Source organism: Flavobacterium sp. LAR06, from assembly GCF_041946075.1.
In the GTDB taxonomy this organism is placed as follows: Bacteria; Bacteroidota; Bacteroidia; order Flavobacteriales; family Flavobacteriaceae; genus Flavobacterium.
In genome coordinates, this window is record NZ_JAUTYT010000010.1 from 57,672 (window position 1) to 115,342 (window position 57,671).

At 34.1% G+C, this 57,671-nt stretch carries 57 protein-coding genes (2 of these 57 cut by a window edge); 19 read left to right on the top strand and 38 right to left on the bottom strand.

Annotated elements, in window-relative coordinates; translation table 11 throughout:
• The 3 genes from lysA to gltB form a co-directional block, all read right to left on the bottom strand.
• Nucleotides 1–599, bottom strand: the beginning of a protein-coding gene (gene lysA, locus Q7C23_RS15045; protein WP_194657692.1) for a diaminopimelate decarboxylase. Its footprint begins 625 nt before the window's first position; only the first 599 of its 1,224 coding nucleotides appear in the window; its start codon is at nucleotides 597–599; the stop codon falls past the left edge of the window.
• A gap of 575 nt (nucleotides 600–1,174) precedes the next feature.
• Nucleotides 1,175–2,629 (bottom strand): glutamate synthase subunit beta, encoded by a 1,455-nt coding sequence (locus tag Q7C23_RS15050; protein ID WP_375033310.1) that lies wholly within the window; start codon nucleotides 2,627–2,629, stop codon nucleotides 1,175–1,177.
• A gap of 177 nt (nucleotides 2,630–2,806) precedes the next feature.
• Nucleotides 2,807–7,324, bottom strand: coding sequence for a glutamate synthase large subunit (gltB, locus tag Q7C23_RS15055; protein ID WP_375033311.1), 4,518 nt, complete (start codon nucleotides 7,322–7,324; stop codon nucleotides 2,807–2,809).
• Nucleotides 7,325–7,738: 414 nt separating this feature from the next.
• Between gltB and sucC the strand changes: the two genes are divergently transcribed.
• Nucleotides 7,739–8,932 (top strand): ADP-forming succinate--CoA ligase subunit beta, encoded by a 1,194-nt coding sequence (gene sucC, locus Q7C23_RS15060; protein ID WP_026986007.1) that lies wholly within the window; start codon nucleotides 7,739–7,741, stop codon nucleotides 8,930–8,932.
• A gap of 191 nt (nucleotides 8,933–9,123) precedes the next feature.
• Here the strand turns inward: sucC and Q7C23_RS15065 are convergent, their stop codons facing one another.
• Nucleotides 9,124–9,921, bottom strand: coding sequence for a DUF5694 domain-containing protein (locus tag Q7C23_RS15065; RefSeq protein ID WP_375033312.1), 798 nt, complete (start codon nucleotides 9,919–9,921; stop codon nucleotides 9,124–9,126).
• A gap of 221 nt (nucleotides 9,922–10,142) precedes the next feature.
• On the opposite strand from Q7C23_RS15065, the gene Q7C23_RS15070 reads away from it, so the two are divergent.
• Together Q7C23_RS15070 and Q7C23_RS15075 are read left to right on the top strand one after the other, a co-directional pair.
• Entirely contained in the window at nucleotides 10,143–11,183 is a 1,041-nt protein-coding gene (locus Q7C23_RS15070) for a sensor histidine kinase (RefSeq protein WP_375033313.1), read from the top strand.
• Between the two features lie 3 nt (nucleotides 11,184–11,186).
• The gene (locus tag Q7C23_RS15075; RefSeq protein WP_375033314.1) at nucleotides 11,187–11,894 is read left to right on the top strand and encodes a LytR/AlgR family response regulator transcription factor; all 708 of its coding nucleotides are present in this window, start codon (nucleotides 11,187–11,189) and stop codon (nucleotides 11,892–11,894) included.
• Between the two features lie 144 nt (nucleotides 11,895–12,038).
• On the opposite strand, the gene Q7C23_RS15080 is transcribed toward Q7C23_RS15075, so the two are convergent.
• From Q7C23_RS15080 to Q7C23_RS15095, 4 genes are all read right to left on the bottom strand, one after another.
• A complete protein-coding gene (locus Q7C23_RS15080) occupies nucleotides 12,039–12,497 on the bottom strand; it encodes a DUF1456 family protein (RefSeq protein WP_375033315.1) in 459 nt (152 codons plus the stop codon).
• A 176-nt stretch (nucleotides 12,498–12,673) separates the two neighbouring features.
• Complete coding sequence (locus Q7C23_RS15085) at nucleotides 12,674–13,705, bottom strand: aminotransferase class I/II-fold pyridoxal phosphate-dependent enzyme (protein WP_375033316.1); 1,032 nt, start codon at nucleotides 13,703–13,705, stop codon at nucleotides 12,674–12,676.
• Between the two features lie 5 nt (nucleotides 13,706–13,710).
• On the bottom strand, nucleotides 13,711–14,721 hold the full coding sequence (locus Q7C23_RS15090) for a dipeptide epimerase (protein ID WP_375033317.1): 1,011 nt from the start codon (nucleotides 14,719–14,721) through the stop codon (nucleotides 13,711–13,713).
• Between the two features lie 25 nt (nucleotides 14,722–14,746).
• Nucleotides 14,747–15,547: an alpha/beta hydrolase gene (locus tag Q7C23_RS15095; protein ID WP_375033318.1), complete on the bottom strand. Its 801-nt coding sequence runs from the start codon at nucleotides 15,545–15,547 to the stop codon at nucleotides 14,747–14,749.
• Nucleotides 15,548–15,602: 55 nt separating this feature from the next.
• Here Q7C23_RS15095 and Q7C23_RS15100 point away from each other — a divergent pair, with 55 nt between their 5' ends.
• Nucleotides 15,603–16,004 (top strand): excinuclease ABC subunit B, encoded by a 402-nt coding sequence (locus Q7C23_RS15100; protein WP_072976048.1) that lies wholly within the window; start codon nucleotides 15,603–15,605, stop codon nucleotides 16,002–16,004.
• On the opposite strand, the gene uvrB is transcribed toward Q7C23_RS15100, so the two are convergent.
• From uvrB to trmD, 14 genes are all read right to left on the bottom strand, one after another.
• The gene (uvrB, locus tag Q7C23_RS15105) at nucleotides 16,001–17,992 is read right to left on the bottom strand and encodes an excinuclease ABC subunit UvrB (RefSeq protein WP_375033319.1); all 1,992 of its coding nucleotides are present in this window, start codon (nucleotides 17,990–17,992) and stop codon (nucleotides 16,001–16,003) included. The two genes, Q7C23_RS15100 and uvrB, sit on opposite strands and share 4 nt — an antisense overlap.
• A 94-nt stretch (nucleotides 17,993–18,086) precedes the next feature.
• A complete protein-coding gene (locus Q7C23_RS15110; protein WP_375033320.1) occupies nucleotides 18,087–19,031 on the bottom strand; it encodes an alpha/beta fold hydrolase in 945 nt (314 codons plus the stop codon).
• Between the two features lie 74 nt (nucleotides 19,032–19,105).
• The gene (locus Q7C23_RS15115; RefSeq protein ID WP_375033321.1) at nucleotides 19,106–19,345 is read right to left on the bottom strand and encodes a uroporphyrinogen decarboxylase; all 240 of its coding nucleotides are present in this window, start codon (nucleotides 19,343–19,345) and stop codon (nucleotides 19,106–19,108) included.
• A gap of 60 nt (nucleotides 19,346–19,405) precedes the next feature.
• Nucleotides 19,406–20,377 (bottom strand): 23S rRNA (adenine(1618)-N(6))-methyltransferase RlmF, encoded by a 972-nt coding sequence (rlmF, locus tag Q7C23_RS15120; protein WP_375033322.1) that lies wholly within the window; start codon nucleotides 20,375–20,377, stop codon nucleotides 19,406–19,408.
• Nucleotides 20,378–20,482: 105 nt separating this feature from the next.
• Complete coding sequence (locus Q7C23_RS15125; RefSeq protein ID WP_375033323.1) at nucleotides 20,483–21,073, bottom strand: hypothetical protein; 591 nt, start codon at nucleotides 21,071–21,073, stop codon at nucleotides 20,483–20,485.
• A 162-nt stretch (nucleotides 21,074–21,235) separates the two neighbouring features.
• Nucleotides 21,236–21,610 carry a hypothetical protein gene (locus tag Q7C23_RS15130; protein ID WP_375033324.1) on the bottom strand — a complete coding sequence of 125 codons (375 nt, stop codon included), beginning with the start codon at nucleotides 21,608–21,610 and terminating at the stop codon, nucleotides 21,236–21,238.
• Nucleotides 21,611–21,809: 199 nt separating this feature from the next.
• Nucleotides 21,810–22,472 carry a thiamine diphosphokinase gene (locus tag Q7C23_RS15135; protein WP_375033325.1) on the bottom strand — a complete coding sequence of 221 codons (663 nt, stop codon included), beginning with the start codon at nucleotides 22,470–22,472 and terminating at the stop codon, nucleotides 21,810–21,812.
• A gap of 89 nt (nucleotides 22,473–22,561) precedes the next feature.
• Nucleotides 22,562–23,002: a DinB family protein gene (locus Q7C23_RS15140; RefSeq protein WP_375033326.1), complete on the bottom strand. Its 441-nt coding sequence runs from the start codon at nucleotides 23,000–23,002 to the stop codon at nucleotides 22,562–22,564.
• A gap of 112 nt (nucleotides 23,003–23,114) precedes the next feature.
• Nucleotides 23,115–23,597 carry a GyrI-like domain-containing protein gene (locus Q7C23_RS15145; RefSeq protein ID WP_375033327.1) on the bottom strand — a complete coding sequence of 161 codons (483 nt, stop codon included), beginning with the start codon at nucleotides 23,595–23,597 and terminating at the stop codon, nucleotides 23,115–23,117.
• An 8-nt stretch (nucleotides 23,598–23,605) separates the two neighbouring features.
• Nucleotides 23,606–24,427: a DUF4249 domain-containing protein gene (locus Q7C23_RS15150; RefSeq protein WP_375033328.1), complete on the bottom strand. Its 822-nt coding sequence runs from the start codon at nucleotides 24,425–24,427 to the stop codon at nucleotides 23,606–23,608.
• A gap of 37 nt (nucleotides 24,428–24,464) precedes the next feature.
• Nucleotides 24,465–26,846: a carboxypeptidase-like regulatory domain-containing protein gene (locus Q7C23_RS15155; protein ID WP_375033329.1), complete on the bottom strand. Its 2,382-nt coding sequence runs from the start codon at nucleotides 26,844–26,846 to the stop codon at nucleotides 24,465–24,467.
• 134 nt (nucleotides 26,847–26,980) lie between these two features.
• Nucleotides 26,981–29,203 (bottom strand): NADP-dependent isocitrate dehydrogenase, encoded by a 2,223-nt coding sequence (locus tag Q7C23_RS15160; protein WP_375033330.1) that lies wholly within the window; start codon nucleotides 29,201–29,203, stop codon nucleotides 26,981–26,983.
• A 280-nt stretch (nucleotides 29,204–29,483) separates the two neighbouring features.
• Nucleotides 29,484–29,834, bottom strand: a complete 351-nt coding sequence (gene rplS / locus Q7C23_RS15165; RefSeq protein WP_072975836.1) for a 50S ribosomal protein L19 — start codon at nucleotides 29,832–29,834, stop codon at nucleotides 29,484–29,486.
• Between the two features lie 188 nt (nucleotides 29,835–30,022).
• Nucleotides 30,023–30,697, bottom strand: a complete 675-nt coding sequence (gene trmD / locus Q7C23_RS15170; RefSeq protein ID WP_029268668.1) for a tRNA (guanosine(37)-N1)-methyltransferase TrmD — start codon at nucleotides 30,695–30,697, stop codon at nucleotides 30,023–30,025.
• Nucleotides 30,698–30,929: 232 nt separating this feature from the next.
• On the opposite strand from trmD, the gene Q7C23_RS15175 reads away from it, so the two are divergent.
• The 7 genes from Q7C23_RS15175 (at nucleotide 30,930) to Q7C23_RS15205 (ending at nucleotide 36,430) form a co-directional block, all read left to right on the top strand.
• A complete protein-coding gene (locus Q7C23_RS15175; RefSeq protein WP_375033331.1) occupies nucleotides 30,930–31,394 on the top strand; it encodes a nuclear transport factor 2 family protein in 465 nt (154 codons plus the stop codon).
• Nucleotides 31,395–31,409: 15 nt separating this feature from the next.
• Nucleotides 31,410–31,952, top strand: coding sequence for an NADPH-dependent FMN reductase (locus tag Q7C23_RS15180; protein WP_375033332.1), 543 nt, complete (start codon nucleotides 31,410–31,412; stop codon nucleotides 31,950–31,952).
• A gap of 52 nt (nucleotides 31,953–32,004) precedes the next feature.
• On the top strand, nucleotides 32,005–32,868 hold the full coding sequence (locus Q7C23_RS15185; protein WP_375033333.1) for a sugar phosphate isomerase/epimerase family protein: 864 nt from the start codon (nucleotides 32,005–32,007) through the stop codon (nucleotides 32,866–32,868).
• A gap of 9 nt (nucleotides 32,869–32,877) precedes the next feature.
• Nucleotides 32,878–33,792 carry an archaemetzincin family Zn-dependent metalloprotease gene (locus tag Q7C23_RS15190; RefSeq protein ID WP_375033334.1) on the top strand — a complete coding sequence of 305 codons (915 nt, stop codon included), beginning with the start codon at nucleotides 32,878–32,880 and terminating at the stop codon, nucleotides 33,790–33,792.
• A gap of 28 nt (nucleotides 33,793–33,820) precedes the next feature.
• On the top strand, nucleotides 33,821–34,171 hold the full coding sequence (locus Q7C23_RS15195) for a cupin domain-containing protein (RefSeq protein WP_375033335.1): 351 nt from the start codon (nucleotides 33,821–33,823) through the stop codon (nucleotides 34,169–34,171).
• A 142-nt stretch (nucleotides 34,172–34,313) separates the two neighbouring features.
• Nucleotides 34,314–35,462, top strand: a complete 1,149-nt coding sequence (locus tag Q7C23_RS15200; RefSeq protein WP_375033336.1) for an MFS transporter — start codon at nucleotides 34,314–34,316, stop codon at nucleotides 35,460–35,462.
• A 35-nt stretch (nucleotides 35,463–35,497) separates the two neighbouring features.
• Nucleotides 35,498–36,430, top strand: coding sequence for a peptidylprolyl isomerase (locus Q7C23_RS15205; protein WP_375033337.1), 933 nt, complete (start codon nucleotides 35,498–35,500; stop codon nucleotides 36,428–36,430).
• Nucleotides 36,431–36,547: 117 nt separating this feature from the next.
• Here the strand turns inward: Q7C23_RS15205 and Q7C23_RS15210 are convergent, their stop codons facing one another.
• From Q7C23_RS15210 to Q7C23_RS15220, 3 genes are all read right to left on the bottom strand, one after another.
• Nucleotides 36,548–36,943, bottom strand: a complete 396-nt coding sequence (locus Q7C23_RS15210) for a GreA/GreB family elongation factor (RefSeq protein ID WP_375033338.1) — start codon at nucleotides 36,941–36,943, stop codon at nucleotides 36,548–36,550.
• A gap of 368 nt (nucleotides 36,944–37,311) precedes the next feature.
• Entirely contained in the window at nucleotides 37,312–37,866 is a 555-nt protein-coding gene (locus tag Q7C23_RS15215) for a thioredoxin family protein (RefSeq protein ID WP_375033339.1), read from the bottom strand.
• 127 nt (nucleotides 37,867–37,993) lie between these two features.
• Nucleotides 37,994–38,887: an alpha/beta fold hydrolase gene (locus tag Q7C23_RS15220; protein ID WP_375033340.1), complete on the bottom strand. Its 894-nt coding sequence runs from the start codon at nucleotides 38,885–38,887 to the stop codon at nucleotides 37,994–37,996.
• Between the two features lie 135 nt (nucleotides 38,888–39,022).
• Here Q7C23_RS15220 and Q7C23_RS15225 point away from each other — a divergent pair, with 135 nt between their 5' ends.
• Nucleotides 39,023–39,358, top strand: a complete 336-nt coding sequence (locus Q7C23_RS15225) for a tRNA-binding protein (protein WP_375033341.1) — start codon at nucleotides 39,023–39,025, stop codon at nucleotides 39,356–39,358.
• A 45-nt stretch (nucleotides 39,359–39,403) separates the two neighbouring features.
• Here Q7C23_RS15225 and Q7C23_RS15230 read toward each other — a convergent pair whose 3' ends face one another.
• The 5 genes from Q7C23_RS15230 to Q7C23_RS15250 all read right to left on the bottom strand — a co-directional run bounded on the left by Q7C23_RS15230 (nucleotide 39,404) and on the right by Q7C23_RS15250 (nucleotide 45,366).
• Nucleotides 39,404–39,949, bottom strand: coding sequence for an RBBP9/YdeN family alpha/beta hydrolase (locus tag Q7C23_RS15230; protein WP_375033342.1), 546 nt, complete (start codon nucleotides 39,947–39,949; stop codon nucleotides 39,404–39,406).
• Between the two features lie 18 nt (nucleotides 39,950–39,967).
• Complete coding sequence (locus Q7C23_RS15235) at nucleotides 39,968–40,798, bottom strand: alpha/beta hydrolase (protein ID WP_375033343.1); 831 nt, start codon at nucleotides 40,796–40,798, stop codon at nucleotides 39,968–39,970.
• A 10-nt stretch (nucleotides 40,799–40,808) separates the two neighbouring features.
• The gene (gene bglX, locus Q7C23_RS15240) at nucleotides 40,809–43,064 is read right to left on the bottom strand and encodes a beta-glucosidase BglX (RefSeq protein ID WP_375033344.1); all 2,256 of its coding nucleotides are present in this window, start codon (nucleotides 43,062–43,064) and stop codon (nucleotides 40,809–40,811) included.
• An 86-nt stretch (nucleotides 43,065–43,150) separates the two neighbouring features.
• Nucleotides 43,151–43,519: a PUR family DNA/RNA-binding protein gene (locus tag Q7C23_RS15245; RefSeq protein ID WP_026981839.1), complete on the bottom strand. Its 369-nt coding sequence runs from the start codon at nucleotides 43,517–43,519 to the stop codon at nucleotides 43,151–43,153.
• A 68-nt stretch (nucleotides 43,520–43,587) separates the two neighbouring features.
• Entirely contained in the window at nucleotides 43,588–45,366 is a 1,779-nt protein-coding gene (locus Q7C23_RS15250; protein ID WP_375033345.1) for an ABC transporter ATP-binding protein, read from the bottom strand.
• A gap of 204 nt (nucleotides 45,367–45,570) precedes the next feature.
• On the opposite strand from Q7C23_RS15250, the gene Q7C23_RS15255 reads away from it, so the two are divergent.
• The 3 genes from Q7C23_RS15255 (at nucleotide 45,571) to yajC (ending at nucleotide 48,179) form a co-directional block, all read left to right on the top strand.
• The gene (locus Q7C23_RS15255) at nucleotides 45,571–46,680 is read left to right on the top strand and encodes a Glu/Leu/Phe/Val dehydrogenase (RefSeq protein WP_375033346.1); all 1,110 of its coding nucleotides are present in this window, start codon (nucleotides 45,571–45,573) and stop codon (nucleotides 46,678–46,680) included.
• Nucleotides 46,681–46,914: 234 nt separating this feature from the next.
• Entirely contained in the window at nucleotides 46,915–47,826 is a 912-nt protein-coding gene (nusB, locus tag Q7C23_RS15260; protein ID WP_375033347.1) for a transcription antitermination factor NusB, read from the top strand.
• An 80-nt stretch (nucleotides 47,827–47,906) separates the two neighbouring features.
• Nucleotides 47,907–48,179, top strand: coding sequence for a preprotein translocase subunit YajC (yajC, locus tag Q7C23_RS15265; protein ID WP_026981843.1), 273 nt, complete (start codon nucleotides 47,907–47,909; stop codon nucleotides 48,177–48,179).
• A gap of 375 nt (nucleotides 48,180–48,554) precedes the next feature.
• On the opposite strand, the gene Q7C23_RS15270 is transcribed toward yajC, so the two are convergent.
• The 6 genes from Q7C23_RS15270 to Q7C23_RS15295 form a co-directional block, all read right to left on the bottom strand.
• The gene (locus tag Q7C23_RS15270) at nucleotides 48,555–49,142 is read right to left on the bottom strand and encodes a YdeI family protein (RefSeq protein ID WP_375033348.1); all 588 of its coding nucleotides are present in this window, start codon (nucleotides 49,140–49,142) and stop codon (nucleotides 48,555–48,557) included.
• Nucleotide 49,143: 1 nt separating this feature from the next.
• Nucleotides 49,144–50,421 (bottom strand): peptidase T, encoded by a 1,278-nt coding sequence (gene pepT / locus Q7C23_RS15275; protein ID WP_375033349.1) that lies wholly within the window; start codon nucleotides 50,419–50,421, stop codon nucleotides 49,144–49,146.
• A 242-nt stretch (nucleotides 50,422–50,663) separates the two neighbouring features.
• The gene (locus Q7C23_RS15280) at nucleotides 50,664–51,794 is read right to left on the bottom strand and encodes a formylglycine-generating enzyme family protein (RefSeq protein WP_375033350.1); all 1,131 of its coding nucleotides are present in this window, start codon (nucleotides 51,792–51,794) and stop codon (nucleotides 50,664–50,666) included.
• Nucleotides 51,795–52,183: 389 nt separating this feature from the next.
• The gene (locus tag Q7C23_RS15285; protein ID WP_375033351.1) at nucleotides 52,184–52,399 is read right to left on the bottom strand and encodes a porin; all 216 of its coding nucleotides are present in this window, start codon (nucleotides 52,397–52,399) and stop codon (nucleotides 52,184–52,186) included.
• Between the two features lie 65 nt (nucleotides 52,400–52,464).
• Nucleotides 52,465–52,641: a hypothetical protein gene (locus Q7C23_RS15290; protein WP_375033352.1), complete on the bottom strand. Its 177-nt coding sequence runs from the start codon at nucleotides 52,639–52,641 to the stop codon at nucleotides 52,465–52,467.
• Between the two features lie 30 nt (nucleotides 52,642–52,671).
• A complete protein-coding gene (locus tag Q7C23_RS15295) occupies nucleotides 52,672–53,178 on the bottom strand; it encodes a hypothetical protein (RefSeq protein WP_375033353.1) in 507 nt (168 codons plus the stop codon).
• 203 nt (nucleotides 53,179–53,381) lie between these two features.
• Between Q7C23_RS15295 and Q7C23_RS15300 the strand changes: the two genes are divergently transcribed.
• On the top strand, nucleotides 53,382–54,416 hold the full coding sequence (locus Q7C23_RS15300) for a quinone-dependent dihydroorotate dehydrogenase (RefSeq protein ID WP_375033354.1): 1,035 nt from the start codon (nucleotides 53,382–53,384) through the stop codon (nucleotides 54,414–54,416).
• On the opposite strand, the gene Q7C23_RS15305 is transcribed toward Q7C23_RS15300, so the two are convergent.
• Nucleotides 54,402–55,118 (bottom strand): DUF3307 domain-containing protein, encoded by a 717-nt coding sequence (locus tag Q7C23_RS15305; RefSeq protein WP_375033355.1) that lies wholly within the window; start codon nucleotides 55,116–55,118, stop codon nucleotides 54,402–54,404. The genes Q7C23_RS15300 and Q7C23_RS15305 overlap by 15 nt on opposite strands.
• Nucleotides 55,115–55,729, bottom strand: coding sequence for a SatD family protein (locus tag Q7C23_RS15310; RefSeq protein WP_375033356.1), 615 nt, complete (start codon nucleotides 55,727–55,729; stop codon nucleotides 55,115–55,117). Before Q7C23_RS15310 ends, Q7C23_RS15305 begins: the two co-directional genes overlap by 4 nt.
• Nucleotides 55,730–55,941: 212 nt before the next feature.
• On the opposite strand from Q7C23_RS15310, the gene Q7C23_RS15315 reads away from it, so the two are divergent.
• The 3 genes from Q7C23_RS15315 to Q7C23_RS15325 all read left to right on the top strand — a co-directional run.
• Nucleotides 55,942–56,808: a hydroxymethylglutaryl-CoA lyase gene (locus tag Q7C23_RS15315; protein WP_375033357.1), complete on the top strand. Its 867-nt coding sequence runs from the start codon at nucleotides 55,942–55,944 to the stop codon at nucleotides 56,806–56,808.
• A gap of 77 nt (nucleotides 56,809–56,885) precedes the next feature.
• Nucleotides 56,886–57,437 carry a hypothetical protein gene (locus Q7C23_RS15320; protein WP_375033358.1) on the top strand — a complete coding sequence of 184 codons (552 nt, stop codon included), beginning with the start codon at nucleotides 56,886–56,888 and terminating at the stop codon, nucleotides 57,435–57,437.
• A gap of 65 nt (nucleotides 57,438–57,502) precedes the next feature.
• Nucleotides 57,503–57,671: the start of a DUF5723 family protein gene (locus Q7C23_RS15325; RefSeq protein ID WP_375033359.1), read on the top strand. The gene runs 1,154 nt beyond the window's last position; only the first 169 of its 1,323 coding nucleotides appear in the window; its start codon is at nucleotides 57,503–57,505; its stop codon lies beyond the right edge, outside the window.

Sequence of the window (57,671 nt, forward strand, 5' to 3'; positions counted from 1 at the left end):
AAGATTTCAGCAGCATACAAGAATACTTCGATATCTAAAATATCAGATCCTGTGTGCATGTGAATTCCAACAATACTCATTTTTGTGTTTTCAACAATTCGCAAAATATGCGGTATCTGATGTACCGAGATTCCGAATTTACTATCGATATGTCCCACAGAAATGTTAGCATTTCCACCCGCCATTACGTGCGGATTGATACGGATACATACCGGAATTTGAGGATATTTTGTCCCGAATTGCTCCAGGATAGATAAGTTATCAATATTGATTTGAACACCCATTGCGGCAACTTCTTCGATTTCTTCCAAAGAAACTCCGTTTGGCGTAAAAAAGATTTTGTCAGGATCATAGCCAGCATGAAGTCCTAATAAAACTTCCTGAATTGATACAGTATCTAACCCAGATCCCATGTTCTTTAATAACTGAAGAATCGCAACGTTAGACAATGCCTTCATGGCGTAATTAACTCTTAAGTTTTCTACCTTAGAGAAAGCTTTAGTTAACCTGTTGTACTGTGATTGGATTTTTTCGGCATCATAAACATATAATGGACTTCCAAATTGGTCTGCTAACTGCAGTAAATCTTTTGCTTGCATTTTTATAAACTATTTTGGGCAAAGTTATTACACTTTTGAGTAACGACAAATTTTTTGTAGAAAAATAACAAATTGTAACAAATTGTTTGTTTTTGAACAAAAAGTGCTTTATTTCGAATTTTTATAAATTCTTTTAAGGTTCTGAGGTGCTAAGATTCTAAGGTACTAAGTTTTTGCCACAGATTAAAAGATTAGCGCAGTTTTTTTGCCACGAAGCGCACGAATTTCCACAAATTTTTATTTTGGATTTCCGCAAAATGCATAAAACATAGCCCGGGGGTTTTAACCACGGGAAACGTTGCAGATTAGGTGTAATTATAAATTGTGTCCCCGCAGTTGAAACCACGGCCTATGTTTAATTTTAGAATCGAGCGAAAAAAGAAATTAGTAAAAATTTGTGGAAATTCATGGCAAACAAAAAATCAATTTAATCCATATAATCTGTGGCAAAAAAAACAAAACCCCTGAATATTAATTCAAAGGTTTGTTAGTAGTTATGTTGTTTATCGGAATAAAGATTAAATAAAATGCAAGAAAAAAAACTTAATCTCTTAGCATCTTAGCATCTTTAAAAATTACAGACTTGGTAAGTCTCCGTTTCCTTTGGTTGGCAAGTTGGTAGAGCCCATTAAGAATAAATCTACTTCTCTTGCTGCTTCGCGACCTTCTGAAATAGCCCATACAATTAACGATTGTCCTCTTCGCATATCACCAGCAGTGAAAATGTGAGGAACATTCGTTTGATAATTTTTTGCTTTGTAGTTGCTTCTCATGTCAACTTCAAGACCTAATTGCTCGCTTAAAGTTTTCTCAGGACCTGTAAATCCAAGAGCCAATAAAGCTAAATCGCAAGGCCAGATTTTTTCTGAACCTTCTTTTTCGATTAATTCAGGACGTTGACCCGGAGTCATTTTCCATTGTACTTCAACTGTTTTTAATCCCACTAATTCTCCTTTTTCGTTCGCCAGGAATTCTTTAGTATTGATTAACCAGTTTCTGTCGCAGCCTTCTTCGTGAGAAGATGACGTTTTCAACTGCAACGGCCAGAAAGGCCAAGGCGTTGATTCGCTTCTTCCAACTGGAGGTTTTGGTAAAATCTCAAAGTTAGTTACTGATTTTGCACCGTGTCTGTTTGATGTTCCGATACAATCTGAACCTGTATCTCCACCACCAATTACAATTACGTCTTTTCCAGTTGCCATTACCTGATCTGGAATTGACTCTCCGTATAAAACTTTCGTTTGTTGTGTTAAGAAATCCATTGCCTGAACAACGCCTTTGCTTTCGATTCCTTTCGTTGGCAAACTTCTTCTTTCTGTTGCTCCACCGCATAATACGATAGAATCAAAAGAATTTAGTTCTTCAACGCTAAAGTTAACCCCAACATTTACGTTAGTTTTGAAAGTGATTCCTTCTGCTTCAAGGATGGCTACACGTCTGTCGATGATTCCTTTTTCTAATTTGAAATTCGGAATCCCGTAACGTAATAAACCTCCAATAGCATTGTCTCTTTCAAAAACAGTTACAGTGTGACCCGCTCTGTTTAATTGTTGAGCTGCTGCTAAACCTGCAGGACCAGAACCAATAACGGCAACCGTTTTTCCAGTTCTTGTTTTTGGTGCTTGTGGTTTGATCCATCCTTCAGCGAAACCTCTTTCGATGATGTTTTTCTCGATGTTTTCGATAGCAACCGGTTCTTTGATGATTCCTAATACACATGATTTCTCACATGGAGCAGGGCATAAGCGACCTGTAAATTCAGGAAAGTTATTAGTAGATTGCAAAATCTCCAATGCACCTTGCCATTCTTCCTGATGCACCATGTCGTTGAAATCAGGAATTAAATTTCCTAACGGACAAGCACTGTGGCAAAAAGGAATACCACAATCCATACATCTTGAACCTTGTTCTTTTTTCTTTTCTTCAGATAACGGAATAGTAAATTCGTTGTAGTTCGAAACACGTTCTGCAACTGCTACATTACTTTCGTCGGCTCTGTTATATTCTTTAAATCCGCCTATTTTACCCATGACATTTTTAATTAAAATTAAATGATGTATTTAAATTCCAATTTTAAAAATTCCAAATTCCAATTTTTTAACCGCAAAGAGCGCGAGGCTTTATTTTTGCTTTGCGAGTTTTAAGTTCGCAAAGCTTTGAGGTTAAATTCAGCAATCTAAAATCTAAAATCTGAATTCTAAAATCATTTATCCAGCTATTAATTCTTCTATTTTTTTCTCTTCTGCAATTCGTTGTAATGCTTTTTTGTAATCAGTTGGCATCACTTTTACGAAATGTTTCTGTTCATTTTCCCAGTCTGCTAAAATCCTTTTTGCTAATGGACTGCTAGTGTACAATGAATGGTTTTTGATCAATCGTCTTAGTTTTGTAACATCCTCTTCTTCGATTGGATCAAATGCAACCATTTCCATGTTACATACAGTTGAATCGAATTTTTTAGCTGGATCATAAACATAAGCAACACCACCGCTCATACCAGCTGCGAAGTTTCTTCCTGTTTTTCCTAAAACAACCACGGTACCACCAGTCATGTACTCGCATCCGTGATCTCCAATTCCTTCAACAACAGCAGTTGCTCCAGAATTTCTCACACAAAAACGCTCTCCGGCCATTCCATTAATATAAGCCTCTCCGGTAATAGCTCCGTAGAGGGCAACGTTTCCAATAATGATATTGTCTTCAGGTTTGAAAGTTGCAGTAGGAGGTACTTTTACAATTAGTTTTCCTCCAGAAAGACCTTTTCCTAAATAATCATTACAGTTTCCGTGAATTTTAAATGACAACCCGTTTGTTGCAAAAGCACCAAAACTTTGTCCGGCAGAACCTTCAAAATCAACTAAAATAGTGTCTTCAGGTAAACCTTGTGCGCCATAGATTTTTGAGATTTCATTACTCAAAATGGCACCTACAGAACGGTCTGTATTTTTAATTTTAAAAGTAACTCTTGTTTTTTCTTTTCTATAAATTGAAGGAATCGCTTCTTTAATGATATCAAAATCCAATACATTTTCAAGCTGGTGATCTTGCGTAGTTGTATTATGATTTGGCTCTGTTTTCGCTTTTTCCGGTTTGTATAGAATTGATGACAAGTCTAAACCATTTGCTTTATAATGTTTGATGGCTTTGTTCACATTTAATTTTTGTGATTGACCCACCATTTCTTTTAAGGTTCTGAAACCTAACTGCGCCATGATTTCTCTTAACTCTTCAGCAATAAAATACATGAAGTTGATAACGTGCTCTGGAGTTCCTTTGAAATTTTTTCTCAATTCTGGATCCTGAGTTGCAATACCAACCGGACAAGTATTTAAGTGACAAGCTCTCATCATAATACATCCTGAAGCAACAAGCGGAGCAGTTGCGAAACCAAATTCTTCAGCTCCTAACAATGCAGCGATAGCTACATCACGACCTGTTTTCAATTGTCCGTCGCACTCTAAAACTACACGGCTTCTTAAATCATTTAAGATCAAAGTTTGCTGTGCTTCAGCTAAACCAAGTTCCCACGGAATTCCAGTGTGTTGTAATGAAGTTAATGGTGCAGCACCAGTTCCTCCGTCATAACCTGAAATAAGGATCACGTCAGCTTTTGCTTTGGCAACACCGGCAGCAATTGTTCCAACACCCACTTCAGAAACTAATTTTACATTTACACGCGCTTCACGATTGGCATTTTTTAAGTCGAAAATCAATTGAGATAAATCCTCAATAGAGTAAATATCGTGGTGAGGAGGAGGCGAAATCAAACCTACATAAGGTGTAGAGTTTCTGGTTTCAGCAATCCACGGCACTACTTTTTCTCCTGGTAATTGTCCACCTTCTCCAGGTTTTGCACCCTGAGCCATTTTAATCTGAATCTCTTTAGCGTTTGTCAAATAGTTGATAGAAACACCAAAACGTCCTGAAGCAACTTGTTTGATCGCACTGTTTCTGGAATCTCCGTTGATTTCTTTCTGGAAACGTTTTGGATCTTCTCCACCTTCTCCAGAGTTACTTTTCCCGCCAATTCTGTTCATTGCAATCGCTAAATTCTCGTGCGCTTCTCTACTGATAGATCCGTAAGACATCGCACCAGTTTTGAATTTCTTTACAATTTCTGTCCAAGGTTCTACTTCATCAATAGAAATTGGATCTAAATTGTTGAATTCAAACATACCTCTAATCGTCATTAGGTTTGAGCTTTGCTCGTTAACCATGTTAGAGTACTCTTTATAACTTTCCGGACTGTTCAAACGAACGGCCTGTTGTAATTTTGCAATTGTTGTTGGATTAAACATGTGTTTTTCTCCACCACGTCTCCATCTGTAAATACCTCCAATTTCTAAAGAAAGCAAGTTGGCTACTTTCGAATTTGGGAATGCTTTTTGGAAACGTTTTTTCACTTCTTTTTCTACTTCCATCAAACCAATTCCTTCGATTCTTGAAGGTGTGTAAGGGAAATATTTAGATGTAAAGGTTTTGTTTAAACCTAAAATCTCGAAAATTTGAGCAGCTCTGTAAGAATGTAAAGTAGAGATACCAATTTTGTTCATGATTTTAACGATTCCTTTTGCAATCGCTTTGTTGTAGTTTACAACAGCGTAATCTGCTTTTACACCCGTAATAAATCCTTGTGCTACCTGATCATGAATGATTTCGTTTACCATATATGGATTGATCGCACTTGCGCCGTATCCGAATAATAAAGCAAAATGATGCGGCTCACGAGGCTCAGCTGATTCGATTATGATTCCGAATTTAGAACGAACCTGTAAAATGTTCAAAGAGTGGTGAATGTAAGAGCAAGCCAATAACATAGGAATTGGAGCCAATTCTTCGCTTACGCCTCTATCTGACAATATAATTACATTGCATCCTTCAGAAACAGCTTTGAAAGTTGCGTTAACACATTTTTCAAGAGCGCGCTCTAAACCGTTAACTCCTTTTTCTATTTTGTATAAAGTAGAAATAGTAGCCGATTTGAAATCTGCGTGATCAATGTTTCTTATTTTATCCAAATCCTCGTTAGAGATAACCGGATTTTGGATTTTTAGTTTTTTACATTGTTTAGATTCAATTTCAAAAATATTGAAATCTCCACCAACTGCTAAACTGATATCAGTAATGATTTCCTCACGAATACCATCCAAAGGTGGGTTGGTAACCTGAGCAAATAATTGTTTGAAGTAGTTATACAACAATTGGGGCTGGTCTGACAATACTGCCAAAGGCGTATCGTTACCCATAGAACTGATTGCTTCAGCTCCCTGGCCTCCCATTGGGTTGATGATTGTTTTTAAATCTTCAATCGTATAACCAAATAGTTTTTGTCTTGTTACGAAATCTAATTTCTCAACCGGAGTAGGGTTATTTGTGTAAGGAACTTTAGATAAAGGCAATAAGTTTGCATCTAACCATTCCTGGTAAGGACGTTTTGTAACTATCGCTTTTTTAACTTCTTCGTCTTCTATAATACGACCTTCGTTCATATCAACCAGGAACATTTTTCCTGGCTCTAAACGACCGTGCTGAATTACATCTTCCGGATCGATATCCAATACACCAATTTCTGATGACATGATTACGAAACCGCTTTTTGTCAAAGTATAACGAGAAGGACGTAAACCGTTTCTGTCTAATAATGCACCAATTACGTTACCATCTGTAAACGGAATAGAAGCAGGACCATCCCAAGGCTCCATAATACAAGCGTTAAACTCGTAGAAAGCTCTTTTTTCAGGAGACATTGTCTGGTGTTTTTCCCAAGCTTCAGGAACTACCATCATCATTGCTTCCGGCAATGAACGACCTGTCATTAATAAAAGTTCAACCACCATATCCATAGAAGCAGAGTCTGATTTTCCTTCTAAGATAATTGGGAATAATTTTTTGATATCATCGCCAAAAACTTTGCTTTGCATAAGCTCTTCACGAGCACGCATACGGCTTACGTTTCCACGAAGTGTGTTGATCTCACCATTATGACACATGTATCTAAATGGCTGAGCTAATTCCCAAGAAGGGAAAGTATTGGTAGAGAAACGTTGGTGAACTAACGCCAAACGAGTCACTAAATCTGGATCTTTTAAGTCAACATAATAACGGCTGATGTCTTCCGGCATCAATAGACCTTTATATATTATGGTAGTTGTCGATAAACTAGAGAAATAGAACATATGGCTTTCAGAGGTTTTAGATCCTCTAATAGCGTGTTCAGCAATTTTTCTAGCTGCAAAAAGTTTTGCATTAAATTCATTTTCAGTTAAATCCTGACCATTTTTGCTAACAAAAACCTGTTTAACTGTTGGTTCTTTTTCTGCGGCAATCTGCCCTAAATTTTCTACTTCAACAGGTACATCTCTCCAACCTAAGATCTTTAAGTTCTGATCTTTAATAGTTGCTTCAAAAGTGTTCATACAAAAAGAAACCTGGTTTTTGCTTTTTGGTAAAAAAACCATTCCTACTGCATACTCACGTGTTTCAGGGATTTCAAAGTCACATACCTTCTTGAAAAAGTTATGTGGGATGTCGAATAAAATTCCAGCTCCGTCTCCAGTTCTTCCATCAGAACTAACTGCACCACGATGTTCCAATTTTATTAAGATGTCCAATGCTTTGTGAATAATATCGTTAGATTTAATACCATTCAAATTACAAATAAATCCTGCACCACAATTGTCGTGTTCAAATTCAGGCAAATAAAGCCCTTGTTCTTTAACTTTCATTCTTGATATTTTTTCTACAAAAATAAAGATTTCGTTAAACATAATGTAGTGAAATTGTAATTTGGCTTACATTTTTGTTGTAATATTAGAAAAACGATTCTTAAATGATAATAATTTTATTTAAACCATTGCTAAATGATAAAATGGCAATATGTTTTAAATTATATTAGGAAAAATCCGCGGTAAGGTATTGTATTTGTTGGTATTTTTGTTAAATATCAAACGATATAGTGATTTTCTGTTAACATTAACAAAGCAATTGTTTAACTATTTATTTGCTTTCGAAAATAAATATAAAGGAATCTCAAATAGACTCATTTTTAATTGAAAAAGATTTTACTATTAAGTTGAATTTTGCTACTTTTGTCGCACTTTTATTCTGAAATAAATTCAGAACCAGACAAATTCTATATTATGAACATACACGAATATCAAGGAAAAGAAATTTTAGCTAGTTACGGAGTACGCATTCAACGCGGAATTGTGGCTAATAATGCAGTTGAAGCTGTGGCTGCTGCAAAACAATTAACTGCCGAAACTGGTACAGGATGGCACGTAATAAAAGCACAAATTCACGCAGGTGGACGTGGAAAAGGTGGTGGAGTTAAGTTGGCTAAAAATCTTCAACAAGTTGAAGAAATTGCAGGACAAATTATCGGAATGCAATTGATTACACCTCAAACTTCTGCGGAAGGAAAAAAGGTAAACAAAGTTTTAGTTGCTGAAGATGTATACTATCCTGGTGAAAGCGAAACTTCTGAATTTTATGTTTCTGTTTTATTGAATAGAGCTACTGGTCGTAACATGATTATGTATTCTACTGAAGGTGGAATGGATATTGAAGAAGTTGCTGAGCACACACCACACTTAATCTTTACTGAAGAAGTTGATCCAACTGTTGGATTACAAGGTTTTCAAGCGAGAAGAATTGCCTTTAACTTAGGTCTTTCTGGAAATGCTTTCAAAGAAATGGTTAAATTCATCGATTCATTATACAATGCTTACATTGGTTCTGATGCTTCTATGTTTGAAATCAACCCGGTTTTAAAAACATCTGACAACAAAATTATGGCTGTTGATGCTAAAGTAAATATCGATGATAATGCTTTATACAGACAACCAAAATATGCTGAAATGAGAGATATCCGTGAGGAGAATCCAATCGAAGTTGAAGCTAAAGAAGTAGGTTTGAACTATGTAGATCTTGACGGTACTGTAGGATGTATGGTAAACGGAGCTGGTCTTGCAATGGCAACTATGGATTTAATTAAATACGCTGGTTTTGAGCCTGCTAACTTCTTAGACGTTGGTGGAACTGCTGATGCAAAACGTGTTGAAACCGCTTTCCGTATTATCTTAAAAGATCCAAACGTAAAAGCAATTTTGATTAATATTTTTGGTGGAATCGTTCGTTGTGACCGTGTGGCGCAAGGAGTTGTTGACGCTTACAAAAATATGGGTGATGCTATTAAAGTGCCAATTATCGTTCGTTTGCAAGGAACAAATGCTGAAATTGCAAAAGAATTAATTGACAATTCTGGTATGCCAATCTTATCAGCTGTTCAATTTCAAGAAGCTGCTGACCAAGTTAAAGCTGCGCTTTCTTAATCAACTAAGAAATCAATTATATATAAAAATCCCTTCGATTATTCGGAGGGATTTTTTTTGCTATCTACTTAACCGCAAAGCGCAAAGTTTTTTACTTGTAGGATTTTATATAAGCGAAAAGTTCGCAAAGCTTTATCTATATAGCCTTGCGAACTTTGCGTAAACCTTAGCGCCCTTTGCTGTTAAATTAATTATTTCAAAACTGTTGACAATTCCACAAGTTCAAAAGTTGGATCATGTGCAATAAATTCTCTCAACATGGCCGCATGGCCGGCACCCAATAAAACCATGATTTTATCATCTTTGCTTTCAGTCAATTTTTGGATTAAGGAATACATATACAGGTTTCTTTCATACCATTTAGCAACTAAAGACGGACCTGTAAAATCATCTGCTTTTCCAGTTCTGTTTGCTACTTCTAAATACCATTGTATATTTTCATTGTCGCTTTCTTTTTTGTTGAAGTAAAGCATAAGTTCTGTTAAGGTACTTTTTGAAATTCTTTCGTTATGCTCATTCTCAAATTTTTTCGTCATTTCTTCATTCTTTTTAATCAAATCCTGCTGATTGGCCTTTTCCATACTCATCATTAAACTGTCATATGGAAAACTGTTGCGATAATCAATTCCATATAATTTTTTATGATTCAGTTTTTTAGCAGTGCGAAGGGCTAACTGCGTAATTTCATTTTTACTGTTTTTAAAAAGACTGTCTGTGTTTTTATTATAAAATTTGTCTAATTCATCTTGTTTGGTGTATTTCCATTCCACAAAAATTTTATCCGGACCGAATTTCTTGATTTTGTCACTTATAGTCTCAAGCTCTTTTTTGCTTTTGTCAGACATGATATTGAACGTTTTAATTTGAGCGACGTCATTTCCTGGATTTGCAAAATGAAAAGTTCCGATTAACAATATTTGTTTCTTTTTTGTTTGAGCAGAGGATAGGTTAAATGTAAAAAGGACTAGTAATAAAATGATTTTTTGCATAGTGATTTTGTGTTTAAATTCAGGGCAAATGTATAAGCAGATTTGCAGTATTTTTCCCCTTTTTGATGAACGACGGATTCTGTTTGATTAACACCAGGAATTTCTCTTCCAAATTTTAAGTATAAAGTTTTTCATGGTTCATCACTAAAAAAGAATGTTTCATATAAACAACGTTTTCATTTAAAGTCATAATTGTATTTTTGGACTTATAACCGATAATTATGAAACTCAGAATTCCATTTTATTACCATATTATTCTTTTCCTCGGATTGTTTTTGACCTACTGTCTTTGGGATTACGGAATCAATAAACGGATCGCAATGGTACAGGAGACTACGCTCTATTTCTGGATGACATCGACTTTTATTCTTTCCGTTTTTGTGGTTTATATTATCAATTTTTATACGGTTTGCGATTGGTTTCTCAATAAAAAGAAAATTCATTTTTACTTTTTGAGTCTTCCATTTTCGTTACTCATTTTCGCGGGTGTCAGGTATTTTTTTCAGGAAGTGATTATGTTTCAATTTACAGGAATTCATAATTATTTTGAAAGAAGCAGAGAAGTAATCTTTTACATTCAAGACAATTTTATCTTTGGTTTACCCGCTATTATTTTTAGTATGCTGAGTTATTTGTTTTGGCAGTTCCAGCATACGCAGCAACAAAATCAGGAATTGCTTTTAGAAAACAAAAAAGCGGAATTTCAAATGCTGAAAGCGCAGGTTAGTCCTCATTTTTTGTTTAATACCTTAAATTCGTTTTACAGCCAACTGATTTTGAAAGAGGATGAAATGGCGGCAGATATTTTAGTTTTGTCTGATTTACTTCGTTATGTTATTACGGAGACTGAAAAGGATGAAGCGGTACTTTCAAAAGAAATTCAGTTTATACAGAATTATATTCATTTACAGAAAAAACGATTTGAAGATCAGTTGTTTTTGGATTTTACTATTAAAGGAGATTATTCGAATGAAAAGATTCTTTCGTCGGTATTAATTCATTTTGTAGAGAATGTTTTTAAGCATGGAAAAATTAATAATGAAAAAGAAAAAGCAGTTATTTCAATTCGTATAAAAGAGGGTTTTTTAGAAATTTCAACTTTTAATTATAATATGGGAGGTGAAAATTATTCTTCAACCGGAATAGGTTTTGAGAATCTGACAAAAAGGTTGGAATACATGTACAAAGACCAATTTCTACTTGAAAAAACAGAAGAAAACAATACCTTTAAAACCTACTTAAAAATACCGCTAAAAAAATAATTTATGGCTTTAAAATGTATTATTGTGGATGATGAGCCGCCAGCAACGCGTATTCTGGAGAATTATATTGAGAAAGTATCCTTTCTGGAAAAAGTGGGTGTTTTTAATGATGCATTAAAAGCATTAGAGTTTTTAAATACACAAACGGTTGATGTTATTTTCTTAGATATTCAAATGCCTCAATTGACCGGTTTGCAAATTTCCAGAATTATTTCAAAAGATATAAAAGTCATTTTTACAACGGCATACCCTGATTTTGCATTGGAAGGTTTTGAGTTAAATGCAGTTGATTATTTATTAAAACCAATTTCGTTTGAACGCTTTTATCAGGCAGTTTCCAAATTAAATACAGAACCAAAAATGGAGGTTTTATCCAATGGTAATTCGTCTGATTTTATATTCGTTAAAACGGATGGTAAAAATAAGTTCCAGAAGTTGTTTTTAGATGAAATTCTATATGTCGAAAGCCTTCAGAATTACGTTTGTATTCATACTTTAAAGCATCAAATCATTACACATTCTTCTTTAAAAAATGTAATCGAATCGTTGCCGGAAAAGCATTTTATTCAAATTCATAAATCTTATGTAATTGCCGTAAAGCAAATTGAATCAACAGATAGTTTTTCGGTTTTTATTAATAATAAAGAATTACCAATTGGAGCAACTTTTAAAGATGCTTTCTTTGAGAGAATTGATCAAAATAAAATGTAAACAAATCATTTAACTGCAAAGCGCAAAGGATTTAATTTGTAAGGTTCAATTTAAATACAAAAGTTCGCAAAGCTTTATCAATATAGCCTTGCGAACTTTGCGTAAATCTTAGTGCCGTTTGCGGTTAAATTTTCGAGCTAGTAATTATTTCTTATTCTTACCGTTTTTATAAACAACCTTCTCTACAACCTGTATTTTAGGAGTAGCCGGTTTTTTCTTGAAAGGTTTTTTAGCAGCCGGACCCGTTTTAGAAGGAGCTTTGTCACCTCTTCCTTTTTCAGCATCTTTTGGACTTGCTTTAAATTCAGGTCTTTCTTTAGTACTGTCTTTTTTTGGAATTTCTGCTTTATGTTTCGCTAAAACATCATTCGGGTTTTTAGGATTTTCTTTGGTCCCTCTTAAATGAATTACCAATCCATTTAGGAAGTTACGCAAAACCTGATCACCGCATTCCATATAATTTTCATGATCTTCGGCTCTGAAAAAAGCTCCTAATTCTGACTTTGTAATTCTAAAATCTACTAATTCTAAAATCTCAACTATTTGATCATCACGGAGCATCAAAGCCACGCGCAGTTTTTTTAGGATATCGTTGTTCGTCATCGTTTAATTTTTTACAAAGGTACGTTTTAAAAGCAATTAGATCGCAATTTTGGATTTAGAATTATAGGTAAAGAGTATTGATATTTTCACGCAAAGTCGTAAAGTCGCCAAGTAAAACAATCCAACCTTTGCGTTTTTGCGACTTTGCGTGAGATTAATTCAGTATTAAAATTTACTTAGTAAGTGTTTTTGCTGTTTAAAAGATTTATTAATTTATCTAAATCTTCCTGTAGATGGTTCGCCGTAACCACAATTCTATTGAGATTATCTGCGTTTTGTTTGTACTTAAAACTGGCAATTATAATCTTATTTTCTTTTAATATTTCAATAATATTTTTGTCTTTCAGATAAATTAAAGGGTAGCTTTTATCAAATTTAATAGAATCGTGTTTGACAAGTTTTTGGTCGATATAAGCAAGATTGTCAACTAATTTTTGATGTTGTTTTGGATATATTTCAGCAGCATCAGCTAAAGTTTGCACAAAAGCGGGATTCATGCCGGCAGCAGAACCAAAGATTTCTGATTTTTTAATTTCTTCAATAAAAGAAATATCACTTGCAATTACGCCTCCGGTTAGGCCAAAAGCTTTTCCTAATGAAGAGACCATAATTTTTCTCTTTATCGGAAGATTGATATCAGAATAAATTCCGCAGCCATTTTGACTTAAAATTCCAAGAGAATGCGATTCATCAATTAGCAATGTAATTTCTTTGTTCTTTGGAATTTCTCTTAAAACACTTAAATCAATCGCATTGGTTTCAAAAGAAGGAACTGCATCGCTCAGGATTGTAATTTTCTCTTGTTTATTATCCAATAATCTGGGATTTATTTTTCCATCAACAAAAACGGGTAAACTATTGTCTGCCTGAATTGCCGTATGAACGTCATCAAAATGAAAAAAGGTATCAGTCTGTTTTTTCAATTCATCTATCACCAGTTTTCCGGCCAGCATTCCTGAAGAAACGGTAACAACGGCTTCTACTTTAATGTAATTTGCTAAAAATTTTTCGCCGTTGTCATAAGCGGTAACTTTTACATTTGCATTTCTGGAGCTTCCGTATGTAGTTCCCCATTTCAGAATATTTTTTACAACCAATTCCTGAAAAGCTTTGTTTGTTGACAAACCCAAATAAGCCGTTCCGCCAAAATACAAATACTGTTCTTTGTCGATTTCGATAATTCGATCTGGAAATTGATTGACATTCATTTTGATTAAAGTAAAGTTACGCCGGTTCCGTTAAGTTCAGAATAGGAGATAACACCATTTTTTATTGTAACTCCGGTTGCAATATCTTCGGATAAAAGTAAAGCACCGTCCATATCAACATAATCCAATTGCGGCAACAAATGCGCAATAGCTGATATTCCCACCGTTGATTCGGTCATGCAGCCCACCATCGTTTTTAATCCGAGTTTCTTAGCCTCTTCGATCATACGCTTTCCTGGTGTTAATCCGCCACATTTTACCAATTTTACATTTACGCCATGAAAATGATTGTGACATTTTGCAACGTCCTCTTCAATAATACAGCTTTCATCAGCGATTACAGGTAAAACAGAATGTTTGAAAACCTCTTTATGTGCTTCCCAATTATCTGCTTTCATGGGTTGTTCCAGAAATTCTACGCCTAATTTTTTTAGCTCAACTGCATTATTAATAGTTTCTTCAACGCCCCAGCCGCAATTGGCATCAATTCTAAAAATAGCATTAGTGTGTTTGCGAAGTTCTTTTACGATCGCAATGTCTTCTTTGGTCCCTAATTTAATTTTATAGATCGGCCACGGCAGTTCCTGCATTTTTGAAACCATTTTTTCTATGGAAGCAATTCCAATGGTGTAATCAGTTAATGGGTTTCTTTCCGTAGTATAATTCCATAACTCGTATAGTTTTTTACCTTTCTTGCGTGCATATAAATCGTTATAGGCCAAGTCCAGAGCGCACAAAGCAAACATATCGTGTTTTAAAAACGGATATATTTTTCCCCAAAAGACCTCTGGGGTTTCATTTTCAGAAGCTTCAATGGTACTTCTGAATTTTTCCAAATCCTCTATCATCATCGGAACAGTAGTTTTGTAGTAGGGATTTGAAGTAGCTTCACCAAAACCCGATAAGCCGTCACTTTGTAATTCTACAATAAGGGAAGGCTGAGAATCAATTGATTCTCTTGATATGGTAAAAGTATGTTTGAGTTTTAAATTATACTCTCTTAAGATTAGTTTCATGATTGAATGATGTTTTAATTTTATTCTAATAGCCAAGCCAAAGAACTGCGTTTACAAAATTATCGCGCCAGAGTTTTTCATTATGTTCACCGCCTTTTACAACCTTCGATTTTGTCAGATGTAGACAATAACATCGATTACGATCTAAAAGCGTTTCCATTCTTTTCATTTCTCCAACCATGTCGTCGCTTTCTTTGTCTCCACATAAAAAATAGATTCTGGTTTTATTTTTTGGAGCTTGTTCTGCATAAGTATAAATGTCATTTGAAAACCAAAAAGAAGGCGAAAAAACGCCTGCATTTCCAAAAACTTCAGGGTATTTTAGAATTGCATAGTAAGAAACCAAACCTCCAAGTGAACTTCCCATTATGGTTGTGTTTTTGGCTTTGGTTTTAGTTCTGTAATTTTTGTCGATATAGGGTTTTAGTGTTTTTACAATAAAATCAAGATAATTGTCTGCATTTCCACCGCCATATTTTTCATTTTTAAAAGGCGTCAATTCATCAATTCGTTTGTCATTTCCGTGTTCAATTCCTACGACAATAACAGGAGCTTTAAGGCTGTCCAGTTTTTCATCAACATTCCATTCACCGACATAAGAGGTTTTGGCGTCAAATAAATTTTGAGCATCGTGCATATAAATGACGCTGTATTTTTTCTTGGCTGAAGCCGAATATCCTTCAGGTAAATAAATCCAGATTTTCTTGGTGGTTTTGAGTTGAGGAGCTTCTATCGTAAAAGTCGATACATTTTTTGAAGCGGTACTCTGTGCATTTCCTATGGAGATTATCCACAGAAAAATAAAAAAGAATAATCCTCTAATCATTAGTATTTTTGTGTTTAAATTTGACAGCAATATTTTAGCTAAAAATAATAAATTGATGAATACAGAAGCAGAAAAGAGAAGTTTACTTTTAGAAATGATAACTTTTTCTACCGTTGATGGAAAATTGCACAAAAGAGAGTATGATTTTTTGTGGCTTGTTGCCCAGGAATTAAATATTGATTTTGATGTTTTTAATGATTTGTTTCATCAGGAACATACAAAACAAATTATAAAATCAGAGTTTCAGCGCATTCAACAATTTTACAGACTGGCTTTGATTATGCATTGCGATGGAATTTTGCATGAAAAAGAAGCAAAAGGAATACAACAAATTGCCATTGAAATGGGATTGAACCCCGGTGCAGTAAAACGTGTTTTAGATTTGATGAAAAAAGCACCTAATGCCATGATCGATCCTAAACTTTTACTGCGAGTTTTTCAGGAACAACATAATTAAGATAATTGTTCCTGTAGTTTTTTAATATCATCACGCAATTTTGCCGCTTGTAAAAAGTCCAATTCTTTGGCAGCTTTTTCCATTGATTTTCGTTTCTCACGAATCATTTTTTCCAATTCTCCTTTAGATAAATAAGCCGTTTCCGGTTCTGCAGCAATTGATAGAGTGTGACCTAATTCATATTCCACCAACGGATTTTTAGTAAACGCACTATCGATTTTCTTGTTTAAAGCTTGAGGAGTAATATTGTTTTCGACGTTGAAATTGATCTGTTTCGTTCTGCGATAATTGGTTTCATCAATCGTTTTCTGCATGCTGCCTGTCATTTTATCAGCATATAAAATTGCTTTTCCGTTAAGGTTCCTTGCGGCACGACCAATAGTTTGGGTCAACGATTTGTGATTACGTAAAAAACCTTCTTTATCAGCATCTAAAATAGCCACAAGCGAAACTTCCGGTAAATCCAAACCTTCACGAAGTAAATTAACACCAATTAGAACATCAAAAATACCTTTACGCAAATCCTGCATGATTTCTATACGTTCTAATGTATCAACCTCGGAGTGAATATAACGGCAACGAATATTTACTTTGGTTAAATATTTAGCCAGTTCTTCGGCCATTCTTTTGGTTAAAGTCGTAACTAAAACCCTTTCGTCTAATTCACAGCGAACCTGGATTTCTTCTATTAAATCATCAATCTGATTTAAACTAGGTCTTACTTCTATAACCGGATCTAATAATCCTGTCGGGCGAATAATTTGTTCTACATAAATACCGTCTGATTTTTGCAGTTCATAATCTGCGGGGGTTGCAGAAACATAAATAACCTGATTTTGCAAAGCCTCAAATTCTTCAAATTTTAAAGGTCGGTTGTCCATAGCGGCAGGTAAACGGAAACCGTATTCAACCAGATTTTCTTTACGGCTGCGGTCACCTCCATACATAGCATGAACCTGTGAAACGGTTACGTGACTTTCGTCCACAACCATCAAAAAGTCGTCTGGAAAATAATCAAGTAGACAGAAAGGTCTTGTACCGGCTTGTCGTCCGTCAAGATAACGGGAATAATTTTCAATTCCGGAGCAGTAACCCAATTCGCGAATCATTTCTAAATCGAAATTGGTACGTTCTTCCAAACGTTTTGCTTCCAGATGTTTTCCTATTTCTTTAAAGTAATCAACTTGTTTTACCAAATCCTGTTGGATTTCCCAAATTGCGCCTTGCAGTACTTCAGGAGAAGTTACAAACATATTGGCAGGGTAAATGGTCAGTCTTTTGAATTTTTCAATGACTTGCGAAGTCTTGGCATCAAAAGATTCTATTTCTTCAATTTCATCTCCAAAGAAGTGAATTCTAAAAGCATCATCAGCATAACTTGGGTACACTTCAACGGTATCACCTTTGATCCTGAAGGTGCCCGGATTAAAATCGGCTTCCGTTCTGGCGTATAAACTTTGTACTAAGCTATGTAATAATTTAGTTCGTGAAATGACCTGGTCTCTATATATTTCAATTACGTTTTTCTTAAACTCCACTGGATTTCCAATACCATACAGACAAGAAACCGAAGCCACAACCAAAATGTCGCGTCGCCCAGAAAGTAGGGAAGAAGTGGTGCTCAAACGCATTTTTTCAAGCTCTTCATTGATAGATAAATCTTTTTCGATAAAAACACCCGTTACAGGCATAAAAGCTTCAGGCTGATAGTAATCGTAGTAAGAAACAAAATACTCAACCGCATTATTTGGAAAAAACTGTTTGAATTCAGAGTACAATTGTGCAGCTAAAGTTTTATTATGGGCTAAGACCAAAGTAGGTCTTTGAACTTCCTCAATAACATTAGCAACCGTAAATGTTTTTCCGGATCCTGTAACTCCTAATAAAGTTTGATATTTTTCTCCATCCCGAACACCTTGTGCTAGTTTTTCAATTGCTTGTGGCTGATCACCTTTTGGACTATATTCTGAGGATACCTGGAAATTCATTTTTGACTGATGAAAAGTTTAGTTTTGTAAAGATACAAAGTTTGAATTCGATTTAAAAGATAAAATACCTCGTTAAGAGTCATTAGAGTGTTAATTAATCTAAAAAAGTAACCATTGCATCATTCACGATTTTAGACTGATCAATACTTAAAAAATGCCCCGCATCAGTTATTTTGTGAGTTTTACTTTTGATTAAATATTTCTGTGCTCTTTCTAAGCTTTCATCAGAATTGATGACGTCGTGATCTCCAATTAAAACCAAAACAGGATTTGTAATAGATTGTAGTTCATCATCTGAAAAAGGCATCATCTTCAGCATACTTGAATTTGATTTTGCATATTTGTTGGCCAGATAAAATTGTCTTTTATAAATGGGACTAATTTTTTCGGGATGCGTTGAAAATGTTGTTAGCGTTTTGGTGAATTTCTTTTCACTAGGGAAAAGTTTCAGCATTAAAGCATTACTTGTTTTTCCTACCTTATCAATAAATTTAAAGGTTTGTGCCGGACTTAATAACACTATTTTATCAATATTATTTTCCTTTTGGATGGCTAATAAAGTTGCAATCCAACCGCCTCGGGAAGCCCCAACGATATCAAATTTCTTTAATTTATAATGTTGGAAGATTTCATTGTACCAAATTACCATTTCGTCACGAGAAAGTGGTTTTGCTGTTAAATTTGATTTTCCAGGCTCCATCAAAAAGTCTATGGCGTAAATACGATGATTTTTGGCTAAGGCTTTAATGTTCGGATACCACATGGTAGAACTGGCGTCCATTCCATGAAGTAAAACAAGATCTTTTCCGTTTTTCGGACCGGCCATAATGATATGTGCAGTTCCTAAACTGGTTTTAATATTTTCTTCTGTATACGGAATTTCCCAAAGTTTTAAAGCTTTATCGTAGGAAGTTAGATAAGCTTGTTTTTCGGTTTTTGTTTCAAAAACGTAATCTTCAATTTTTGCTTTTTTAGAAGAAGCACAACTTACAAGTAATAATAATAGGGCGATTCTGAAGCATATTTTTGGTGTATTCATAAAATTCAATTTACTTTAAAGGTACTGAGAATAGTACAGATAAAGTATTAGAATTTTATTTTAATGTATCAGAATTATAATCTCTTAGGATCTTTTACCGTTAAATGATAAAGCTGCACGACAGCCAAAATAGCATTAGGAATAATAACCGGCAACAGCCATTGACTAACATCGCTATAATCTTTTAAAAAGATGCCATAAATGACAAAACAAATACATCCAAAGAGATTAATAAATCGGATTGTTCTAAGGTCTTTTAGTAAAAAACCTCCCACAATAAAAATGGATGCCAGGTAACCAATGTAATCTGCCATGTCTTTGATATTAAGTGATTTAGAATCAAATCTACCAAAAGCAAATTATAAAATCAAGTTTTACTGTTGAAAATCAACATTTTGAATTTTCCAGGCTTTTTGCTGTGCCTCGCTTAAAAAAGTCCAGGCTACAATTCGGCTTGTTTTTTGGCCTTGAGCCATATCGATAGTTTTGATTGAAGCTGCGTTTACTTTATTTAAAGTTTTGTAAATGCTCGAAAGATTTTCTCTTTTAGAAACTAAAGTGGTAAACCATTGACACTGCATGGCATATTTGGCACTTTCGTAAATCATTTGAGTTACAAAACCAATTTCACCGCCGCTGCACCATAATTCGTCCTTTTGACCTCCAAAATTTAAAACCGGATTTGAATTTTTCTTTTCCTTTGGATTTAAATTAGAGACTTTTCTTGACGTACTTTTATTAGCTTCTTCAGCTGATGCATGGAAGGGAGGATTGCACATTGTAAAAGTAAAACGATCCTCGGGAGTAATTATGTTTTTGAAAATAAAACGAGATTCTATTTGTAATTGTAAACTTATTGCATCGATTAGCTTTGGATTTCTTTCGATAATCTTGCTGCAGTTTTCGATGGCCTTTTTGTCAATATCTGTTCCAACAAAACTCCAGTCGTAAATTGCATTTCCTAAAATGGGATAAATACAGTTGGAACCAGTTCCAACATCTAAACCCAAAACATCTGAACCCAGAGGAATTATTCCGTTATTGGTTTCCGCTAATAAGTCAGCTAAATAGTGTATGTAGTCTGTTCTGCCAGGAATTGGAGGACAAAGATAATTTCTGGGAATATCCCAATTTTGAATATCATAATACGTTTGCAATAAAGCTTTATTCAAAACTTTTACAGAAATAGGATTACTGAAATCAACAGTTTCAATTCCATGAAGATTAATGGCAACATGCGCTTTTAATTCAGGACAATTTGAAATAAGAAGTTTAAAATCATAGCGCGCGCGATGAAGATTTCGAGGATGTAAGTTGTTTTTTTCAGAATTGTCTGTTGCTTTCATTTTGTAAATTTGGTGCAAAGATAGTCATTCCTTTTTTAGAAAAGATTTTGTGAAACTTTCAATTAAGCCAATTGCCCAAATCCGAGTAGCTGTTTTGCGTGTTGTTTACTTTATTTCAAATTGCTTAACCATCCAATGATTTGAATGATTGTTAACCAAGTCAGTTTTTATTGTCTCATCTTTTGAACTTAAAAATTTATAGATTTTAAGAGGAACAGAATCTGAATAATCACTTAATCCTTCATCAATAATTTTCGCTGCTTCCTCATTTTGTCCACTTGTGTCTAAAGCCTCAAATTTATAGATGTAGATTATTGCAGGGATTTTATTAAAAATATTTTGAAATTCGTATGCTAAGTCAGTCATTAACTCTACTTGAAATTTAGGATTTGGCCTTTTCCCAACAGCCAAAGTTTGAGTTATGTGATCCTGGTACGCGATAAACATCAACAGTAAATGTCTGTTTTTAGTGTTTTTATTTTTATATAATTTATCAATTTTTTTTTGCGTGTTTGGATTTAATTCACCCAATTCTGATTGTAAGCCTTGTGTATAAAATTCATCTAATAAATCAAATACTGCCTTATCTTGATTGTCTATAATTGTCTCGCTTCGTAGTCGATTAATACGAGATTCGTTAGGCTGAGAAAATACATTTAATGAGAAAAATAGAATGATCGTGGTCAGTTTCTTCATTGTTAAAAATTAGATATTTTCGAATAAATTGCACGCAACATTCTCGCGCTTTGCTGTGTTTGGAAATTATGAAAACGAGTATTTTAGCTAAACGAAAATACGAATTAAAATGGTAATTCCACTAAAACTAAAATAACGAAAAACGTGTCTCCGCGGTGGTGTTTATATTTCTTTTAAGATTCTTGTATGAAGAATTATTTTCCATAAAATCACAGTAAAAATTCCATTCCCAAAAATCCATGTCATTATTCCATAAGGATCATAGAAAGGCAAAATATCTAATCGAACCAGAAGAGCAGATAAAGAAAAACTTAGCACAACTATAATTACAGCAAACACAATTTTTTTCCACCATTTACATTTTGCGTTTATCTGAGAAAATGCAATATTTACTCCTAAGAGCAAAAAAATTATCATAAAAAACATAGGATCACCTTGATCTCCCTTTAATTTTTCTACAATAAAATTTACTAAAAATGGAATTGTCCAAAGTACAACGATGAAATAAATATATGTTAGGATGTTTTTCCAATTCATATTTGTGATTTTAAGTCATTTTTATGGCAGTACCTCCAATTTGTACATTGTATAGAGGTATGACAAAATCATACAAAGTCACCCAATTTTGGCTAGATAAGAATGACAGATTTCATACTTTAATTTAAACCAAATATATAGATAATTCTTTATAACTTATTAAAGGGACTTGTATAATAGGAATACTCAAAAAAACAATTTAATCAATACACTCCATCAACAACAAATCGCCATTGTTGTGCGTAATCGTTACAAGTCCGTCTTGCGCAACAGCATTACTGCTTCCGGTTCTGTAGCCCATGGTAAGCGTATCGTTTTGAAGCGGATATTCTAAATTGGTGGAATAAATGCCATTTACAACGCCAATTGGAATCAAAGAAATAGGAGTTTTTGCAGTATACCATTTCTCGAATTTATTGGGCAATAGAAATATTTTGGAGTGATCGTCGAGAATTACAATTTTGAGTAAATCGCGATAACGCACGATATTGGTAAGATTTGTAATCGTATGATCAGCACGTCTTCCGGTAGCCCAAACAACATTTACTGCAGGGATTTTTCGGTCTATTAAATAATCAAAAGCTTTTTCTAAATCCGTTTTGTCCTGATCTGGGGCATGTATAATTTCGATTGGATATTGTGACGTTTTATAGATTTCGGGATCGAAACCACGGTCAAAATCGCCTAAAAGGACATCGACTTTTATGTCTAATTCAATAACGCGCTCGATAGCCGAATCTAAAACAACAACAAGCGGTGACCATTCCAGCAATTGTCCCAATAATTCAGGATTGCAGGCGGCTCCATTTGCAATGATTAAAGCAGGTTCCTGATCGTCGCGAACTATATGGTGTGATGACATGCTGAATTGTTTTTTTTATTCTGGTGCAAAGGTACGTGTACTATTTTAGATTTGGGATTTTAGATTTTAGATTTTTTTGGAATCTAAAATTAAATAAGACGTCTGTGATAATTGATTTGTCCCAAATGATAGGCTAAATGAGTGGCAAGATGTACCAGAAAAAATTCAGTTGTCATTTCTTTTTCGAAAACAATTTGTGGGTAAATGGCTTTTAAATCGGCTTCAGTTAAAGAATCGAGTGTATTATTTACCACTATAATTGTTTCGTCGATTTTGCTAATTATTTCAGCTCTTGGAACATCTTTAAGCGAAAATTCTAAAGGGCGATTTCTTACGTAGCTGGTATTCCCTAGTTCGGTTCCAATGTAAGTGTTAATATTTCCAATGAGATGTAAACAAAGATTCCCGGCCGAATTTGAAATGTTTTTGTCAATTGACCAAATTTGACTTTCGTCCTGATAGGATTCTATTTCGACTTTCAGCTTGTTCAGATCCCGGTTAAAAAGCGATTTTAGAGTTTCGATTAGCATGTTTTTTTTTTTTTTTTGATTTATGCCACAGATTTCATGGATTTAAAAGATTATTTAATTTAAAATCATAAAAAGTAATCCTTAAGAATCTGTAAAATCTGTGGCATAAAAATTACGGTCTGTTTTTGATAGGAATCCAGATTTCTTCTTCAGAATGAGGATCGTCTTTTTTATATCTTTCATCCATTACAGCAAAATGGGGTCTGTCATCTACGGTATATTCAGAATTGGGGAGCCATTCTGCAAAAATAGAATGATAAGTTTGATGAGCTTCAGCGGCTGGACCTCTGTGTATAAAAACAGCATATATTCCGGTTGGAATAATTAATGATTCCATTTCAGCAGGTAGTGTATCAAGATCTTTTACTTCAGTAGCAGCCCATTTTTGGAATGTTCTGTTAGCATCAAAATTATCAAAATAATCCTGTGGAAAAACTTCAAGTGAATATAAATTACAATCGACTGAATTTTTTATTTCCTTTCGTCTTGGCATAAAACCGTTCCATAATTGGAAGGTTTTATTTTCCATAAACGACATGATTATATATTTACCGATTAATTTTTTCTCAGTTAAAATTTTAATTTGGGCCTCCATTTGTTGGTTTATTTGATGGTGTATTTTTTTAAATCGGTTTCGCAAAGCGAAAAATAACCTAACGGATAATTATTCTTGTCAGTTGTATTGATAATATTTCCTTTTACAGTTGCTGGAGGAGATTGAAACGGGCCTCCAACATTGCTACCGGCGATGCTCACCAAAATATTCATGTAATTATAATATTGTTTCGAAATTCCGTAATGTGTTATTTCGATTTCATTTCCAATTTCTAACTCGTCATCGTCGGAAATACTGAAAAATTCATTGCTGTTGAAAAATTTATCCTCATCTGCATAATAGCTTGATTTAATTTTATTTGAGTATACATATTTGTATAAATAAAAATTATCTGCATCGCCGGGATCATTATAAAAAGCTTTTATTTCAATATCTTTACCCGTAAAACCACCTTCATTGTTTTGTTCAATTCGGGTAATTGGGGCAACAGACTTTAAAGTCTCATTTGCAGTATAAGTATTTCCATTGCTAATGACGGTTAGCGTATATTCTTCATTGATCACAGGTTTAAAATTAGTACAAACATATCGACCCGTTTTTGGAACTTCTATAAAATTAAATCGCTCATTACTACTGTTATTTACATAAACAGTCGCGCCTGAAACGGTGGGAATTACGTTTTCAAAATAACCGGTCGTTGTTGTCAATTTTATGGTTTGTTGTCTGCCATTGGTGCCTTTTTGCCAGTTTATGGCGGCTTCAATTACCAATTTTGGTGGTGCGGTATCTAAATCAACATCAACAACTTCTTCGCAGCTTGTGAAGAAAATTGCTATAAAAAATACGATTAGTAAAGTTACTTTTTTCATGGTATATATTTTTAACTTCTAAGTAGGAAAGTGATTTTTAAAATTTAAAATTATAACTCACGGCAGGCACAACTCCAAAAATAGATACTTTTACCGCTTCGTTTTGACCAGTGTCTACATTCTGACGGAAATTAATAGAAGCTGCATTTTTGCGATTATATAAATTATAAATACTGAAAACCCATTCGCCTTTCCAGTTTCTGTCTTTGTTTTTTCTGGGCGTTAGCGTTGCCGAAACATCTAAATGATGGTAAGCAGGAAGACGATTTTCGTTTCTTAAACCGTAACTCGGTACAGTTATTCCTAAATATTCATATTGTCCGTTCGGGTACGTTACCGGTTGTCCCGACTGTAATGCAAAGTTAGCACCAAAAGACCATTTCTCATTCAGGTTATAAGCAGAAGTAATGGCTAAATTGTGTATTTTATCATAAGCAGAACTGTACCATTGCCCGTTATTGATTCCTGGTTCCTCAGGAGTTCTTCCAGGAGTTTGTTGTTCTGATTTGGATAAAGTGTAGGAAATCCAACCATTGAAACGACCTTCATTTTTTTTGAACATCAATTCCAAGCCATAAGCCCGCATTTGTCCATTTAGAATGACTTGTTCGATGGCGTTGTTTGCAATCAAATCGGCGCCATCAATATAATCTAGTCGATTTTGAATTTGCTTATAATAGGTTTCAACTTCTAAAGAGTAAGCACCATTTTTAATATTTCTGAAATACCCCAGCGCCACCTGATCTGCAATTTGTGGTTTAATATAAGTATCACTCGGCATCCAGACATCAAGTGGAGTAGGAGATGAGGTATTTGATATTAGCTGAAGGTATTGTGCCATTCGGTTATAACTCGCTTTTATTGCCTGGTCGTCATTTAGTTGGTAGGAAGCTGAAAAACGAGGTTCGAGATTATTAAAGCTCTTGATAACTTTATTTTTCCCATAATATTTAGTTCCGATTGGCGTTCCTTTTTCGTAAATCTGCAAATCAGAGTTAAAGACAACTGCATTGTTGTTTTCGTATAAATTAACTGTTGATTCCCCTAAACGATAAAATAAACTGTATCGCAATCCGTAAGCGATAGTGATTTTTTTTGAAATTTGATTTTCAGCATCAATATAAAAAGAAGGCTCGAAAGCATATTTTTTGTCTAATTGATCGGGGTTAATTCCCGATTCCGGATCACTAGGTTTAATGGTTCCGGGATTAAATTCGTAATAGATTCCGTTTAAGCCATAATTCAGTTTGAATTTATCTGAAATGTAATGTTTGAAATCATATTTGATATTGTAATTTCTAATGCCGGAATCCCATTTGAAACCAACAAAATCCAGATCTAATCCATAATAATAGTCGCTGTAAATTAAAGATAGGTTTGAAAATAATTTTTCAGAAAATAAATGGTTCCAACGAAGATTTAGGGTTGAGTTTCCATAGATATTGGTAAAGCTTTTATTTAAACTGAAAACATCACGTCCAAAATATCCTGATAAATACAAATTATTGTTGTCGTTTAGTTTGTAGCTTAATTTGGTATTTAAATCATAAAAGTAAGCGGAGTTGTCTTTCTGGTCTTCTGATAACTTAAGAAACAAATGAGCGTAAGAAGCTCTTCCTCCAATCAAAAAGGAACCTCTATCTTTTACGATAGGACCTTCAGCAAGAATGCGGCTTGAAATTAAGCCAATTCCTCCATTTACATGGAAATTTTTACTGCTGCCATCTTTTTGATAAATATCTAAAACAGAAGAAGCTCTTCCGCCGTATCGTGCCGGAATTCCTCCTTTATATAGTTTTAAATCTTTAATGGCATCCGGATTAAAAACGGAGAAGAAACCAAAAACGTGAGAGGAATTAAATATCGTTGCTTCATCTAACAAAATTAAATTCTGATCAGCACCGCCACCACGAACGTTGAATCCGGAAGAGCCTTCGCCAGCATTGGTGACACCCGGAAGTAATAAAATTGATTTTAAAACATCGACTTCTCCCAAAACGACCGGCATTTTTTTGATAGTGGCGATTGAGAGTTTGTTCGCGCTCATTTCCGGAGACTTGATATTAATTTTGCCTTTATTGTCTTTAATTACGACTTCCTGAAGTTCTTCGCCGCCTTCATTTAGTCCGAAATTCATTTTGGTATTCTGATTTAAGTTAACAGTTTTCTCAACCGTTTGGAATCCAATATAGGTAATCTCTATTTGATGTTCACCAGCGGGAGCGGTAAGCGAATAAAAGCCGTATTCGTTCGTTGTAGTTCCTATCTTTAATGAAGGAATGTAAATATTGACACCAATTAAGGTTTCGTTATTTTTAAAGTCAGTAATAGTTCCACTTAAAGTGAATTTTTCCTGTGAAAATGAAGTAAAAGTCGTAAAAATTATAATAATTAAAATACTGATTTTTTTTGTAATCATCTTCGTTATTTTGATTTACATAGTTAAGAATTCTTACTAAATATTAGGATGTAACGATTGTTAAACATTAGTTAAGATAAAAAAAAAGACAACCATTAGGTTGTCTTTTAAATATAATTATAACAATATGTTACTTATTTTATTTTAGCAATAATTGCATTGAATGTTTCGCTAGGACGCATCGCTTTGCTAACTAACGCAGGAGTTGGCTGGTAATAACCACCAAGTGTTTGAGGCTTTCCTTGTGCACCAATTAATTCTGCATCAATTTTAGCTTCGTTAGCTTCAAATTCAGCAGCGATTGGAGCGAAGATAGCTTTCAATTCTGCATCTTTATTTTGAGCAGCCAAAGCCTGAGCCCAATAAAATGCAAGATAGAAATGAGATCCACGGTTGTCAATCTGGCCTATTTTACGAGCTGGAGATTTGTCATTAGCTAAGAATTTGTCGTTAGCCTGATCTAAAGTTTCAGATAAAACAATTGCTTTAGAATTGTCTAAAGTTTGTCCTAAATGCTCTAATGAAGCACCAAGTGCTAAAAATTCTCCTAATGAATCCCAACGTAAATATCCTTCTTCTGTAAATTGCTCAACGTGTTTAGGAGCAGAACCTCCAGCACCAGTTTCGAACAATCCACCACCATTCATTAATGGAACAATAGATAACATTTTAGCTGAAGTTCCTAATTCTAAAATTGGGAATAAGTCAGTTAAATAATCACGTAAAACGTTTCCGGTTACTGAGATAGTATCTAAACCTTTGATGATTCTGTCCAAAGTAAATTCAGTTGCAGCAATCGGATTTAAGATGCGGATATCTAAGTTTACAGTATTATAATCTTTTAAGTATTTTTGAACTTTTACAATCAATTCTCTGTCGTGTGCTCTGTTTTCGTCTAACCAGAAAACAGCAGGAGTATCAGATAAACGAGCTCTGTTTACAGCCAATTTAACCCAGTCCTGAATAGGAGCATCTTTCGCCTGACACATTCTGAAAATATCATTTGTCTCAACGTTTTGTTCCATTAAAACATTTCCGTTGGTGTCAACAACACGAACAACTCCATCTCCTTTAATTTGGAAAGTTTTGTCATGAGATCCGTATTCTTCCGCTTTTTGAGCCATTAAACCAACGTTAGGAACACTTCCCATTGTTTTAGGATCAAAAGCACCGTGTTTTTTACAGAAATCAATTGTAGCAGTATAAAGTCCAGCGTAAGAACGGTCTGGAATGATAGCGATAGTGTCTTGTTGTTTTCCTTCTTTATTGTACATCTGTCCAGAAGTACGGATCATCGCTGGCATAGAAGCATCAACGATTACATCAGAAGGAACATGTAAGTTTGTAATTCCTTTATCAGAATTAACCATTGCCAATGCTGGTCCGTTTTCGATAGCTTTAGTAATATCAGCTTCAACTTCAGCTTGCTCAGGTCTTCCTGCAATTTTTGCGTAGATATCACCTAAACCATTTCTTGTATCAATGTTTAATTCATTAAATAAAGCTTCGTATTTTTTGAAAAGATCAGCAAAATAAACTTCAACGATAGCGCCGAAGATAATTGGATCTGAAACTTTCATCATTGTCGCTTTCAAGTGAACAGAAAGTAATAAACCTTCTTTTTTGGCATCAGCAATTGCTTCCGCAGCAAAAGATTTTAATTTGTTCACACTTAAAACAGAACTGTCGATTATTTCTCCTGTTTTAAGAGGAGTACTTGCTTTAATAACAGTAGTTGTACCGTCTTTAGCAACGAATTCAATTTTTACATCATTAGTTTCAGCAACAGTAAGTGATTTTTCACTTCCGTAGAAATCACCATTTGACATTGAAGCTACCTTAGTTTTTGAGTCAGCAGACCAAGCACCCATAGAGTGTGGATTTGCTTTTGCAAAGTTTTTAACCGCTCTTGGCGCTCTACGGTCAGAGTTTCCCTCACGTAAAACAGGGTTTACAGCAGAACCTAAAACTTTAGAATATTTTGCTTTAATTTCCTTTTCAGCATCATTTTGAGGCTCTTCAGGGAAATCAGGGATTTTGTAACCATGAGACTGTAATTCTGTAATCGCCGCTTTTAATTGCGGTACGGATGCAGATACGTTTGGCAATTTAATAATGTTAGCTTCAGGTTGTGTTGCTAATTGACCAAGTTCAGATAATGCATCTCCCGTTTTTTGAGCATCTGTTAAAACCTCAGGAAAATTAGATAAAATTCTACCTGCTAACGAAATGTCTCTGGTTTCAATAGCAATCCCAGCCGTAGCAGTAAATGCCTGAACAATTGGTAACAAAGAATAAGTCGCTAATAGAGGCGCCTCATCAGTTAAGGTGTAAAAAATTTTTGAATTCTGTGTCATTTTTTTTTTTTTTTATAATCGTATCGTCAAAGGATGACGATGGAAAAGGTATAGTCGGCTCAAAATGAGCGGAGCAAATATAATAAAATCAGTCCGAAAACGGTGTAGTTTTAGAGAGAAATACAGGATTTATCAGATTGTTATTTTGGAATCTTTAAATTGTCAAATCGATGATTTTGATATTAAAATTTTACGGTTTTGATATTTTAAAAATTAGGCATAAAAAAAAACTCGTTTCAAATGATATGAAACGAGTTTTTTATAACAAAGAGATAAATGATTATCTTCTTTTATCTTTAATCTTAGCTTTTTTACCAGTAAGTTCTCTGAAGTAGAAAATTCTAGCTCTACGTACAGCACCTTTCTTGTTGATTTCAATTTTTTGTAAAGCTGGCAAGTTTACTGGGAAGATACGCTCAACTCCAACTGCTCCTGACATTTTACGAATAGTAAAAGTTTCTGTGTTACCAGAACCTCTTCTTTGAATAACAACTCCTTTAAAAAACTGAGTTCTTGTTTTTTCACCCTCTTTAATTTCGTAGAAAACTGTGATAGTATCTCCAGCTCCGAAAACAGGGAAATCTTTTTTAGCAACTAATTCGGTTTGAACGAATTTCATTAAATCTGCCATGATATCTTATAATTATGGTTTTATAATAGAGCAACATTCACGGATCTCGCCAGAGGTTAGTCTAATTCGGGTGCAAATGTAATTAAAAAAAAGTAAATTCCAATAAAAATAAATTCCAAATTCCAATTTCATAACTAGTTGAGCAATTGGGATTTGGAATTTTAAAATTTGGAATTTATTTTAAAAATTTATTCCAATAAATCAGGACGTCTATTCTTTGTATGCTCATAAGCCATATCCTCACGCCATTTATCAATTTTGGCAAAGTGACCGCTCGTCAAAACTTCTGGGACTTTCCATCCTTTATAATCGGCAGGTCTTGTATATATAGGTCCTGAAAGCAAATTATCCTGAAAACTATCTGTCAAAGCGGAAGTTTCATCACTTAAAACGCCGGGAATTAATCGGATCAAAGCATCTGATAAAACCAAAGCTCCTAATTCTCCTCCAGATAAAACATAATCTCCAATAGAAATTTCTTTGGTAATAAAATGATCGCGAACACGCTGATCTACACCTTTATAATGTCCGCATAAAATGATAATGTTTTCATACATCGACATCGTGTTGGCCATTTTTTGATTTAGCGTTTCTCCATCTGGTGACATGTATATGATTTCATCGTATTCACGTTGACTTTTCAAATGTGTAATACAGTCGTCAATGGGTTGCACGGTCATTACCATTCCGGCACCACCTCCAAACGGATAATCATCGACACTTTTTTGTTTGTTGGTAGTGTAATCACGTAAATTATGAAAATGTACTTCGACTAAACCTTTATCAATGGCACGTTTCATAATTGAAGCCTCAAAAGGGCTTCTTAATAATTCTGGTAAAATCGTTATAATGTCAATTCGCATTGTTTTTCTTCAAAAGTTCAAGATTGCAAAGATACAAAGTAAATAATTGAGAATTTGAAAAAAACAAATGTCAAATGTTTATCACAATTATTTGCATAAATGCATATTTTTCGTATTTTTTTGTTGTCATTGGCATTATTTATATTTTAATTTTTTATGGAAATTTCTTTCAATTTTTATTATATTTAAACCCTTTAATTATTGATTTGTAGTAATTTAAAAGTAAAAACTAATGAAAAAAGTTAGCGTACTAATAGTTATGGCTTTCATAATTATTTCCTGTAACAATCAAAATGAACCAAAAAGTATTGATACTTCAAAAAACGAAAAAATAGTAAATCAGTATTTTGAGTATTTCAATAGTCATAATTGGAAAAAGATGGCTGAAATGTATAGTGAAACGGCTGATTTTAAAGATCCTTCTTTAGGAAAAGGAATCGTAAAACAAACCCGCAAACAAACGGAAGATAAATATGCCGAGTTAAATGAAATTTTTCCGGATTTGCATGATAAGGTTATCCAAATTTATCCATCAGGGGAAAATCATCTAGTTGTAGAGTTTATTTCAACAGGAACAGCACCTGATAATTCAAAATTAGAGTTACCTATTTGTACTGTTTTCACGATTGAGAACGGATTAATTACCAAAGATTTTACTTATTTTGATAACTTTCAGGCAGATACAACTAAAAAATAAAAGAATAAATTGACAATGCCAAAATCAATAAAAATCTTCGCCATAACAGGCAGTACAAGAAAGAATTCAAGCAATTACAAAATCTTAAAATACATTTCGGAAAATATTAAAACAGATTTTGAAGTTGAAATATTTGAAGATTTAGATGAGTTGCCACATTTTACCCCCGATTTAGATATAGAAAATGCACCGGAAAAAATTATTTCCTTCAGAAATAAAATTGCTCAGGCCGACGGAATCATAATCTGTACTCCTGAATATGTTTTTAGTTTACCAGGAAGTTTGAAAAATGCATTGGAGTGGTGTGTTTCTACCATAATATTCTCAAAAAAGAAAGTCGGATTGATTACCGCTTCTGCTTCTGGAGAAATGGCACATGACCAATTAATTTTGATAATAAGAACTTTAGAAGCGCAATTTGAAGATGAAAATTTGCTTCTAATACAAGGTGTTCGTGGGAAAATTGATGAAGAAGGAAAAATTATAAATGATGAAACACTTGCTGCTCTTAATAAATTCATCACGAATTTTGAAAATCAATTTTTAACTGAAATGTAATAGCATTTCAATAAAAAGAGTAGATTTACTTTTGGATTTTTTAAATAAAAAAATGGTTACGAGAAGAAACTTCATTATAAATACGAGCTTGGCCGCAACAGCAGTTTTAGCTTTACCATCATTTGCCTTTGCCATGAATAAAAAAGAAATAGGTTTGCAGTTATACACCTTACGTGATGAACTTCCAAAAGATGTAAAATCAACTTTAGAGAAAGTTGCAAAAGCTGGATATACAACTGTCGAAACTTACGGTTTTTCTATAAAAGATCAATTTTGGGGACTCGCTCCAATTGAACTTAAAAAAATCTTAGATGCAAATAAGTTAAAAGCCGTTAGCGGACATTATAATCTGGGAAGCTTTTTATATGATGGGAATTTAGAAGAAGTTAAAGCTGCAATCGAAGCGGCTAAAATTTTAAAAAATGAATATTTAACCGTTCCCTGGGTTGATGAACCTTTTAGAAATGATTTTCATAAGATTGCCGCTCGTTTAAACGAAGCTGCAAAAATGTGTGCGGATGCGGGTTTAAAACTAGCGTATCATAATCATGATTTCGAATTTAAAACTCACGATGGTGTTACAGGTTATGAGATTCTATTGAAGGAAACGGATAAAAATTTAGTTTCTTTTGAATTGGATTTATATTGGGTAGTACGTTCAGGAAATGATCCGCTTAAATTATTTAAGGAAAATCCGGGACGCTTTACATTGTGGCATGTCAAAGATATGGACAAAGTAAATCCTGCTCTGAATACTGAGATTGGTTCAGGTTCTATTGATTTTAAACCCTTTTTTGCAGCAGCAAAACAATCCGGAATGATTCATTTTTTTGTTGAACAGGAGAATAACTATGTTCCAAATTCTTTTGAATCTATTAAAACAAGCTGTGAATTTATTTCAAAAAAAATAATCTAATACGAATTTATGAAGAAACTGCTTTTGCTGTTTTTACTGTTTTTGGTGGTTCTTTGTTCATGTCAATCAGATAAAAAAGAACATTCAAGCCCAAAACCACAATCAAATTCAGAAGAAAATTTACCGCTGCAGCCTTATTTTGCAGCCATTCAAATTAATGATGTTAAGCTTGAGGAACCTGCTTTTGGTGAGTGGCTGGATACGCATAAAGAAAAAGGACAGAGTTTTAAACAGTTCCTAAAAACACCTCATATTGTTCCATCCAAAGAAGAGAATATTATCTATTTAAAACCTATCGGAAAATTTAATTCGGTGCAATTAAAACAAATTGAATTAGTCCGTCAGTATTTGCAGATTTTTTTTCAATTAGAAACAAAGGTTTTAGAAAATGTTTCAAATGATATTATTCCTAACAATGCCAGACGAATTGGCGACGTAGGACAAGAACAATTTTTGGCAGGTTATATTTTAAACGATGTTCTGAAAGAAGAAAAAACGCATAAAGGAATTGCTTTAATGGCAATAACAGAAAAAGATCTATATCCCAAACCAGAATGGAATTATGTTTTTGGACTGGCCTCTTACCGAGATAAAATTGCAGTAAGTTCTATTTACAGAATGCAACAAGAAGCTGATTTTAATTTATGTTTAGATCGATTGTTGAAAATATGTTCTCATGAAATCGGACATATGTTTGGTCTACATCATTGTATTAATGCTAATTGCGTGATGAATGGCACCAATAGCATGCCGGAAACAGACAGACATTTTATAAGATTGTGTTCTCTCTGTCAAAGAAAGTTAAATTCCGGATTTAAGTACGATAATAAAAAACGATTAGTAGAATTAGAAAAGTATTTTAAGGAAAACAATTTAGCTGAGGGAATAGAGTTAATGGAGAAAGACCTGAAAAATATTCAATAAAGAAAAAAGTTAATAAAATAGAATGAGTATGCAAAGTTTTGGATCAAGCAAAGAATTTATAAAAGGGGATGATATAGAGTGGGAAGTAGTTGGTGAAGGAATCAAACGTAAAATTCTGGCCTACGATGATCGTGTTATGTTGGTCAATGTTCATTTTGAAAAAGGCGGAATTGGTACTCTGCACGAACATTATCATACTCAGGTAACTTATGTTTCAAGTGGTAAATTTGATGTTACAATTTCCGGCGTTACCCAAACATTAAAAGAAGGCGATAGCTTTTATATTCCGCCTCACGCAATTCATGGTGTTGTTTGTTTGGAAGACGGAATGTTAACCGATGTATTTAGTCCGATTCGTGAAGATTTTATGAAAAAATAAAAGGGTGGAACTCAATATAATTTCTAAAATACCAACCTGATTTGAGCTTAACGTTGAAAAATTTATACTTTTTTTAAAGTTTTGATTACAATTAGATTGGTATTTTTGCAAAATGAATTTATCCAAAACGAATGTCTTATTTATGGCAGCTTGCACTGGACTTATAGTTGCAAATCTGTATTACTGCCAACCTTTAATTGTTTTAATTGCCAACGAATTTAAAATCCCTGAAGCCAGCGCGGGAACAATAACCTATCTGACTCAGGCCGGTTATGCGATTGGTTTATTTTTCATGGTTCCTCTTGGTGATAAACTGGAACGTAAAAAGCAAATTTTAATAACCACTTTTGCTTCTGTAATTGCTTTAATCTTAGCAGCTACAGCGAAAAGTTTCTTTCTTTTGCAAGTTGCTTCTTTGTTAATCGGAATTACTTCAATTGTCCCACAACTTATTTTGCCTTTGGCTGCTTCGTTAAGTTCTGTAGAACAACGCGGAAAAGTTATCGGAACCATTATGAGCGGTTTATTGGTTGGGATTTTACTTTCCCGAACTTTAAGCGGTTTTATTGGTCAAATTTTGGGTTGGAGATCGATGTTTTATATCGCTGCCGGAATTTGCCTTTTAATCTTTTTTGTGATTCAGAATAAATTCCCTGTTAATAAACCTCAGTTTCAGGGAACTTATGGACAATTAATTCAGTCGCTTTTTACCTTAATAAAAACACAACCCATTTTACGTGAAGCAACGATAATCAATGTATTTAGCTTTGCACAATTCGGAGCTTTCTGGACCACAATGGTTTTATTACTGTCAGGAGAACCTTTTCATTTTAATAGTGCAACAATTGGTTTATTCGGAATTGTAGGGGCATCAGGTGCTTTAGCTGCGCCATTAGTTGGAAGATTAGGAGATAAAGGCAGTTCCAGAGTTGCAGTTGGATATGGCTGTTTATTGATATTATTAAGCTTTATCATTTTTTATTTTTCAATAGAAAGTGTCATCGGAATTGCAATTGGAATTGTATTTATTGACATCGGAATTCAGGGCGTTCATATTTCAAATCAAACCAGAGTTTATTCATTACTTCCGGAAGCCCGAAACAGATTAAATACGGTATTTATGTCGTTTAGCTTTTTGGGAACTGCTGCAGGATCTGCTTACGGATTATTTTTGTGGAAATTGGGTGGATGGCATGCTGTAGCTATCGGTTGTGTGGTTTTGTCATTATTAGCATTAACTGTTTATAGTCTCACATATAAATCAAAATCTAAAAAAGAGATAAAAAATTAATTCGTAAATTTGCAATCAAAATTAAAAATAACAACATGGAAAACGGAATATACGCTAAATTCAACACAAGCAAAGGTTCGATTTTAGTAAAACTAACACACGATTTAACACCAGGAACCGTAGGGAATTTTGTAGCTCTTGCAGAAGGAAATATGGAAAATAAAGTAAAACCTCAGGGACAAAAATTCTATGATGGATTAAATTTTCACAGAGTTATTCCTGATTTTATGATCCAGGGAGGATGTCCTAAAGGAACAGGAACAGGAGATCCAGGATACAAATTTGATGATGAATTTCACCCAAGTTTGAAACACGATCGTCCGGGAGTTTTAGCAATGGCTAACTCAGGACCTGCAACTAATGGTTCTCAATTTTACATCACGCACGTTCCAACTTCTTGGTTAGACGGAAAACATACTGTTTTTGGTCATGTGATCGAAGGTCAGGATGTAGTTGACGCTGTTGCTCAAGGTGATGCTCTTGAAACATTAGAAATCATCAGAGTTGGAGAAGAAGCTCAAAAATGGAATGCAATTGAAGCTTTTGTTGGTTTAAAAGGCGCTCGTCTAAAAAGAGATGCAGCTTTAAAAGCAGAATCTGAAGCAAAAATGGAGCAATTAGCTGCTGGTTTTGATAAAACGGATAGTGGTTTACGTTACAAAATGATCCAAAAAGGAGACGGTAAAAAAGCGGAAGCTGGAAAAACGGTTGCTGTTCATTATGAAGGTTCATTAGAAAACGGAAAAGTTTTTGATTCTTCTTACCCAAGAAAAAAACCAATCGAATTTAGATTAGGTCAGGGTCAGGTTATTGAAGGATGGGATGAAGGTATTGCTTTATTGCAAGTTGGAGACAAAGCTCGTTTTGTTATTCCTTCTGATTTAGCATATGGACCATCTGGTGCAGGAGGGGTTATTCCACCACACGCAACTTTGATTTTTGACGTTGAATTAATGGAAGTAAAATAAGTTTTATAGACAATTAGTATTGTTTTAAATAATATCCCATATGCCACGGCATGTGGGATTTTTTTGTTTTCAAAATGAAATAAAAAAAAACACCTTCATGATGAGGTGTTTCAAAAATTATAAATTGGCTAAAGTACTATTATCAATAGCAATTATTTTTAAAGTTTTTATTCCTGCTGGCAATTCCCAATCAACCTGATCGTTTTCTTTAAATCCAATGATAGCCACGCTTAACGGTGCTAAAATGGAGATTTTTCTTTTGGTAACATTGGCTAACGATGGCAGAACAATCTGAACTTTCATTTGCTTGTTTGCTTTTACATCTTCAATGGTAACGTGCGAACCGATTCGGATAATGGAACTGTCTAAAGTGTTTTCTTTGCTAATAATGGCGCGATCCAATTCTTGCGAAAGCTGACCGACTTCTTTAGCATTTGTTTCGTTTTTACTTTTTAAAATCAGCTCTCTTAAAAGTTGATAATCTGTTTTACAGAAAATAGGTGTTGGTTTCATATTCTAAAATATTAATTTATTAAACGTTGATTATAAGTATATGTAGATATTCTCAATTTGTACAAATTGAAATTTAAAATGGTTTGTTTTTGGAAAAATCGAATAAAATGAAAGCAATTATTTATTTGAAGAAAATGAATCTTTCAAATAAAATAAATAGTAAAATTTGGTAAAAATCCTCCGCCTTAAAGAAGAAATGAAGTAGACGGAGGCCTAATTAATAAAGGCCTTGTTGTGTGAAATAATTATAACAGCAATTGGTTTTCTCTTTAAAGAAAACAACAATATAGAAGCTGTAAATAATATAATAGTCACCATCATAAAAGTAATAGAATTGTAAAGATAACTAAACTAGATTAAAAACTAGTTTATTTCCATTTGATACTGCAACCAACACTTGGTTTTTGCTGCTCATTCAAACTTCTGTTGTAAATCAAAGCATCAATGGCACTTCGCAGATCGCTTCCGCTTAACGGAATTCCATTACTCGGTCTGGAATCATCTAATTGGCCGTGATAAAATAAACGATCCTGATTGTCATAGAGAAAAAAATCAGGTGTACAGGCTGCCTCATAAGCTTTAGCAACTTCTTGTGTTTCATCAAACAAATAAGGAAAATCTATCTTGTTTTCAAAAGCAAACTCAGTCATCAATTCTGGAGAATCTTCAGGATATTTTTCAATGTCGTTACTCGAAATAGCAACTAATCCCAATCCTTGAATACGATAATCATTGGTAATCATGATAATTTCTTTGAGAACGTGAAGCACAAAAGGACAATGGTTGCACATAAAAATAACAAGTGTTCCTTTTGATCCTTGTACATCTTCAAACGAATATTCATTATTAGAATTGGTGTCTTTTAGATGAAAGTCTGGAGCAATGGTTCCAAGCGGAATCATATTTGAAGGAGTTCGTGCCATTTTTCTAAAGAATTAGTTGTTCAAAAATAACTTTTAATTCTGTAAAAGAAAGACCACAATAGAAAAAATGTATCCAAAGAAGTTTTCCCCGGAAAATTAAACCTCTTTGGATATAAATTAAGTTTTTTTATGAGTTTAGAAAATTTAGTAAATCTTCATTTAAACGATCTTTTGCTGTGTAGAACAAGCCATGTGGAGCACCTTCATACACAATAAAAGTATTATTGGATATAGCTTCTGCTGTCTTTTTTGAACTTACTTCAATAGGAACATTTTTGTCATCGTCGCCATGAATAATTAAAGTGGGAACTTTTATAGTGTGAAGTTCGTCTCTAAAATCTGTACTAGATAAAGATTCGGCACATTTTAGTGTTGCTCTTGGCGAAGCAGCCGAACAAAGCTTTGTAAAATATTCAAGTAAAGGAGTACTTAAAGGTTTGTTAATTATAGTAACGCCAAAGAATATTTTACCAAAATTTTCAAGAAAACCTATTCTGTCCTCTCTAATGGCAGCTGCTGTAGCTTCTCCTTTTTCTTTTGGACGCCCTTCTGGATTGTCATCCGTTTTTGCTAAAAATGGAATTATGGATGAAATTAAAGCGGCTTTCGTGACACCTTTTCCACCGTGACGGCTAAAGTAACGAACTACTTCGCCGCCTCCCATAGAAAACCCTACTAGTGTTGCATTTTCTAATTGGAGCTGTTCAATAATTTCGCTCAAGTCATCAGCTAATGTATCGTAGTCATAACCATCCCAGGGTTGCGATGATTTACCGAAACCACGACGGTCGTAGGCAATAACTCTATAATTATTTTGAACTAGGAACTCAATTTGATATTCCCACATTTCATTAGACAATGGCCAGCCGTGAATTAAAATTACAGGTTTGCCTTTTCCGTAATCTTTTACATAAAGCTGTACATTTTTGGCCGTTCTTATGTATTTATCAGTATTTTGTTCGTGGATATCAAATTCAAAATCTTTAAGAGAGTGGTCGCTGTTGAGTATCGTATTTTCCATTTCTATATTTCTTTATGAGTTAGCTTAAACTGTTGTCTTGTAAATTTAGAAACGGAGTTTAAAAAAATGGTTATAGAATTAAGGATAATAATTACAAAATTAATAGGTTTGTAATTCAACAATATTGAAAATAAAATGGATTTAACCTGGAATGAATTTGAAAGAACTGAAATGCGTGTAGGAACCATAATCGATGTAAATGATTTTCCGGAGGCAAGAAAACCGGCTTATCAGCTAACAATTGATTTTGGTGTTGAGATTGGTGTCCGAAAATCATCGGCACAAATAACGGTTCATTATAAAAAAGAAGATTTAGTAAACCGACAAATTATTGCTGTAGTCAATTTTCCTAAGAAACAAATAGGAAAGTTCATGAGCGAATGTCTGGTTCTTGGTGCAATAGGCAAGGAGGGAGATGTAATTTTATTAGCTCCTGATTTTAAGATTGAAAATGGACTTAGAATAGGATAATTAGTTTTCAGTCTCAGTTCCCAGACTGAAAACTGAGACTGAAAACTAAGAAATTTTCTCAATTAACTGTTGTAAAATCAATTGTCCTTCTTCCCAATATTTTAAATCAGAATCAGAGTTGATATGCCCTTTCTGACCCACATTTACAAAATCACTTCCCCATTTTTCAGCCAAAAATTGTTTTCTTTCAAAAGAAGCGTAAGGGTCATTTTCGCTTGCAACAACAATGGAAGGAAAAGGTAATTTTGAAGTTGGAATCGGAGAAAAATTACGGGTACATTCTGGAGTATGTTGAGGTGAATCAACATCGGCAGGTGCTACTAACAAAGCGCCTACAATATTTTTATTGCTATTGGCTTGAGCCCAATGCAATACCAATGAAACAGCTAAACTGTGTGCTACAAGAATAGTGGGTTGATTGAGTTTAGCGATTTCCTCATTTAATCTTGCAAGCCATTCTTCGTGAACAGGTTCGTCCCAGTTGTCCTGAACTAATCTAATCGAGTTTTCAAATTTTTTATGCCAAAAGGTTTGCCAGTGTTTATCACCTGAATTTCCAAGTCCGGGTAATATTAATAATTTTGTTTCCATTGCCGTGGATTTGATTAATTATTTTTTAGTTTGTTTCTCTTTAATAATGCGGTTTACTTCGTTTACCAGTAACGGAAAACCAGGCTCCGTCATTCCGTGACCATAACCGTCCAATTCGTAAAGTTTTGTTTCTTTGTGTCCAACTAGCTTCATCATACGTTCCATGTAAGCGTTTTCTTCATAGCGGCCTAACATTTCCATTTCACGATCTCCCGTAATTAATAAAAGCGGAGAAGCATCGGCACGAACATGAAATAAAGGTGCAAAAGCATCAATAGTCGGTTGTTTTTCCGGAATTCCATTTTCTCTTCTAATTTCAAAATGGGTGATACATTGTGCGCTAAGCGGAATAAGTCCGGCAATTTTATTAGCATCTATTCCTTCTTTTTGCAGCCATTTTTTATCTAAGCCATTCATCAAAGCCAAATAGGCACCTGCAGAATGCCCAGAAACAAAAATTTGAGAAGTTTCGCCACCATAACCAGCAATATTGTTGAAGGCCCAGGCAATAGCCGCCGCGGCATCTTCAATAGCTTTTTCTGCTTTAACTTTTGGCGATAATCTGTAACCAACACCAATAATCGCAAAACCTTTATTTTTTAATGCTTCTGGAATTTCCTTGTTTCCGCCGGTTAAACCTCCACCATGAAACCAAACAATTGTTGTAAAACCTTTGCTGTTTTTAGGATAATAAATATCCAAAACACATCTTTCATTGATATAACTATCCGATTTATTTATTGCTGTACTATAATATTGAATATTGGTTTTAGTATCATATTCTGTCTTTTGTGCGAAAGAAAAAAGTGTAATAATAAGTAAACAAAATGAGAGTGCTATTTTTTTCATAGTATAAGTATTATTCAATTTTAAAATCACCTTCTAAGCCATTTTCAGCATGTGAAGCTATCCAAACTTTGAAATCGCCAGGCTCTGTTTTTAATTCCATTTGATCATTATAAAAGGCAAGGTCTGAAACCGGAATTGAAAATTGAACTGTTCTGGATTCCTTCGGTTTTAATTCGATTTGTATAAAATCTTTCAGTTCTCTGACAGGTCTTACAATACTTCCGGTAATGTCACGAACATACAATTGAACTGTTTCTGTTCCTGTAGTGTTTCCTGTATTGGTAATTAAGGAAGAAACATTTAATTTGTCATTATTCTTAAGACTAGTTTTTTCTATTTTTAAATTTTCATAGGAGAACGTTGTATAACTCAATCCAAACCCGAAAGGGAATTGCGGTTCGTAACCTGCATCAAGATAGTGGGAATTATTTCCTAAAGAACTTTGCCAGGCCTCAACAGGGATGTCCTGAATAGCCACAAAAGTTTTAGGATCTGCAGGTCGTCCTGTAGTAGGGTGGTTATAGTAAATAGGAATTTGTCCCACTTCCTTCGGCCATGTTACTGGTAGTTTTCCTGATGGATTTGCTGTTCCAAGAAGCAAATCTGAAATTGCTGGACCCGCCATCGTTCCCGGATGCCATGCTATCAATACGGCATTGACTTTTGGTAAAACAGCGCCCAAAGTAATTGGTCTTCCTGCCATTAATATTAATACAATTGGTTTTCCTGTTTTTTGTAATTCGGCGATTAATTTTTCCTGCAAACCAGGTAAATTAATGTTGGCTCTTGAATGTGCCTCGCCAGATAAAATAGCTTCTTCGCCGGCAAAGAATAATATGATGTCTGATTTTTTAGCTTCTGCTATTGCGGCAGAAAAACCTTCCTCAGATAAGGATCTGCTGTGCGAAAGTCCGGAAGCGTATAAAACGTTATTTTGTCCAAAACTATTTTGTAATGCTTTTAATGGAGTTTGCGAATCCTCTTTATTTCCGTCAAAAATCCATGTTCCTAATTGTTCTCTAGAGGCATCTGCCAATGGACCAATAACAGCTATTTTTTGACTAGATTTTAAGGGAAGGATTTGATTTTCGTTTTTTAAGAGAACACAACTTTTAATAGCTGCATTTTTCGCCGTTTGTAAAGCATTGGCAGTTAATAATGAAAATTTTTCGCGGTCTTTAAAATAAGGATTTTCAAAAATTCCAGCTCTAAATTTGATTCTTAAGATATTACGAACCATTTCGTTCAATTGCTTTTCAGAAACTTTCTTTTCAGCTATTAATGTTTTTAGATGATGGGCATAGGATAAACTGGTCATTTCCATGTCAAGCCCGGCAGAAGCAGATTTTAAAGCTGCATCCTTTTCATCGGCTGCAAAACCATGTGGAATCATTTCAGTAACCGAATTCCAGTCGCTTACTACAAAGCCATCGTATTTCCATTCCTCGCGTAATATTTTTTTAAGTAAAAAACGATTTCCTGATGCCGGAACGCCATTTAAGTCATTAAAAGAAGTCATAAAAGTGGCTACTCCGGCTTTTGCGGCTGCCTCAAAAGGTTTTAGATACACATTTCGAAGTAAAGATTCAGACATGCTCACAGTGTTGTAATCTCGTCCGCCTTCTGCCGCGCCATAAGCAGCAAAATGTTTAGCGCAGGCCAAAATTTGTCCGGGAACAGCCGGGTCATTTCCCTGAAATCCCTTAACATAGGCTACTCCCAGTCTCGAGGCTAATAGAGGATCTTCTCCAGGTGATTCTGCGATTCTACCCCAACGGGCATCTCTTGCAATATCAACCATTGGCGCATAAGTCCAGTTAATGCATCTGGAATACGATTCATTGGCGGCAATCTTTGATGTTTCTTCCACTAACTCCATATCCCATGAAGCGGCTAGTCCCAGAGGAATCGGAAAAATAGTTTTGTATCCGTGAATAACATCCCTTCCAAATAATAACGGAATATGATTTGGACTTTCTTCAACTGCGATTTTTTGTATTTCAAAAACCAGATTAGGTTCAGTAAGGTTTAAGATGGCTCCAACTAATCCTTTTCGAACATCATTTTTAAGTTCATCAGATAAACCTTTACTTCGACTTGATGTTCCTTTTAAGCATGCCTGGCCAATTTTTTGATCCAAAGTCATGTTTTTTATGATTTTGTCGATCTTTTTTTCTGTGTCTAAAGTGGTTTTTTGACTGTATGAAAAAGAAATCGAGAGAAGAAAAAGTAAGTAATAAAGTGGTTTTTTGATTAATGTTTTCAATGTTAGTTTTTTAGACTTACAATATATAAAAAAAGTCCAAAATGCAGGACATATTGGACTTGTACTTTTTAAAAAGTTATGTGGGACTAAATATCATCAAAATCAATATCTGTAAAGCTAGATCTTTGTCCTTCAGGTTTATCAGAACCGTATTCTTTTTTAAAATCTTTTTGATGTCTTTCAGAGATTACTTCCTCGCCTTTGTGGTTCAAGACGTATGAAGTCATTTCTTCTAGTATTTCGGCAAAAGCTCCAAAATCTTCTTTATACAAATAAATTTTGTGTTTTTTAAAATGAAAAGAACCATCTTCTTCAGTAAATTTTTTACTTTCGGTAATTGTGATATAATAATCGTCAGCCTTAGTAGCTCTTACATCAAAGAAATAAGTTCTCCTCCCTGCTCGTAATACTTTAGAAAAGATCTCTTCTTTTTCTAACATGTCATTTTCTCTCATAATACGTTCTATCATTTTTGGAATTAATAGTACTCAAAAATCATAAAAAATTATCTATTACACAACAATTAAAGTAATTCTTTTTCCGAAAGTTGTTTTAAATATAAAGATGCGTAATAACCTTCCTGATTTATTAATTGATTATGAGAACCTTGTTGAATAATTTTACCATCTTCTAAAATGATAATTTTGTCCGCATTTTTAGCAGAAGAAACTCTGTGACTGACAATAATTGTGGTTTTATCTTTGCAAATTTCGAATAGATTGTTCAAAATATTTTCTTCGGTTTCAGTATCGACTGCAGACAAACAATCATCAAAAAGTAAAATGGCAGGATTTTTAATAATTGCTCTCGCAATAGATACACGTTGCTTTTGTCCGCCTGAAAGTGTGATTCCTCTTTCTCCTAAAACAGTATCGTATTGTTTGTTAAAGGCAATAATATTGTCGTGAACAACCGCACTTTTTGCGGCATCCATCACTTCTTCATCAGTAGCATTCTGATTACCAAATTTGATATTATTTTTAATGGTATCTGAGAATAAAAAAGCATCCTGAGGTACAATTCCGATGTTATTTCGAAGATCGTTTAAGTTCAGAGTGCTAATTTCATTTTGGTCAATCGTGATTCTTCCATCGGTAACATCATACAAACGAGAGATCAAAGATAAAATGGTTGATTTTCCAGAACCGGTTTTTCCTAAAATAGCTAAAGTTTCTCCTTTTTTTACAGTGAAAGTTACATTTTTCAACGCTTCAATATTAGTGTCTTCATAAGTATAACTTACGTTTTCAAAAGCAATAGAACCCTGAATATCGGATGAATTTTCGTTGTTGTTTTTGATTTCGGGTTCAATTTTCAAAAATTCATTCAAACGTTTTTGAGAAGCTTCTGCTTCCTGAACCATTGACGAAACCCATCCTAAAGAAGCAACGGGCCAGGTTAACATATTTACGTATAATATGAATTCGGCAATAGTTCCGATATTTGGAATAGTTCCGTTAATGTACATCACACCTCCAAAATAAATCACAACCAAATTACTGATTCCGATCAGGGCAATCATCAAAGGGCCAAATAACGATTGCACTTTGGCTAAATCCAAACTTTTCTTTTTGCTTTCATCGGCAAGGGCCACCATATTATTTTGGTGTTGATTTTCTAATGAATACGCTTTTATAACACGAATTCCAGAAAATATTTCCTGAGAGAAACTGGAAACTTTAGATAAATATTGTTGAAAAGTAGTACTTCGTTTATTGATTTCTGAACTCAGTTTAAAAATACAATACGAAAGAATCGGTAAAGGCAAAATAGTATAAAGCGTCAATAAAGGCGAAACATTATACATATATATAATAACGATGGCAAAACGAATAAAGGTATTAATCGTGTACATAACAGCCGGACCCACATACATACGAACTTTTGAAACGTCTTCACTGATACGGTTCATTAAATCTCCGGTACGGTTTTGTTTGTAAAAATTCTGAGAAAGATTTTCGTACTGCCTGAAAACTTCATTTTTCAAATCAAATTCAATATGGCGTGACATTACGATTAAAGTCTGGCGCATTAAGAAAGTTAAAAAGCCTGCAACAATAGTAGTGGCTATGATTAGCAGTACGTTATGAATTAAATCCTGGCGATAAGAATCAATTATTACCTTTGAAGATTGTTGTACTTCTGGTAATTTATCAAACTTTTCAATTGCGTTTAATGACTTGCTAATCAGCTTGGGTGTAAACAGTGAAAAAATTTGTGCGATAATGGTTATTAAAATTCCAAGTATGAAACTGTATTTATATTTGATGAAATATTTGTTTAAATAGCGTAATTCTTTCATTTTTTTAAGAGATTCAATGTTGAAATGTTTTGGAATTGCAAATTATCTTCAATAAAAAGTAATTAAAGATATCATTAATTCAAAACAAATTTATTGTAAAATTGTTATTTTAAAGATAAAAAATTAGCACATGTGTATTTTTTATTTATGTTTGAGATGTCTTTTTGACAAATTCATAATTTTAACTAATAAACAACTAGCGCTATGGATGCAACTTTCGCAACTGGAAAGGAACTTCAAAAAATGGATCCTGTTTTTGGTCAATTATCTTTTGATGATCACGAACAAATTGTATTTTGCAATGACAAAGATACAGGTTTAAAAGCAATTATTGGTATTCATAACTCTGTTATGGGGCCTGCTTTAGGAGGTACCAGAATGTGGAATTACAATACTGAATGGGAAGCTTTGAATGATGTTTTACGTCTTTCAAGAGGGATGACATATAAATCTGCTATTACCGGACTTAATATTGGTGGTGGTAAAGCGGTAATTATTGGTGATGCTAAAACGCAAAAAACACCAGAATTGATGCGTAAGTTTGGTGAATTTGTTCACTCTTTAAGCGGAAGATATATTACTGCTGAAGATGTAGGAATGGAAACTAAGGACATGGATACTGTTAGAGACGTAACGCCTTACGTTACCGGAATCTCTGAAGAAAGAGGTGGTTCTGGAAACCCTTCTCCTGTAACAGCTTATGGTGTTTATTTAGGAATGAAAGCGGCTGCAAAAAGCCAATTTGGTTCTGATGTTTTAGACGGTAAAAAAGTTTTGGTTCAGGGAATTGGTCACGTAGGTGAAGCTTTAGTGGAATATTTGACTAAAGAAGGAGCAGTAGTTACTATCGCTGATATCAATGAAGAAAAATTATACGAAGTAGCACAAAAATATAACGCTACCATTTATACTGGTGAAGATTTATATAGTGCAGATGTTGATATCTACGCGCCATGTGCAATGGGAGCGACTATCAATGATAATACAGTAAACAAAATTAAAGCTAAAGTTATTGCTGGTGCTGCCAACAATCAGTTAGCTGATGAAAATGTTCACGGTGCAAGATTACAGGAGAGAGGTATTTTATACGCTCCGGATTTCTTAATCAACGCTGGTGGAATCATCAATGTTTATGCTGAATTAGCAAACTACGGTAAAGCGGAGATCATGACTAAAACCGAAAATATCTATAACACTACTTTAGAAATTATCGATTATGCTGTGAAAAACGGAATGACAACACATAAAGCGGCTCTTACAATTGCTCAAAATCGTATCGATTTGAGAAAAATTGAAAATGCAGCTAAGAAGTAATTATTAGTTTACAGTTTACAGTCTCAGTTTACAGTCTCAGCTTCATACGTGAAAACTGCGACCGTAAACTGGGACTTTTTTTATGCGTATTATAGATAACTGAAAACTGCGACTGAAAACTGCGACTTTTTTACGAATTAATTTTATTATAAGCTGTGAAATTCTTATTTTTGCAGACTAATTTTTAAATGTTCTTACAAGGTGGTAAATAGAAGACACATACGCGTTAAAGTAATGCAATCCATTTATGCAATGCATCAAAGCGGTTCTGATAATATGGAAAAAGAAGAGAAGTTTCTTTTTTATAGCATTGATAATATTCAGGATTTATATCTTATAATGCTTTCTTCATTGATTGAAATTTGCAAAAAAGAATCTGTTTTTTTACATCTTTCAAGCAAAAAACATCTTGCAACTGCTGCAGAACGTAACCCGAATGAAAAATTTATCAAAAACAAAATTTTTCAACTCTTAGCTGAAAGTAATTCCCTTAGCATCGCTTTAGAAAATCGTAAAATCAATAATTGGTCGTTGAATGATGATTATATTTTGTTGCTTTTAAATGATATCAAATCAAGTGAAGTGTATTCAAAATACATGTCAAACACTACAGATACTTTTGAAGAAGACAGACAATTTGTAATTGATTTATTTGCCGATGTAATTGTTCCGAATGAAAAATTATATGAGTATTTAGAAGATGATAAATTAACGTGGGTTGATGATATTCCGGTAGTAAATACACATATTATCAAACAATTAAAAGCAATCAAAACGGAAGATCCGGACGATTTTAGAGTGCCAAAATTGTATAAAGATGTTGAAGATAAAGATTTTGCTAAAGATTTGTTCAGAAGAACAGTTTTAAATGAATCAATCTTCGCAAAAGAGTATGATGATAAAACGCCAAATTGGGACAGCGAAAGAATTGCAGAAATTGATACCATTATTTTAAAAATGGCTATTTGCGAATTTTTGAAATTTCCATCAATTCCGGTAAAAGTTACGCTGAACGAATATTTAGAAATTGCTAAAGAATATTCTACTCCTAAAAGTAGTATTTTTATCAACGGAATTTTAGATAACCTTGTAAAAGAGTTAACTGCTAATAAGAAGATGGTAAAAGTGGGTAGAGGTTTGATGTAATTGCGAAGAAATTCCAATTTTTAAATTCCAAATCCCAACGAATAAATTAATATTAATAACAAAAATAAAAACCGAATACTATGCAAGATTTAATGAAATTTGCTCCTTATTTACTAATGTTTGTAGTGTTGTATTTCTTCATGATCAGACCACAACAAAAAAGAGCAAAAAACGAAAAAGAATTTGAAAGCGGCCTAAAAGTAGGTGACAAAATAATTACTAAAAGTGGTTTTCACGGTAAAATTGTTGAGCTTGCTGAAACAAGTGCAATTATCGAAACGATGTCAGGAAAATTAAAAATTGAGCGTTCTGCAATTTCTATGGAAATGAGTGCTGCTTTGAAAAAAGCTTAACGCTTTTTAAATTTCAATAAAATTAAAATCCCAAATTCCATTTATGGAATTTGGGATTTTTTTTGCCCAATCTTGTCATTTCGACTGAAAGGAGAAATCACACACGAAACTCCGCATAGAATGTAGACAATAGTTGTCGATCAGCTATTGTGATTTCTCCTTTCAGTCGAAATGACATACTTTGGGGTTGCGGTCTGAAAAATACTTTGCGGCAATGCTTGATGAGATTAGCTTACGCTCAGTTCGCTGGCGCTCGAGTGCTTGGTTCCTCGCAATGACTCTTGTTTGCGCATAAAATAAAACCTTTGTCAAAGTTTTAAACTTTGACAAAGGTTTTATAGTTTGGAATTTGGAATTTTTTTATTGAAATTTAAACTACCTGTATTTATCATTCAACCCAACGTTCTCTAATATCATCGGAATCACTTTTTCAATTCTCGTTAATTTAGTTTTCTCTTGCTTGGCAGTTTCAATATATTCTAAAAACTCATATTGTTTATAGGGACTGAATTTTTGAAAAGCTTCTGCTAAAGCCGGATTTTGATCCATTTCCTTTTGCAGTAATTCAGAAATGATTGCTTCTTTCTTTGAAGGTTTAATGATTTTTCCCTGCTTTTCGTTTTCAATAGCTTCGGCGATATATTCCAGAACTTCTTTTTCGTTTAGTTCATCTTTTGAAGTAAAACGCCATTGACGCAAGGATTTTGTTTTGTCTTCCTGAGCATTAATTAATTTATTTTTTTCATCTTTCAGAAAAACACCATTAAAAAACCAAATCGTAAAATAATCTTTAAAACCTCCAATTCCGATGACATTTTTCTTGTTGTAGACATAAACCGGACCTCCCCATTTTATAGTTTCTTCCAGTTCCGTTTTATCAATAATAGATTTAAGAAGAAGTAATTCTTCTTCCCATAAATGGTTACTGTTCCAAATGTTTTTTTTATCAGAAGTTGGTTCCAATTTATCTTTTTCTTTTAGGTTTTTCGGTTGCATCAAATATGCCAGGAATGGCAGTTAATTCAGCTATTTTTACAATTACATCAGTTGCTTTCTGGATACTTTCTGCCGGAACATATTCGTATTTCCCGTGAAAATTATGACCACCTGCAAAGATATTCGGACAAGGCAATCCCATAAAAGATAATTGAGATCCGTCCGTTCCGCCACGAATAGGTTTGATGATTGGTTTGATATCCAATTCTCTCATTGCTTTTTCTGCAATATCAACAATATGCTTTACCGGAAGTACTTTTTCCTTCATATTGTAATATTGGTCTTTTACAACGGCAGTTACAATATCTTCTCCGAATTGTTTTGCGTATTTTTTATTGATTTTCTTGGCAATTTTTCCAATTAAATCTTTTCTCTTTTCGAATTTGATCTTGTTATGATCACGGATAATCAATTCTAAAACTGTTTCTTCAATGCTTCCGGTTAAATGATGTACATGGAAAAATCCTTCGTAACCTTTTGTTTCCTGCGGAGTTTCTCCTTTAGGAAGTTCATTGATAAAATCGTTAGCAATCAACATCGAATTGATCATTTTTCCTTTGGCATAACCAGGATGAACGCTTTTTCCTTTGAAGGTAATTTTTGCACCTGCAGCATTAAAATTTTCATATTCTAATTCGCCAATCTGACTTCCATCCATTGTATAAGCCCATTGAGCGCCAAATTTCTCTACATCAAAATGATGCGCACCACGTCCGATTTCCTCATCTGGTGTAAATCCAATTCTAATTTTTCCGTGCTTGATTTCAGGATGCTGAACAAGATATTCCATTGCTGAAACAATCTCGGTAATTCCCGCTTTATCATCGGCGCCAAGCAAAGTTGTTCCGTCAGTGGTTATGATAGTCTGACCTTTATATTGTAATAAATCTTTGAAGTAGTTTGGAGAAAGAATAATATTTTGCTCTGCATTCAAGATGATGTCTTTTCCGTCGTAATTCTCAATAATTTGAGGTTTTACATTGGCTCCGCTAAAATCCGGAGAAGTATCAAAATGAGAGACAAAACCGATAGTTGGTACTTCATGTTCTACATTACTTGGTAAAGTAGCCATGATGTAAGCTTTGTCATCTATAGTAACGTCTTCAAGGCCAATTGTTTTTAGTTCTTCAACTAATTTATTGGCAAGATTCCATTGTTTTTCTGTACTAGGTGTTGTTTGCGAATTTGGGTCTGATTCTGTATCAATTGTTACATAACTGATAAAGCGATCTATGATATGCTGCATTTGTTTGTTTTTTCAGCAAAGATAAGTAATTATTTAGGCGTTTTAAAGCTATGAACTTATATAAAAGAGTTTGCAACGAATTCACGAATTGATACTAGTTAATTTAAATAGAAAATCCAATTTCACGAATTACATTTTTCATGAAATTGGATTTTTTACGCTTAATTAGAGCACACTTTTAATTAATTAAAATTTCTGAATTTGCGTCGCCTGTAGCTATTGCTCGGGTCGTAGCTATTTTTTTACTGCACACATCTAAAACCAATATGATTTGCAGGAGATTTATAATCTCCTTTCCCTCTTGTTCCTACCATATATCGTGTACAATATTGGTCTGTACATAAAAAGGATCCTCCACGTTGTACTTTTTTAGGAAGATTAGGCTCTCCGGGATCATAAGATGTTTCAGGTCCTTGTGGGTTCTTTGCAACTTGCCCATTATCACTTATAACAGAATAATATTCGGCCGTGTACCAGTCATTTGTCCATTCCCATACATTTCCTCCCACATCGTATAAACCATAAGCATTGGGTTCAAATTGCTTTGTTGGAGCAATTCCGATATAACCATCTTCTCCAGTGTCGCCTTTTTCGATAGGGAAATGTCCCTGATAAATATTGGCCTGAAATTTTCCTTTCGGTTTTAAGTTGTTTCCCCAAGCATAGAGTTCTCCGGTTTTTCCACCGCGAGCAGCAAATTCCCATTCAGCTTCGGTTGGTAATCTTTTTCCAGCCCATTTTGCATAAGCAGCTGCATCATCATATGAAACCTGCACAACAGGATAATTTCCTCTTCCTTTTATAGAACTTCCGGCTCCTTCGGGATGTCTCCAGTCAGCACCTTTAGCATAACTCCACCACTGCATATAATTGTTCAAATCTACTTTTGCCGGAGTAGGAGTAAAGACTGCTGATCCGGCTACTAGATTCTCTAATGGAGCATCAGGATATTCTTCATGTGTTGGTGCTTTTTCTGCTAATGTTACATAACCCGTTGCTTTAACAAAAGCTTCAAATTGATCATTGGTAACTTCGGTTTGATCCATATAAAAACCATCAACATAAACTCTGTGTATTGGCGCTGCATCTTTAGTAACACCTTTTATGCTGCATAAACTTTCATCTTCGACATTACTTCCCATAGAAAATTCACCACCCGGAATCCAAACCATTCCTTTTGGTGCTTTGCTTGTTGGTTTATTTTTGTTTTCAATGGTAGGTTTAAATAAAGAAGTAGAATCCGCATTTGGAGTTTCGGCACAATCCATCACAGCCAATTTTTGTTTTGGAACAATGAGCTTCGAATAGCCATAAGCAATTGAAATAATGGAGATCGTTAGTGTCGCAAAAATCCAGTAGGTCTTATTTTTCATTATAATAGTTTTAATCTTAGAATAGTTGTCAAATAGAGAGCGATAAAAGTAAAAAAATAACCTAATGTAATTCTAGTTATTTTATGGAATTAATAAAATATATTTATTGCTGTCAATCATCTTTAAAATCAAAATGGAAAGACTGTTTTGAACCTGTTTCATTTTCAAGGTCTTATGCTGGTTAAAGTTATGTAAAAAAGAATTTTTATCCAAAATAGATTTACCTCTTTTGGAATTTTAAAGTGCTTTATAATGAAATGTCCCATTGTATTCTAAAGCACCAGCCTTGTTCCAAAGGCAAGGTTTTGTCCTGAAAACTAAAATAACTAACCTCTGAGGTGAGTTTGTTTTTATGTCCTTTAAAAAACCAGTTAAAAGCAATAGTTGTTTCATCTTGTAAATTTTTGTCTTATCGAATTGTCAGGACGATAGGCGGCATGTCTTCCGGCCATTTCTAAATGTTTTGGCCACCATTCAAAGGTATTATGAAAGAAATAGCCCGCCTGAACGTAATAACCTTTCAAAGTAGTGGTTTCATTACTGTTTAATTTATCTAAAATCTCTTTAGTGTGCCATTCGCTTTGCCAGGAAAAGCCACGATACATAAAAGCGCTTTCTAAATTCGATTGATTTACACGATATTGACCCGGTAAACCATTTTCGTAACCTTCTAAAGAACCTCTCCTGATTGCGAAAAACGGGTATAAGGGCTTCGGTTTGTTAATCCTGAAAAGGCGATAATTGGCGTTGGTTTTTCATGAAATTCTAAATCGCTGCCTTCAAAATCAAGAAAACGTCCCAAAAAGTTCCATTGCGCTCTTCCAAAAATACATAAGATTATTATCATCGTTTGAGGTATTTCCTCGTCCGGTTCCGGTTAGTGCTGCTGCCCAATAATTATAATCAGCAATGCCACTTCCTTTGAGATGTCCGTATACTTCAACTCCCATTTGTCTGTCTTCCATTGACCAACTTTAAAACTCAGCCATTCCCATTTTTCAATCATGATTCTAAAATCCAGGAGATTTGATTGACTAAGCTCGTATTCCCAATAATATTTCAGCCAGGGTTCAAAAGCATGACCACCTACTTTTAATCTTGCCCTATTAATTTTAAAAGTTGTTTCTTTATCCTGACTGTAATCATCGTAGGTTAAAGGATTCTGATCGTTTGGTGTAGAAAATCGAAATTGTAAACGGCTTTGTAATTGAAAAAGGAATTTATTGTCTTTTGTTCTTAATTCTATTCCCTTGTCTCCATAACGTACATTTATCAGCTTGGTTGTGTCTTTTATTTGCTGAGACCATCCATTTAAGCCTAATAGCACTATTAAACCTAATAGGGTATTTTTGAAAATATGAATTAGTATGCTGGCTTTATACATATTTTAATCAAATACAATTAGCAATAAGAATTTTCTTAAGTGAGTCAAAATTAATTAATAAAGAGCTGTAATAAGTCTGTTGGAGGGCTTGACTTTGTTTCATTTTATAATTTGCAACATCTTATAATTTGTTTTTGTAAAAGAGTACCTTTTTAAACTATAATAATTAAATTTGCACCCGAAAAACACACACAACTATTCTTATGTATAAATTGATAATTCGTCCGATACTTTTTTGTTTTGATCCAGAAGAAGTACATTATTTTACTTTTTCATTTGTTAAATTCATTTCAAAAATCCCTGGAGTTTCATCAATTATAAAATCAATATACGAAGTAAAAGACAGTCGTTTAGAGCGTGAAGTTTTCGGAATTAAATTCAAAAACCCGGTTGGATTGGCTGCAGGATTTGATAAAGATGCCAAATTATACAAAGAACTTTCAGACTTTGGTTTTGGTTTTATTGAAATTGGAACTGTAACTCCGGTTGGTCAGGAAGGAAATCCAAAAAAACGTTTGTTTCGTTTGAAAGAAGATCAGGCGATTATTAACCGAATGGGGTTTAATAATGGAGGAGTTCTGGAAGCTGTAGAACGTTTGAAAAAGAATTCAGGTGTTTTGGTCGGTGGAAACATCGGAAAAAACAAAGTGACTCCAAACGAAAATGCTGTTGATGATTATATCATTTGTTTTGATGCTTTGTTTGATCATGTTGATTATTTTGTAGTAAATGTGAGTTCTCCAAATACTCCAAATTTAAGAGCTTTACAAGACAAAGAGCCTTTAACTGCTTTACTTCAGACCTTGCAAAACAGAAATGTAGAAAAGCAAAAAACAAGCAGTCAAAAAGTAAAGCCAATTCTTTTAAAAATTGCTCCGGACTTAACAGATGAGCAATTAGTAGATATTATTGATATTGTAAAAACAACCCAAATTGCAGGTGTAATTGCAACAAATACGACTATTTCAAGAGAGGGTTTACAATCTGAGAATCAATCTGAAATGGGAGGTCTGTCTGGGAAACCATTAACGAAACGCTCTACTGAAGTGATTCGTTTTCTTTCTGAAAAAAGCAATAAAGCATTCCCAATTATTGGAGTAGGAGGAATTCATTCTGCCGATGATGCAATTGAGAAGTTAAATGCAGGTGCAAGCTTAGTACAATTGTATACAGGTTTTATTTATGAAGGCCCGGCTTTAATTAAAGCAATTAATAAAAAGGTTTTAAAAGGGTTGTAAAATCAATGCCTGAACAACAAGTCCGGAAATTATAGCAATTCCAAAACTGATTAGAGTACCAATTAAGACATACTCGGTTAGTTTGCGGTCTTTGGCTTCTTTTAAATCACCGAATCTAAAAATAGATTTGGCAGCCAGTAAAAATCCGATTGCTTCAAAATGCCCGGTTAAGATAAAACAGAACACAAATAATCTTTCTAAAATGCCAATGTAATTTCCTGCATTGGCAAGTGAATTATCAGCGTGTGTATTTTCATTTTCGGGACTCCAAATTGATATAATGGTTTTGATGATAATGGAAGAAGGTTTGGTAACAAATAAGATTCCGGTCAATAAAATCCAAAACTCATTATCCTGCCAGAAATTAATAATGCCTTTGTTTTCATACAGAAGTACGATCCCAATTAAAATTAAAACATGCGCAATCTGGTCTGCAACAAACCAGCTGCGTTTTGTTTTTGGTTGCTGAAAATTTAATTTGATGAGATCAATAATTCCGTGTGTAACGGCTATTACAACGGCATAAGGAATAAAGTCGATTTTCCAAACCAAAATTGCTGCCAACAGGCCGTGAAGCAATATGTGAAGGTATAAGAAAACACTTTTTTGCTTTTTAATTTCTTTATCGGCTACCCACGAATTTGGCTGCCAGATAAAATCGCCTAATAAATGGGCTAACAGTAGTTTTATGAATAAAATCATGGGGCTGTAAGTTGTTTTATTTGTGTTCTAAAATAACGATCTAAATTCATAACCAAATCAAATTGAGCACGTTTTTGTCTACGGCTCACGGCAGCTTGATTAATGCCTAGTTTTTGTCCTAATTCTTCCTGAGACAAGTCAGGATTTTCTATAGCGACAGCAACAAATTCAGCAGATTGTACCAGCCAACTATCCATAAAGGTCAAAGCCAGCTGTAACATCAAATTCAGTTTTTCATCCAGAATAGTATCACCGGTTCGCATTGCTAAAGTTACTTTTTGTTTTTTTAAAGTTTCAAAAAGTTCTCCGGAATGTATAAAAGCAGATCCATTGCTTTCAGATATTTTCTCGGCATTGTGTGTTTTGTTTCCAAAACCAATGCTCATTCGCGCATCTAATTTTATAGATCGTAAATGTGCTTTTATTAAAATAGCAGATAATAAGGCTTCTTCAGGATTTTGTATTTCGATTTGAAATTCGTCTCCCCGATAGACTTCCCATTGGCTTGGTGTTTCGCCAAACGGAGATAAGATTTTTTTCAAACCTTCGACCCAGTCTTTTGATTTTTGCTTTCTTGAATCAATTATATCTCCTGTAATTACACTAGTCATAATTCAAATATAATTAAAAATAAATAAAGTTTTATATTACAAATATAGGGAATATTTTTAAATATTACGCTTTTACGTAATATTTGTATTTATTACGTTTTTGTGTAATAATTTTATTTATTACAATATTGAGTAATATTTCAATTAATGAAAATTATAGCTTTTATTTCTTTAAAAAAGAAGCTAACTTAGCCTTCACAAAAGAATAAGCTTTGAATAAAGAAATCAAGATTATCGAATGTCCGCGAGATGCCATGCAAGGTATCAAAACTTTTATTCCGACAAAAAATAAGGTTTCGTACATACAGTCGTTGCTTCGAGTAGGCTTTGACACCATTGATTTTGGAAGTTTTGTTTCTCCAAAAGCAATTCCGCAAATGCAGGATACGGCCGAGGTTTTGGCGCAGCTTGATCTTTCTCAAACTACAAGCAAATTACTGGCGATAATTGCCAATACACAAGGAGCGGCAGCAGCTTCAGAACATGAAGCTATTCAGTATCTGGGATTTCCTTTTTCTATCTCAGAGAATTTTCAAATGCGAAATACCCATAAAACGATTGCTGAATCATTAATTACTCTCGAAGAAATTCTGGAAATCGCTGATAAGAAAAACAAAGAAGTAGTAACCTATCTTTCAATGGGGTTTGGAAATCCGTACGGAGATCCGTGGAATGTTGAAATAGTAGGCGAGTGGACCGAGAAACTTTCAAAAATGGGCGTGAAAATATTATCGCTTTCAGATACTGTCGGAAGTTCTACCCCAGAAGTGATTACTTATCTTTTTTCTAATTTAATTCCAAAATACCCTCAGATAGAATTTGGGGCTCATTTACATACTACACCAGATAGTTGGTTCGAAAAAATAGATGCCGCTTCAAAAGCAGGTTGTACACGTTTTGACGGAGCTATTCAGGGATTTGGAGGCTGTCCAATGGCAACCGATAAACTGACGGGAAATATGCCTACAGAAAAACTAATATCTTATTTTACAGCCAATAAAAAAACAACCGGCCTTAATTCTTTAAGTTTTGAAAGTGCTTATAATGAAGCATCAAAATTGTTCGGGAAATTTCATTAAAAAGTAGTACATTTATTATTTATATGTAATAACCATTCACAAAACAGTGTTATTGCAGACTATTTAATAGAGTAGTTATGAAAGCAAACATCCTAAATAGAATTCCTAAAATTTTAGTTTTTGCATTCCTGTTTTTTTCTTGTTCAAGTGATTTAGATTTTGATCAGGCCAACGATCTTAAGCTGGAACCTGTTTTTGTAGCTAATCTGGCTTATTTTAGCGTTCCGGCAACTGAATTGGTAAATGATGGATCACCCCAGGTCATCTCTGATGTTCAGGGTTTTGATGCTTTTAAGGATGAGTTTTTTAGAGATAATTTAGTAAAAACAGAATTTGATTTTGAGATTGATAATACTATAGTCAGAGCTTTTAGAATCGAGATGCAGCTTTTAGATGCTAATGATCAAGTACTTGAAACCAATCCTTATTCGGTTCCCGCGTATTCAGGAGGTTCTAATGTTATCAAATTTCCGACAGAAGTGTACGAAAATGAAAGATTGGAGCTTTTAAAGCAGACTGTTAAATTGAAATTTATTGTCTCAATGGAGTCTGGACCACCATTAGACGAAAACAGTGCTGGAAATTTGAAATTTCGCTCAAGTGCAACCGTTTATATGGTGATCGAATGAGGAAAGCCTACTTAATTTTAATGCTGTCTCTACAGTTTGTTTGTTTTAGTCAAAACAGACAGCTCTTGTATAATTTTACATCAATTCCACAAGCATCCTTGGTCAATCCTGGTGCAGATGTTTCGTATAAATACTATTTTGGTATTCCTGTTTTATCTGGAATTTCGGCTAACGTTGGTTCAAGCAGTTTTTCGGCTTATGATTTATTTGCCAATAATGGAGTCGATTTTAATG

Coding starts and splice junctions, on each gene's coding strand:
- Q7C23_RS15050 (WP_375033310.1), bottom strand. CDS start 2,629: ATGGGTAAAATAGGCGGATTTAAAGAATATAACAGAGCCGACGAAAGT.
- gltB (WP_375033311.1), bottom strand. CDS start 7,324: ATGAAAGTTAAAGAACAAGGGCTTTATTTGCCTGAATTTGAACACGAC.
- sucC (WP_026986007.1), top strand. CDS start 7,739: ATGAACATACACGAATATCAAGGAAAAGAAATTTTAGCTAGTTACGGA.
- Q7C23_RS15065 (WP_375033312.1), bottom strand. CDS start 9,921: ATGCAAAAAATCATTTTATTACTAGTCCTTTTTACATTTAACCTATCC.
- Q7C23_RS15070 (WP_375033313.1), top strand. CDS start 10,143: ATGAAACTCAGAATTCCATTTTATTACCATATTATTCTTTTCCTCGGA.
- Q7C23_RS15075 (WP_375033314.1), top strand. CDS start 11,187: ATGGCTTTAAAATGTATTATTGTGGATGATGAGCCGCCAGCAACGCGT.
- Q7C23_RS15080 (WP_375033315.1), bottom strand. CDS start 12,497: ATGACGAACAACGATATCCTAAAAAAACTGCGCGTGGCTTTGATGCTC.
- Q7C23_RS15085 (WP_375033316.1), bottom strand. CDS start 13,705: ATGAATGTCAATCAATTTCCAGATCGAATTATCGAAATCGACAAAGAA.
- Q7C23_RS15090 (WP_375033317.1), bottom strand. CDS start 14,721: ATGAAACTAATCTTAAGAGAGTATAATTTAAAACTCAAACATACTTTT.
- Q7C23_RS15095 (WP_375033318.1), bottom strand. CDS start 15,547: ATGATTAGAGGATTATTCTTTTTTATTTTTCTGTGGATAATCTCCATA.
- Q7C23_RS15100 (WP_072976048.1), top strand. CDS start 15,603: ATGAATACAGAAGCAGAAAAGAGAAGTTTACTTTTAGAAATGATAACT.
- uvrB (WP_375033319.1), bottom strand. CDS start 17,992: ATGAATTTCCAGGTATCCTCAGAATATAGTCCAAAAGGTGATCAGCCA.
- Q7C23_RS15110 (WP_375033320.1), bottom strand. CDS start 19,031: ATGAATACACCAAAAATATGCTTCAGAATCGCCCTATTATTATTACTT.
- Q7C23_RS15115 (WP_375033321.1), bottom strand. CDS start 19,345: ATGGCAGATTACATTGGTTACCTGGCATCCATTTTTATTGTGGGAGGT.
- rlmF (WP_375033322.1), bottom strand. CDS start 20,377: ATGAAAGCAACAGACAATTCTGAAAAAAACAACTTACATCCTCGAAAT.
- Q7C23_RS15125 (WP_375033323.1), bottom strand. CDS start 21,073: ATGAAGAAACTGACCACGATCATTCTATTTTTCTCATTAAATGTATTT.
- Q7C23_RS15130 (WP_375033324.1), bottom strand. CDS start 21,610: ATGAATTGGAAAAACATCCTAACATATATTTATTTCATCGTTGTACTT.
- Q7C23_RS15135 (WP_375033325.1), bottom strand. CDS start 22,472: ATGTCATCACACCATATAGTTCGCGACGATCAGGAACCTGCTTTAATC.
- Q7C23_RS15140 (WP_375033326.1), bottom strand. CDS start 23,002: ATGCTAATCGAAACTCTAAAATCGCTTTTTAACCGGGATCTGAACAAG.
- Q7C23_RS15145 (WP_375033327.1), bottom strand. CDS start 23,597: ATGGAGGCCCAAATTAAAATTTTAACTGAGAAAAAATTAATCGGTAAA.
- Q7C23_RS15150 (WP_375033328.1), bottom strand. CDS start 24,427: ATGAAAAAAGTAACTTTACTAATCGTATTTTTTATAGCAATTTTCTTC.
- Q7C23_RS15155 (WP_375033329.1), bottom strand. CDS start 26,846: ATGATTACAAAAAAAATCAGTATTTTAATTATTATAATTTTTACGACT.
- Q7C23_RS15160 (WP_375033330.1), bottom strand. CDS start 29,203: ATGACACAGAATTCAAAAATTTTTTACACCTTAACTGATGAGGCGCCT.
- rplS (WP_072975836.1), bottom strand. CDS start 29,834: ATGGCAGATTTAATGAAATTCGTTCAAACCGAATTAGTTGCTAAAAAA.
- trmD (WP_029268668.1), bottom strand. CDS start 30,697: ATGCGAATTGACATTATAACGATTTTACCAGAATTATTAAGAAGCCCT.
- Q7C23_RS15175 (WP_375033331.1), top strand. CDS start 30,930: ATGAAAAAAGTTAGCGTACTAATAGTTATGGCTTTCATAATTATTTCC.
- Q7C23_RS15180 (WP_375033332.1), top strand. CDS start 31,410: ATGCCAAAATCAATAAAAATCTTCGCCATAACAGGCAGTACAAGAAAG.
- Q7C23_RS15185 (WP_375033333.1), top strand. CDS start 32,005: ATGGTTACGAGAAGAAACTTCATTATAAATACGAGCTTGGCCGCAACA.
- Q7C23_RS15190 (WP_375033334.1), top strand. CDS start 32,878: ATGAAGAAACTGCTTTTGCTGTTTTTACTGTTTTTGGTGGTTCTTTGT.
- Q7C23_RS15195 (WP_375033335.1), top strand. CDS start 33,821: ATGCAAAGTTTTGGATCAAGCAAAGAATTTATAAAAGGGGATGATATA.
- Q7C23_RS15200 (WP_375033336.1), top strand. CDS start 34,314: ATGGCAGCTTGCACTGGACTTATAGTTGCAAATCTGTATTACTGCCAA.
- Q7C23_RS15205 (WP_375033337.1), top strand. CDS start 35,498: ATGGAAAACGGAATATACGCTAAATTCAACACAAGCAAAGGTTCGATT.
- Q7C23_RS15210 (WP_375033338.1), bottom strand. CDS start 36,943: ATGAAACCAACACCTATTTTCTGTAAAACAGATTATCAACTTTTAAGA.
- Q7C23_RS15215 (WP_375033339.1), bottom strand. CDS start 37,866: ATGGCACGAACTCCTTCAAATATGATTCCGCTTGGAACCATTGCTCCA.
- Q7C23_RS15220 (WP_375033340.1), bottom strand. CDS start 38,887: ATGGAAAATACGATACTCAACAGCGACCACTCTCTTAAAGATTTTGAA.
- Q7C23_RS15225 (WP_375033341.1), top strand. CDS start 39,023: ATGGATTTAACCTGGAATGAATTTGAAAGAACTGAAATGCGTGTAGGA.
- Q7C23_RS15230 (WP_375033342.1), bottom strand. CDS start 39,949: ATGGAAACAAAATTATTAATATTACCCGGACTTGGAAATTCAGGTGAT.
- Q7C23_RS15235 (WP_375033343.1), bottom strand. CDS start 40,798: ATGAAAAAAATAGCACTCTCATTTTGTTTACTTATTATTACACTTTTT.
- Q7C23_RS15245 (WP_026981839.1), bottom strand. CDS start 43,519: ATGAGAGAAAATGACATGTTAGAAAAAGAAGAGATCTTTTCTAAAGTA.
- Q7C23_RS15250 (WP_375033345.1), bottom strand. CDS start 45,366: ATGAAAGAATTACGCTATTTAAACAAATATTTCATCAAATATAAATAC.
- Q7C23_RS15255 (WP_375033346.1), top strand. CDS start 45,571: ATGGATGCAACTTTCGCAACTGGAAAGGAACTTCAAAAAATGGATCCT.
- nusB (WP_375033347.1), top strand. CDS start 46,915: ATGCAATCCATTTATGCAATGCATCAAAGCGGTTCTGATAATATGGAA.
- yajC (WP_026981843.1), top strand. CDS start 47,907: ATGCAAGATTTAATGAAATTTGCTCCTTATTTACTAATGTTTGTAGTG.
- pepT (WP_375033349.1), bottom strand. CDS start 50,421: ATGCAGCATATCATAGATCGCTTTATCAGTTATGTAACAATTGATACA.
- Q7C23_RS15280 (WP_375033350.1), bottom strand. CDS start 51,794: ATGAAAAATAAGACCTACTGGATTTTTGCGACACTAACGATCTCCATT.
- Q7C23_RS15285 (WP_375033351.1), bottom strand. CDS start 52,399: ATGTATCGTGGCTTTTCCTGGCAAAGCGAATGGCACACTAAAGAGATT.
- Q7C23_RS15290 (WP_375033352.1), bottom strand. CDS start 52,641: ATGATAATAATCTTATGTATTTTTGGAAGAGCGCAATGGAACTTTTTG.
- Q7C23_RS15295 (WP_375033353.1), bottom strand. CDS start 53,178: ATGTATAAAGCCAGCATACTAATTCATATTTTCAAAAATACCCTATTA.
- Q7C23_RS15300 (WP_375033354.1), top strand. CDS start 53,382: ATGTATAAATTGATAATTCGTCCGATACTTTTTTGTTTTGATCCAGAA.
- Q7C23_RS15305 (WP_375033355.1), bottom strand. CDS start 55,118: ATGATTTTATTCATAAAACTACTGTTAGCCCATTTATTAGGCGATTTT.
- Q7C23_RS15310 (WP_375033356.1), bottom strand. CDS start 55,729: ATGACTAGTGTAATTACAGGAGATATAATTGATTCAAGAAAGCAAAAA.
- Q7C23_RS15320 (WP_375033358.1), top strand. CDS start 56,886: ATGAAAGCAAACATCCTAAATAGAATTCCTAAAATTTTAGTTTTTGCA.